55 protein-coding genes, 2 pseudogenes and 3 riboswitches (1 of these 60 running past the window's edge) are annotated in these 55,604 nt (G+C 65.4%); of the genes and pseudogenes, 29 read left to right on the top strand and 28 right to left on the bottom strand.

Translation table 11 applies throughout. The features are described from left to right. Positions 1-716, top strand: a pseudogene (locus FHY02_RS22750) (alpha/beta hydrolase); the annotation flags it as partial. 243 nt (positions 717-959) lie between these two features. Here FHY02_RS22750 and FHY02_RS20445 read toward each other — a convergent pair. The 4 genes from FHY02_RS20445 to FHY02_RS20460 form a co-directional block, all read right to left on the bottom strand. After that, the gene (locus FHY02_RS20445) at positions 960-1,235 is read right to left on the bottom strand and encodes a hypothetical protein (RefSeq protein ID WP_183925764.1); all 276 of its coding nucleotides are present in this window, start codon (positions 1,233-1,235) and stop codon (positions 960-962) included. Between the two features lie 3 nt (positions 1,236-1,238). Continuing rightward, positions 1,239-1,403, bottom strand: coding sequence for a hypothetical protein (locus FHY02_RS20450; protein ID WP_183925766.1), 165 nt, complete (start codon positions 1,401-1,403; stop codon positions 1,239-1,241). A 141-nt stretch (positions 1,404-1,544) separates the two neighbouring features. Further along, positions 1,545-1,952, bottom strand: coding sequence for a response regulator (locus tag FHY02_RS20455; protein ID WP_183925768.1), 408 nt, complete (start codon positions 1,950-1,952; stop codon positions 1,545-1,547). 102 nt (positions 1,953-2,054) lie between these two features. Continuing rightward, the gene (locus FHY02_RS20460; protein WP_183925770.1) at positions 2,055-2,372 is read right to left on the bottom strand and encodes a hypothetical protein; all 318 of its coding nucleotides are present in this window, start codon (positions 2,370-2,372) and stop codon (positions 2,055-2,057) included. Between the two features lie 134 nt (positions 2,373-2,506). Here FHY02_RS20460 and FHY02_RS20465 point away from each other — a divergent pair, with 134 nt between their 5' ends. Continuing rightward, positions 2,507-3,001, top strand: a complete 495-nt coding sequence (locus FHY02_RS20465; RefSeq protein ID WP_183925772.1) for a hypothetical protein — start codon at positions 2,507-2,509, stop codon at positions 2,999-3,001. 9 nt (positions 3,002-3,010) lie between these two features. On the opposite strand, the gene FHY02_RS20470 is transcribed toward FHY02_RS20465, so the two are convergent. Together FHY02_RS20470 and FHY02_RS20475 are read right to left on the bottom strand one after the other, a co-directional pair. Then, positions 3,011-3,199 carry a hypothetical protein gene (locus FHY02_RS20470; protein WP_183925774.1) on the bottom strand — a complete coding sequence of 63 codons (189 nt, stop codon included), beginning with the start codon at positions 3,197-3,199 and terminating at the stop codon, positions 3,011-3,013. A gap of 200 nt (positions 3,200-3,399) precedes the next feature. Beyond that, positions 3,400-3,657, bottom strand: coding sequence for a hypothetical protein (locus FHY02_RS20475; protein ID WP_183925775.1), 258 nt, complete (start codon positions 3,655-3,657; stop codon positions 3,400-3,402). A 197-nt stretch (positions 3,658-3,854) separates the two neighbouring features. Here FHY02_RS20475 and FHY02_RS20480 point away from each other — a divergent pair, with 197 nt between their 5' ends. Continuing rightward, a complete protein-coding gene (locus tag FHY02_RS20480; protein WP_183925778.1) occupies positions 3,855-5,267 on the top strand; it encodes an ISNCY family transposase in 1,413 nt (470 codons plus the stop codon). A 379-nt stretch (positions 5,268-5,646) separates the two neighbouring features. Continuing rightward, positions 5,647-6,450: a protein-L-isoaspartate(D-aspartate) O-methyltransferase gene (locus FHY02_RS20485; RefSeq protein ID WP_221191017.1), complete on the top strand. Its 804-nt coding sequence runs from the start codon at positions 5,647-5,649 to the stop codon at positions 6,448-6,450. Here the strand turns inward: FHY02_RS20485 and FHY02_RS20490 are convergent. Next, positions 6,411-7,763, bottom strand: a complete 1,353-nt coding sequence (locus FHY02_RS20490) for a HAMP domain-containing sensor histidine kinase (RefSeq protein WP_260173036.1) — start codon at positions 7,761-7,763, stop codon at positions 6,411-6,413. The genes FHY02_RS20485 and FHY02_RS20490 overlap by 40 nt on opposite strands. Before the next feature lie 49 nt (positions 7,764-7,812). Next, the gene (locus tag FHY02_RS20495) at positions 7,813-8,487 is read right to left on the bottom strand and encodes a response regulator transcription factor (RefSeq protein ID WP_183925921.1); all 675 of its coding nucleotides are present in this window, start codon (positions 8,485-8,487) and stop codon (positions 7,813-7,815) included. A gap of 124 nt (positions 8,488-8,611) precedes the next feature. Between FHY02_RS20495 and FHY02_RS20500 the strand changes: the two genes are divergently transcribed. From FHY02_RS20500 to FHY02_RS20565, 14 genes are all read left to right on the top strand, one after another. Continuing rightward, positions 8,612-8,926 carry a PepSY domain-containing protein gene (locus FHY02_RS20500; protein WP_183925782.1) on the top strand — a complete coding sequence of 105 codons (315 nt, stop codon included), beginning with the start codon at positions 8,612-8,614 and terminating at the stop codon, positions 8,924-8,926. A 59-nt stretch (positions 8,927-8,985) separates the two neighbouring features. After that, positions 8,986-10,332 (top strand): TolC family protein, encoded by a 1,347-nt coding sequence (locus FHY02_RS20505; RefSeq protein WP_183925784.1) that lies wholly within the window; start codon positions 8,986-8,988, stop codon positions 10,330-10,332. Beyond that, complete coding sequence (locus tag FHY02_RS20510; protein WP_311731897.1) at positions 10,329-11,372, top strand: efflux RND transporter periplasmic adaptor subunit; 1,044 nt, start codon at positions 10,329-10,331, stop codon at positions 11,370-11,372. Before FHY02_RS20505 ends, FHY02_RS20510 begins: the two co-directional genes overlap by 4 nt. Then, positions 11,372-14,446, top strand: coding sequence for an efflux RND transporter permease subunit (locus FHY02_RS20515; RefSeq protein ID WP_183925786.1), 3,075 nt, complete (start codon positions 11,372-11,374; stop codon positions 14,444-14,446). The genes FHY02_RS20510 and FHY02_RS20515 overlap by 1 nt, the downstream gene beginning before the upstream one ends. Further along, complete coding sequence (locus FHY02_RS20520; protein WP_183925788.1) at positions 14,443-15,453, top strand: YncE family protein; 1,011 nt, start codon at positions 14,443-14,445, stop codon at positions 15,451-15,453. The genes FHY02_RS20515 and FHY02_RS20520 overlap by 4 nt, the downstream gene beginning before the upstream one ends. 119 nt (positions 15,454-15,572) lie before the next feature. Next, positions 15,573-16,163, top strand: a complete 591-nt coding sequence (locus tag FHY02_RS20525; RefSeq protein ID WP_183925790.1) for a phosphatase PAP2 family protein — start codon at positions 15,573-15,575, stop codon at positions 16,161-16,163. A gap of 185 nt (positions 16,164-16,348) precedes the next feature. Continuing rightward, a complete protein-coding gene (locus FHY02_RS20530; protein WP_183925792.1) occupies positions 16,349-16,822 on the top strand; it encodes a hypothetical protein in 474 nt (157 codons plus the stop codon). A gap of 85 nt (positions 16,823-16,907) precedes the next feature. Continuing rightward, the gene (locus FHY02_RS20535; protein ID WP_183925794.1) at positions 16,908-17,561 is read left to right on the top strand and encodes a DedA family protein; all 654 of its coding nucleotides are present in this window, start codon (positions 16,908-16,910) and stop codon (positions 17,559-17,561) included. A gap of 114 nt (positions 17,562-17,675) precedes the next feature. Continuing rightward, positions 17,676-18,653 carry an efflux RND transporter periplasmic adaptor subunit gene (locus FHY02_RS20540; protein WP_183925796.1) on the top strand — a complete coding sequence of 326 codons (978 nt, stop codon included), beginning with the start codon at positions 17,676-17,678 and terminating at the stop codon, positions 18,651-18,653. Further along, the gene (locus FHY02_RS20545) at positions 18,653-21,760 is read left to right on the top strand and encodes an efflux RND transporter permease subunit (protein ID WP_183925798.1); all 3,108 of its coding nucleotides are present in this window, start codon (positions 18,653-18,655) and stop codon (positions 21,758-21,760) included. Before FHY02_RS20540 ends, FHY02_RS20545 begins: the two co-directional genes overlap by 1 nt. Further along, positions 21,757-23,133, top strand: a complete 1,377-nt coding sequence (locus FHY02_RS20550; protein WP_183925800.1) for an efflux transporter outer membrane subunit — start codon at positions 21,757-21,759, stop codon at positions 23,131-23,133. The genes FHY02_RS20545 and FHY02_RS20550 overlap by 4 nt, the downstream gene beginning before the upstream one ends. A gap of 7 nt (positions 23,134-23,140) precedes the next feature. Then, positions 23,141-23,818, top strand: a complete 678-nt coding sequence (locus FHY02_RS20555; protein ID WP_183925803.1) for a response regulator transcription factor — start codon at positions 23,141-23,143, stop codon at positions 23,816-23,818. Beyond that, positions 23,819-25,144, top strand: a complete 1,326-nt coding sequence (locus FHY02_RS20560; RefSeq protein WP_183925805.1) for an ATP-binding protein — start codon at positions 23,819-23,821, stop codon at positions 25,142-25,144. It abuts the gene before it with no gap. Positions 25,145-25,546: 402 nt separating this feature from the next. Further along, positions 25,547-25,786, top strand: a riboswitch (cobalamin riboswitch). A 166-nt stretch (positions 25,787-25,952) separates the two neighbouring features. Further along, a complete protein-coding gene (locus FHY02_RS20565) occupies positions 25,953-27,995 on the top strand; it encodes a TonB-dependent receptor (RefSeq protein ID WP_183925807.1) in 2,043 nt (680 codons plus the stop codon). Positions 27,996-28,048: 53 nt separating this feature from the next. Here FHY02_RS20565 and FHY02_RS20570 read toward each other — a convergent pair whose 3' ends face one another. Next, on the bottom strand, positions 28,049-29,077 hold the full coding sequence (locus FHY02_RS20570; protein WP_183925809.1) for a methionine synthase: 1,029 nt from the start codon (positions 29,075-29,077) through the stop codon (positions 28,049-28,051). Positions 29,078-29,105: 28 nt separating this feature from the next. Then, positions 29,106-30,089: a putative oxygenase MesX gene (locus FHY02_RS20575; RefSeq protein WP_183925811.1), complete on the bottom strand. Its 984-nt coding sequence runs from the start codon at positions 30,087-30,089 to the stop codon at positions 29,106-29,108. 123 nt (positions 30,090-30,212) lie between these two features. Beyond that, a riboswitch (cobalamin riboswitch) is annotated at positions 30,213-30,436 on the bottom strand. Between the two features lie 154 nt (positions 30,437-30,590). Next, a riboswitch (cobalamin riboswitch) is annotated at positions 30,591-30,791 on the top strand. 105 nt (positions 30,792-30,896) lie between these two features. Here FHY02_RS20575 and FHY02_RS20580 point away from each other — a divergent pair. From FHY02_RS20580 to FHY02_RS20590, 3 genes are all read left to right on the top strand, one after another. Continuing rightward, a complete protein-coding gene (locus FHY02_RS20580) occupies positions 30,897-31,670 on the top strand; it encodes an acyl-CoA thioesterase (RefSeq protein WP_221198764.1) in 774 nt (257 codons plus the stop codon). Between the two features lie 528 nt (positions 31,671-32,198). Next, a complete protein-coding gene (locus tag FHY02_RS20585) occupies positions 32,199-33,611 on the top strand; it encodes an ISNCY family transposase (protein WP_183925813.1) in 1,413 nt (470 codons plus the stop codon). Between the two features lie 241 nt (positions 33,612-33,852). Further along, the gene (locus tag FHY02_RS20590; RefSeq protein ID WP_183925815.1) at positions 33,853-33,993 is read left to right on the top strand and encodes a hypothetical protein; all 141 of its coding nucleotides are present in this window, start codon (positions 33,853-33,855) and stop codon (positions 33,991-33,993) included. A 68-nt stretch (positions 33,994-34,061) separates the two neighbouring features. Here the strand turns inward: FHY02_RS20590 and FHY02_RS20595 are convergent, their stop codons facing one another. From FHY02_RS20595 to FHY02_RS20610, 4 genes are read right to left on the bottom strand one after another with little or no spacing between them, the layout of a single operon-like run. Beyond that, a complete protein-coding gene (locus FHY02_RS20595; RefSeq protein WP_183925817.1) occupies positions 34,062-37,259 on the bottom strand; it encodes an efflux RND transporter permease subunit in 3,198 nt (1,065 codons plus the stop codon). A gap of 3 nt (positions 37,260-37,262) precedes the next feature. After that, positions 37,263-38,411 carry an efflux RND transporter periplasmic adaptor subunit gene (locus tag FHY02_RS20600; RefSeq protein WP_183925819.1) on the bottom strand — a complete coding sequence of 383 codons (1,149 nt, stop codon included), beginning with the start codon at positions 38,409-38,411 and terminating at the stop codon, positions 37,263-37,265. Beyond that, positions 38,408-39,667 carry a TolC family protein gene (locus FHY02_RS20605; protein ID WP_183925821.1) on the bottom strand — a complete coding sequence of 420 codons (1,260 nt, stop codon included), beginning with the start codon at positions 39,665-39,667 and terminating at the stop codon, positions 38,408-38,410. The genes FHY02_RS20600 and FHY02_RS20605 overlap by 4 nt, the downstream gene beginning before the upstream one ends. Positions 39,668-39,721: 54 nt before the next feature. Then, complete coding sequence (locus tag FHY02_RS20610) at positions 39,722-40,051, bottom strand: hypothetical protein (RefSeq protein ID WP_183925823.1); 330 nt, start codon at positions 40,049-40,051, stop codon at positions 39,722-39,724. Between the two features lie 335 nt (positions 40,052-40,386). Here FHY02_RS20610 and FHY02_RS20615 point away from each other — a divergent pair, with 335 nt between their 5' ends. The 3 genes from FHY02_RS20615 (at position 40,387) to FHY02_RS20620 (ending at position 42,565) form a co-directional block, all read left to right on the top strand. Next, positions 40,387-41,364, top strand: a complete 978-nt coding sequence (locus FHY02_RS20615) for an MFS transporter (RefSeq protein ID WP_260173037.1) — start codon at positions 40,387-40,389, stop codon at positions 41,362-41,364. Further along, positions 41,307-41,825 carry an MFS transporter gene (locus FHY02_RS23480; RefSeq protein ID WP_409322796.1) on the top strand — a complete coding sequence of 173 codons (519 nt, stop codon included), beginning with the start codon at positions 41,307-41,309 and terminating at the stop codon, positions 41,823-41,825. The genes FHY02_RS20615 and FHY02_RS23480 overlap by 58 nt, the downstream gene beginning before the upstream one ends. 191 nt (positions 41,826-42,016) lie before the next feature. Further along, complete coding sequence (locus tag FHY02_RS20620) at positions 42,017-42,565, top strand: DUF7010 family protein (RefSeq protein WP_183925825.1); 549 nt, start codon at positions 42,017-42,019, stop codon at positions 42,563-42,565. Positions 42,566-42,667: 102 nt separating this feature from the next. Here the strand turns inward: FHY02_RS20620 and FHY02_RS20625 are convergent, their stop codons facing one another. The 7 genes from FHY02_RS20625 to FHY02_RS20655 all read right to left on the bottom strand — a co-directional run bounded on the left by FHY02_RS20625 (position 42,668) and on the right by FHY02_RS20655 (position 47,967). Then, a complete protein-coding gene (locus FHY02_RS20625; protein ID WP_183925827.1) occupies positions 42,668-43,207 on the bottom strand; it encodes a hypothetical protein in 540 nt (179 codons plus the stop codon). A 367-nt stretch (positions 43,208-43,574) separates the two neighbouring features. Beyond that, positions 43,575-44,012: a hypothetical protein gene (locus FHY02_RS20630; protein ID WP_183925829.1), complete on the bottom strand. Its 438-nt coding sequence runs from the start codon at positions 44,010-44,012 to the stop codon at positions 43,575-43,577. Between the two features lie 2 nt (positions 44,013-44,014). Then, positions 44,015-44,272, bottom strand: a complete 258-nt coding sequence (locus tag FHY02_RS20635) for a type II toxin-antitoxin system Phd/YefM family antitoxin (protein ID WP_132911182.1) — start codon at positions 44,270-44,272, stop codon at positions 44,015-44,017. A 32-nt stretch (positions 44,273-44,304) separates the two neighbouring features. Continuing rightward, a complete protein-coding gene (locus FHY02_RS20640) occupies positions 44,305-44,784 on the bottom strand; it encodes a hypothetical protein (RefSeq protein ID WP_183925831.1) in 480 nt (159 codons plus the stop codon). A 59-nt stretch (positions 44,785-44,843) separates the two neighbouring features. Further along, a complete protein-coding gene (locus FHY02_RS20645) occupies positions 44,844-45,434 on the bottom strand; it encodes a hypothetical protein (RefSeq protein ID WP_183925833.1) in 591 nt (196 codons plus the stop codon). Next, positions 45,431-45,814 carry a hypothetical protein gene (locus FHY02_RS20650; protein ID WP_183925835.1) on the bottom strand — a complete coding sequence of 128 codons (384 nt, stop codon included), beginning with the start codon at positions 45,812-45,814 and terminating at the stop codon, positions 45,431-45,433. Before FHY02_RS20650 ends, FHY02_RS20645 begins: the two co-directional genes overlap by 4 nt. Further along, positions 45,814-47,967, bottom strand: a complete 2,154-nt coding sequence (locus FHY02_RS20655) for a DNA cytosine methyltransferase (protein WP_183925837.1) — start codon at positions 47,965-47,967, stop codon at positions 45,814-45,816. The genes FHY02_RS20650 and FHY02_RS20655 overlap by 1 nt, the downstream gene beginning before the upstream one ends. A 394-nt stretch (positions 47,968-48,361) precedes the next feature. Here FHY02_RS20655 and FHY02_RS20660 point away from each other — a divergent pair, with 394 nt between their 5' ends. Together FHY02_RS20660 and FHY02_RS20665 are read left to right on the top strand one after the other, a co-directional pair. Further along, positions 48,362-49,090, top strand: a complete 729-nt coding sequence (locus FHY02_RS20660) for a CPBP family intramembrane glutamic endopeptidase (protein ID WP_183925840.1) — start codon at positions 48,362-48,364, stop codon at positions 49,088-49,090. Between the two features lie 50 nt (positions 49,091-49,140). Then, positions 49,141-49,419, top strand: a complete 279-nt coding sequence (locus FHY02_RS20665) for a hypothetical protein (RefSeq protein WP_183925842.1) — start codon at positions 49,141-49,143, stop codon at positions 49,417-49,419. Positions 49,420-49,439: 20 nt separating this feature from the next. On the opposite strand, the pseudogene FHY02_RS23485 reads toward FHY02_RS20665, so the two are convergent. Then, positions 49,440-49,796, bottom strand: a pseudogene (locus tag FHY02_RS23485) (DUF3768 domain-containing protein). Between the two features lie 28 nt (positions 49,797-49,824). Here FHY02_RS23485 and FHY02_RS20675 point away from each other — a divergent pair. Next, the gene (locus FHY02_RS20675) at positions 49,825-50,034 is read left to right on the top strand and encodes a hypothetical protein (protein ID WP_183925844.1); all 210 of its coding nucleotides are present in this window, start codon (positions 49,825-49,827) and stop codon (positions 50,032-50,034) included. A gap of 3 nt (positions 50,035-50,037) precedes the next feature. Here FHY02_RS20675 and FHY02_RS20680 read toward each other — a convergent pair whose 3' ends face one another. The 6 genes from FHY02_RS20680 to FHY02_RS20705 all read right to left on the bottom strand — a co-directional run bounded on the left by FHY02_RS20680 (position 50,038) and on the right by FHY02_RS20705 (position 54,304). After that, on the bottom strand, positions 50,038-50,970 hold the full coding sequence (locus tag FHY02_RS20680) for a hypothetical protein (protein ID WP_260173038.1): 933 nt from the start codon (positions 50,968-50,970) through the stop codon (positions 50,038-50,040). A 1-nt stretch (position 50,971) separates the two neighbouring features. Continuing rightward, positions 50,972-51,472 carry a hypothetical protein gene (locus tag FHY02_RS20685; RefSeq protein WP_183925846.1) on the bottom strand — a complete coding sequence of 167 codons (501 nt, stop codon included), beginning with the start codon at positions 51,470-51,472 and terminating at the stop codon, positions 50,972-50,974. A gap of 61 nt (positions 51,473-51,533) precedes the next feature. After that, positions 51,534-51,752, bottom strand: a complete 219-nt coding sequence (locus FHY02_RS20690) for a hypothetical protein (protein WP_183925848.1) — start codon at positions 51,750-51,752, stop codon at positions 51,534-51,536. A gap of 539 nt (positions 51,753-52,291) precedes the next feature. Next, positions 52,292-52,783, bottom strand: coding sequence for a hypothetical protein (locus FHY02_RS20695; RefSeq protein WP_183925850.1), 492 nt, complete (start codon positions 52,781-52,783; stop codon positions 52,292-52,294). A gap of 108 nt (positions 52,784-52,891) precedes the next feature. Beyond that, positions 52,892-53,383: a demethoxyubiquinone hydroxylase family protein gene (locus FHY02_RS20700; RefSeq protein ID WP_260173039.1), complete on the bottom strand. Its 492-nt coding sequence runs from the start codon at positions 53,381-53,383 to the stop codon at positions 52,892-52,894. A gap of 264 nt (positions 53,384-53,647) precedes the next feature. Continuing rightward, entirely contained in the window at positions 53,648-54,304 is a 657-nt protein-coding gene (locus FHY02_RS20705; protein ID WP_183925852.1) for a siderophore-interacting protein, read from the bottom strand. 288 nt (positions 54,305-54,592) lie between these two features. Between FHY02_RS20705 and FHY02_RS20710 the strand changes: the two genes are divergently transcribed. After that, the gene (locus FHY02_RS20710) at positions 54,593-55,216 is read left to right on the top strand and encodes a 5-formyltetrahydrofolate cyclo-ligase (RefSeq protein WP_260173040.1); all 624 of its coding nucleotides are present in this window, start codon (positions 54,593-54,595) and stop codon (positions 55,214-55,216) included. A gap of 28 nt (positions 55,217-55,244) precedes the next feature. Further along, a protein-coding gene (locus tag FHY02_RS20715) for an aldo/keto reductase (protein ID WP_183925856.1) crosses the window boundary here: on the top strand, positions 55,245-55,604 show its start. It continues 675 nt past the right edge of the window; 360 of the gene's 1,035 nt are visible here — the first part of the coding sequence; it begins with the start codon at positions 55,245-55,247; its stop codon lies off the right edge, out of view.

A 55,604-nucleotide genomic window follows, 5' to 3' on the forward strand; every position in this document is an offset into this window, starting at 1 on the left:
TGCTCTTCCGAAAACTGCTTCCGTTTCATTCCGTCCGTCCCTTCGAGGGGCCGGCCTCTAGTTCCAAGTGGATGAAGAAACGGGGGTCACGTCAGGCCTATGAGACAATGCTGTTTGCAGATCGCCATAAAGCGCGCGTAGAAGGCATCGTTTTTGTAGACCCGAGCATCCCCGGCCAAGCATCTCGGTTGAAACGCGTGGCGCCAGAAGCCTCGACGACAAACGACAGGTTCTTGGCTGCGTTTGTGGCACAACGGCGCGCCTGTGCTGATGCGCTCGAGCAACAGCCTGGTAGAGCACCAGATTGCACGCAATACGGGTCCGAAGTGCCGCCTGCAGTTTCAAGCAAGCTTGCTCGATTGGATCGTAGCGCCGCTCGCATGCGCACCACCGCCTCGCTACTCGAAAACGTCACGAGAGACACGAGGCTCGCGATCAATGCGAAGAGGGACTATGGTGCTATTCCGTTGATCGTCTTGAGCGCTAGCCGTAGCTTCGTCGCACCAGAGGGCGCGTCCGATGAAGCGCGCGCGGACATAGCTCGAGAGCAAGAGGAAGTGTCGAAGGGGCATATGGAACTCGCCGCCCTTTCGAGCTCAGGCGAGCGCCGCCAAGTTGATGACGCGGGACATTATCTCCAGTTGGAGCATCCTGACATCGTAGTTTCCGCCGTGATAGACGTCGTCACCAAAGCGCGTGCACGGCATAATCGCTGAAGCTCGGTGGGAGAGGTGCTTACGATTCGACCAGCTGACCTCACAACTCGACCGCCGCTTGAAGCGTCGGAGCGCGCTCGTGGGCGCGATTAAGCTTTTGCAGCGTTGCCCGGTGCGATCGGCAGACAAAAATAGGGGCCGGCGAGCCGACCCCTGAAAGTCTAGGAGAGGATGCCTGAAAGGCCCGAGCATGCTGCATCTGCGAAGGACCGTTCGCAAGCGCAAAACCGGAAACGCTGCGATTTAGCTAACCTTGCGCCCGGTGTCGGAGGCGATCCACGCGTCGATGTCGCGTCCAGCCTGCTCGCGCAGGTTGCGCATATCGTTGCGGGTGAGGCGGCCATCAATCCATGCTGCCTTATAGGCAGCGGCACCGTGAGGTCCTGCGCGAGCCAGCACCTGGGCGGCGCGCTCCTCGGATAACGAGACGGGTGTCACGTTGACGAAGCACAACATGGCGACAGCGACGCAAGCGCAGGCGAGGCCCGTCCCGATGCCGAAGAACGCTCTTCGCCGCATGGGTCAGCTGCTTCGCAGCACGCCGAGGCGCGCACGCAGATAGCCGAGCCCAATGACGTAGATTGGAACGAAGACAATGGCGGACGCTCCCCACACCCACGGGTCGACGTCTGCGTAGATGAGCAAGGCGACGACCGCGAACCAGTAGGCCGTGTCGACGAGGTTCATGATGGCTTTGCGGTGCTCCCGACGGGTGGTGTTGGGAGAAGCGAGACGTGCTCTGTCAGGTCCAGCCATGATCGTGCATCCCAGTGGGTTCATTCCGATCATACCTGTTACAGGATTGAAGCCAAGCCGGATCGCCTCCGATCAGACGCCGGTCTTCAACGGCTCCGGCTTCTTCCCGTCGGGAAGGGTCTGGCGCAGATGGCCGTGGACGGTCGTTGCGCTGAACGGCTTCGAGAGGAACGTCGCCTTCTCAGGCATGTCTCCGTCCTCAGGCCGAAGTCGGCCGCTGGCGATGACGATCTCGATCCAGGGATAGGTCTCGGCGACGTGACGCGCGAGCGCGAAGCCATCGGTATCACCGGGCATATCGACGTCGGAAAAAAGGAGGGTGATGGTGTGAGCGAACTTTGGGAGCATGAGGATCGCAGCGTCACCATGATCGGCTTCATGGGTGCGAAACCCGGCATCTTCGAGGATCCCACAGACATCCATGAGGATGAGAGGATCGTCATCTACGACGATCGCGTACGGGTTTGTTGAGGCTTTCATCCGTCACCAACCGCCTGAAATCACATAAGGGCCCGGCATCCCCCAAAATTGCAGCATATGGCGTTGCCTCGCCGAGAGGCCGGAACGTGCCACGTCCAGCCGTCAGGCGCGATCGTGACCGACGAACCAGGCGTAGGAGCGTCGCCGGTTGCGCACTGCCAGCAGTGCGAAAGCGGCCGACCAACCGCACAGAACCGCGAGGAGAGCATTGGTCGGCGCCTGGGCTACCAGAAGGACAATCATCGAGATGGAGGCTGCGCTTCCCAGGATGAGCAGCTGGCTGCCGTTCGCTGCCTGCGGGAGGCCCGTTCGGTCGGTGCGCCAGTCATGATGCTGCGAAGCATGCCGGAAAGTGGCGACCGCATTCCATAAACCAATCGCCAGAGCGATCAGCGTGACGCCGGTCAAGACGATTGTCATGCGTACATCCCTTGCTTTTGACGAAACATTGGTCGGATGCTTCCACGGTGGTCAAGCCGGCGCGCGCCTTAGCCGCAAAAGCATCATCGTGTGCACGGATGATAAGAAAAGGACTTGCGCACCCCGTTCACGTTATGTTCAATGCGCGCCTCAGGAGGACGGCCATGAAGTTGAAGGATGCGATGCGCGGCTACGATTACGATCTGCCGCTTAAGGACGCGCTGAACGATCGCGAGCTGTCGGTGGATCGTCGGGTCATGGCCGGCGCGACGGTCGGGATCGGCCTAGACGTGGCGTACCTATCGGTGTGCCAGCTCGAGGAGGCGTTCGCCGCGCTTGCGATGGATCTCAGCAACGGTGTCGAGCAGGGCCGCGGCTATGAGGACCTGGCCGACATCCTGAAGGACCAGAGCCCGTATCAGATGCGGATCTGGCACCTGCTGGACTCTACACCGCTCGAGCTCGCGCTCGAGGATCTCGCGTGGCTCAAGAGCCTGACATATCGCCGCGCGCGCATGGCTCGCGTCATCAGCAAAGAGAAGCTGGCGATCCGGTACGTGACCGACGAGGCGCTGTGCGAGGGCGTGACTGCAGCGCAGTTGATGACGCGGGTCTCCGCGGCCGACTGATCGCGGCTGTCAGGCGACCCGGGCGAGCATCGTCTCGGGCGCCTGCGGCCGAAGACGCGAGACGCGGAAAGGCTGGATCGGGTTGGCGGTGCGTACGACGAATTGATTGACGCCCGTGGCCTCGCGCAGCTGCACCGCAACCGCATAGGCATTGTCGAACGAGGCCAGCGTGCGCGCGGCGGGTGCGATGATGCTCATGGCGTAATCCTTGGTGGTGCAACGATGGGGCGCCGGCATGCGCTGGCGTTCATGGATTGTTGAGCCGGATCGGTATAGCAAAGCGAGCGGACCGGATTCGACGCGCCTGCGTTCTTCCAGTCCATCCGCCGTTTTCGACGGAGGATCCTTTGGATGACGGGGTCGGGGCCGCTGCTATCGGCTTCGGCCCTGTTTTCGTTTCAGCGTTTGCCGCCGAAGAGGTCGGTTCTAGGCGGAAGCTTGCGCGCCAAGGTCGCCGATACGCCCAGCAGGGCCAGCGCGATGACCTGAGCCACACCGGCCTGCATCTCATCATCGAGCAGCAGCGACGCCAGCGCAAAGGCAAACGCGCCTAGCGCGGGCACGACACCAATGACAAGGTGATGGAACGTTCGCGCGCGGATGAACGTCAGTAGGAAAGCGGCAACAAGATTGATTGATGCCACAAGCATCGTCATGCTATAGAGCGTTGTCCCGAACCTCATAAGACACGTCCTCTATTTAACATAAGGTATATTATCGATCTGGCTGCGTGTAGGCGCCATGTAGACGCAACGTACAAATGGCACACTCCCGCTATTTAGAAAAGGCACAGCCGTTCTGCAGCGGGCCTCCGGTGCCATAACCATCCTCGGACATCGAGGATGTGTGAGCGATGACGGTGCTGACGATGAGTGCTGCCGAAGTGAGCCGGTTCGATACGCTGAAGCGGCTCGACCGAGGTGAGATCCGGCCGGTCGATGCCATGGCGCTGCTGGGGCTGCAGCGCAGCCAGCTGTACCGCCTGCTCAAGCGCCTCCGACAGGAAGGTGCCGCCGGCCTCGTGTCCCGCAAGCGTGGGCGGCCGAGCAACAGGCGGTTCAGCGAGGCCTTTCGCGACCAAGTCGTTGGCATCGTGCGCGAGCGCTACGCCGACTTCGGCCCGACGCTGGCGTGCGAGTACCTCGCCGAGCAGCATGGGATCACGCTCTCGCGCGAGACGCTGCGGCAGATGCTGATGGCAGCGGGCGTGTGGAAGGCCAAGGTCGCGAAGCGAGCCCGACTACACCAGTCGCGCTACCGGCGCGAGTGTCGCGGCGAGCTGGTGCAGGTCGACGAGTCGGACCACGACTGGTTCGAGGGCCGCGGCTCGCGCTGCACGCTGCTGGTCTACATCGACGATGCCACCAGCGAGCTCATGCACCTCGAGATGGCGGAGAGCGAAAGCGCCTTCTCCTACATGCGCGCGACCCGCAGCTACCTTGAGCGCCATGGCAAGCCGGTGGCCTTCTACTCGGACAAGCACAGCGTCTTCCGGAACAACAACGCGACCGCTGACAGCGACGGTATGACGCATCTCGGCCGGGCGTTGGACAAGCTCGGGGTCGAGATCATCTGCGCCAACTCGCCGCAGGCTAAGGGGCGTGTCGAGCGCGCCAACGGCACGCTGCAGGACCGTTTGGTCAAGGCGATGCGGCTCGCCGGCATTTCGTCCATCGACGAAGCCAACGCCTTCCTCCCCTCCTATGTCGCCCGGCACAATGCGCGCTTTGCCTGTGCCCCGGCCGACTCGCGCGACGTACATCGCCCGCTTGCCGCGCACGAGAACGTCGAGGCGGAGATGGTGTGGCGTGAGGAGCGCACAGTGACCGCCTCCCTGGCGCTGCACTTTAACAAGGCGATGTTCATCCTCGAGCCGACGCCCCTCACCCGCTCGCTCGCGCGCAAGCGCGTCCATGTCTGCGAGTACCCAGACGGCCGCATTGAGATCCGCCACGGCGAGCGCGTGCTGCCCTACCGTGTGTTCGACAAGATGCGCCGGGTGAACCAGGCCGCCATTGTCGACAACAAGCACCTGGGTGCCGCCCTTGCCATGGCTCAGGCTATCCAGGCAGCGACGCCGCACCATACCAAGCGCAACAACAGCGAGCCGGCGCGCAGCTCCGGCTCCATCGGCGTCTTTGCCCGCCCCTCCCCTGCTGCCGGCAAGGTTGACCGGCGCAGGCTGGGCACGCCAAAGCTGAAGCGCGCCCCTCGCCTCTCCAACGAGGAGCTGGTGGCACGCGGCCTTGGCGAGTACGCCCGCTAGCGTTCGAAAGCGCCCAAACTCGGCCGCTCAGGCGTGCTATCGCCCTTCTCGGAAGCGGCCATCCGTTCAGCCCGACCATTCCCGTTTCCCCATCCTCAAAGGCCAGTTTCGGGAAGAAGCAAGCGGGAACAGATTTTGGGAAAGCCGATGCTCCGACCGCCTCTCGGCGCGATTAGCAGGAAAACCGTCCCGCTATGGCTTCCCAATCGAGAATGCGTCGAGCGGTCACCTCGATGCGCTTACCGATCGGTGAGCTCTCAAACATTGGTAAATCTCATAGCCGCTGCGATCGTGGCGTAATCTCGTCGGAATTAAGCACGTTCGCGAGCTGGCACCGCCGATCTGTGTTGGCGGTGGGCCGGCGGTCGCTGATGGAGCCATGATCGGCGTGCTGATGAAGACTTTTCTGGGTCTGGTTTGCCTGACGGGTGCTTCAGCGGCCATCGCGTTCTCCGCACCGGACCGAACAGGCGAGCGTGCGCGAATGATCAGCTCGATCAAGGCAGCGGTTGCTGACGTTCCGGCACTGCGAGATGATCCCTTTTTTCGAGCAGCGGTTGCAGTCGAGGCAAAGCTTCCACGCGAGGATTTCGTACCCCGCGCTGACAAGCCGCAAGCCTACATCGGGGCACCGTTGGAAATCGGGTGGCAGCAGACGATTTCCGATCCTTACGTCATGGCGATCATGACGGCCGCAGTGCAAGTGCGGCGCAAGTCTCGCGTTCTGGAGGTCGGGACTGGCTCCGGCTACCAGGCCGCGATCCTGGCCGAGCTGGGTGCAGAGGTCTCGACGATCGAAATCGTCCCGCAGCTGGCGCGCCAGGCAGCCACGGCCTTGCGCCGGCGCGGCTATCGAAATGTCCATGCCCGGGTCGGAGACGGCTTTGCGGGCTGGCCCGAACGAGCGCCCTTCGACGCGGTGATCGTTACCGCCGGTTCTGCGAGCGTTCCAGCGCCGCTACTCGAGCAATTGCGGATAGGCGGCCGTCTGGTGATGCCGATTGGCCCCTCCACGGCGACCGAGCGGCTAGAGGTCTTTACAAAGCAGGGTGACGGTAGTGTCGTCGCGTGTTCGCTGGGTTGGGCAATGTTCGTGCCCCTAACGGGACGTGGGTATGCGCCCGATCGTCCAGGTATCGGTGATCATGGTAAGTCATGGTGCTTCGGGGCATCGGTCACCTGATCTATTGCAGACGACCGATGGAAAGTGAGCCGGACGCATAGACCCATTGCACCGTCAGGGATGGTGCAGTCCGCCTGATGCAGGGCGGCAATCGCAGCCACGAGTGCCAAGCCAAGCCCCGCGCCTTCTGTGTTGCGACTGGCATCCCGCCGGTAGAAGCGTCGAAACACCTTCTCACGTTCATCGAAGGGAATGCCGGGACCGTTGTCGCATATTTCCGCCACTGCTTCGGCACCAACGATATGCAGGCGAGAGACGATATGCGTTCCGGGCGGAGTGTGGACGATCGCGTTCTCGATCAAATTGGTGAAAAGCTGCGCGAGAAGGTCGGGGTCGCCGATGACGGTGACTCCTGCGGCATGGTGAGCAATGAACGTCTGCCCGGAGTCCTCGACCACGGGCAAATAAGCCGCATGGATACGATCGAGCAGTTCGGACAGGTCGACGGGAGCGAAGCGACGTCGCCCGACACCTCCCTCGATCGACCCGATCCGCAGCAGGGCCTCGAACGTCGCGAGCAGTCCGTTGGTCTGCTCGACGGCCGCGTCGATACTGTCGGGATCGCCGGCACCTGACGCCTGCAATCGTTCGAGCCGCTGATGGAGGCGGGTAAGTGGCGTGCGCAGATCGTGCGCGATATCCGTCGACACCTGCCGCAGAGCCTCCATCGCCGCGTCCTTCCGCTCGAGCATGCGATTGAGGTTGCGGGTTAGGTCGTCGAACTCCGGACCAAACCCGATCATCGGGAGCCGTTCCGCGCTGTCCCCATCGATGATCCGGTCGATGGAGCGATTGACCGTTGCGAGCCGACGCAGGAAGACGCGCCCCACCAGATACCCGCCGATCAATGCGAAGGCAGCGATGGCGATCCCACTCCAGATCGTGAAGCGTCCAAGCCGGTGGCGTAACTGCTGAACATCGAAGCTGTCGGTGGCCACGACGAGCAGCAACCCGTCAGGCAGTTGCGTTACCCTCGTTGCGAGACGTTCGACATGTCGCGTGCCGTCGAAATCCTCGGGCACCGTAACGCTTGCCTGACCGATCCTGGCGGCTTGCAGCGGCAGGTCGCCGGATAGCCGGTGTCCCGTTTTGTCGGTCAGGAGATATCGATAGGGCGGATCCGCGTCGCTACCCCTGTGCCGGGCGATGGCATCCGTCAGTCCCGAGAGACCCAGATCGGCATATTCCGCGGCCAGAACCGACGATTCCGCCCGAAGCATCCCATCACTGGCTTCTCGGGCGTAATAACCGATCTGCCTCTCCACGGTGAGCAACAGGGCGCCTGCGCCGAGCGCCACGACGACCGCCAGCATTAAGGCGAAGCGAAAGGCCGCGCTCCCGAACGCGGCCGGGATGCGCGACCTAACCCGCATCGATCCGGTATCCAGCGCCCCGAACCGTCTGGATCAGTTCACGTCCGAAGCCGCGATCGACCTTGGCGCGCAACCGGCTCATGTGGCTCTCGATGATGTTGGTCTTGGGATCAAAGTGAAACGACCAGACATTTTCGAGGAGCATTGTGCGGGTCACCACCTCGCCTGCGTGCAGCATCAGATATTCAAGCAGTTTCAGTTCCTGCGCCTGCAAATCCACTCGCTGACCGGCGCGCGTCACGTTGCGGCGGATGCGGTCGAGAACCAGGTCGCCGACCGCAATCGTGGCGGCGACGTCCGAGATCGGGGGGCGCCGCGCAAGCGCATTGATCCGGGCGAGCAGTTCGGTCGCCGCGAACGGTTTTGCCAGGTAGTCGTCGGCGCCGGCCTCGAGCCCTTCGACCCGGTCCTCGACGCCGTTCATGGCCGTGAGGAACAGCGCAGGTGTCCGTATCCCTGCCGCCCGGATGGCCTTGAGCGCCGGCAGGCCAGCGATGCCCGGCACCATCCGGTCAAGGATCAGAACGGCGTATTCGCTGGAAGATGCCAGGAAGATCGCGTCCTGCCCGGTCGTACAGGCGTCGACGACATGGCCTGCGCTGCTCAGTACGCGCTCCAGGTCCTCACGCGTCCCGGTATCGTCTTCAAGCAACAGGAGCTTCATTAGCTGATGATCCGGTTTCGCGCCGGAGACGGCAAGTTGGGCATAATCAATCTTGTCCTCACCTGCGGCGAAGGTTGCCGCTCCTAGAAGGGCACGCTGTAATCTGCCCCAAGGAATGTGTGTCATGAAAGACGTGCGATTGATGCTGGGTCTGCTGTCCGTCGCGGCGATGAGCGGGTCAGCCGCCGCGGCACCAACGAACCTGAAGGGACACCAGTACGCCGCTCAGGCGAAGGTCTCTCTCGCCATGGCACGGCAGACCGCACTCAAGGCGCGTCCCGGCACGATCACCGATCAGGAGCTGGAACGGGAGAAGGGCGGCAGCGGCCTGCGCTATTCCTTTGATATCACCAGCCACGGCAAGCCTTACGAGGTCGGAATCGACGCGCGAAGCGGCGTGATCCTCGAGAATGTTGCCGAAGGCAAAAACCCGGACTGACCAACATCGAGATGCCGACGCATTGGCCAGCGTCACCGGCCAGGAGGCGCGACAGAAGCATGCTGATCAGGGGGGCCAGGAAGGGCGTCCAGCCCATTTTGCTCGCAGCGTTGCTGGCGGGATGCGCGCATTATACCGCGCTTCCGCTCCCGCGAGACATACCGCTCGCGCCGTCTGTCGGCGCGCGGCAGGGTGCAGCGGAAGTTCATGGAGCGTTATCAGTCAGTGACGTCGTGACGTTGGCGCTGGCAAACAACCCGGATCTTCGCGCGGCGCGCCTGAAGCGGGGCATTGCCGAGGGGCAGGCCACGCAAGCCTCGATCCTCGCCAATCCGTCCCTGTCGGGCGCTTTCCTGCCTCTGCTTTCGGGGGCAGGCACTGTCTCGGCCTGGAATTTGGGACTGGCACAGGACATCAAGAGCCTCGTCACCTATCGCGCGCGACGCCGCGCTGCCACCGCCAGCACCCGGCAGGTCGCGGCCGATCTCGTCTGGCAGGAATGGCAGGTTGCCGGACAGGCGCGCCAGCTTGCCACCGACATCATCATCGGCACGCGCAGCCGCCCGACCTATGTCGCGGCCTACGACCTCCTGTCCGATCGCAACGGCAAGCTCGAGCGCGCCCTCGCTGCCAGAACCGTGACGCTCGTCACCGTCGCCCCGGACCGTGTCGCTCTTCAGGCGGCGCGCACGTCGCTCAACACGCTCGACCAGACGTTGCTCTCGCAGCGGCACCAGCTGAACGCCCTGCTGGGCTTGACGCCCGATGCTGTCGTGCAGCTTGCGACCGCGCCCGACCTCCCGCCGTTCGACCCCGCCGCGATCCGTACAGGGCTTGCGACGCTGCCTGATCGCCGGCCCGACCTTCTCGCACTGCGCCTCGGCTATGCAGCCGCTGACGAGCAATTGCGCGTCGCGATCCTGTCGCAGTTTCCTGACCTGATTCTTGGCGGTTCCGCGTCGAGCGACAGTTCGAAGGTCATCAACGGCGGGCCGAACGTGCAGGTCGGCTTGCCCATCTTCGATCGCAACCAGGGTAATGTCGCGATCGCCCGGGCGACGCGGGCGCAGCTTCAAGCCGATTATTCTGCGCGGCTAGCGGCCGCTACCGGTACGGTCGGCGCGCTGCTGCGCGAATATAAGCAGCTCGCGGCGCAACTGGCGATCGCGCGTCGCGATCTGCCTGCCGCCCGCATTGCCGCGTCCCGGGCACAGGCGGCGTTCGGTGCCTCCAATATCGACGAGCGGGGCTATGTCGACCTCGTCTCCAACCGCTTCGCCAAGGAAGAGGAGATCATGACCCTGGAACTCGCGCTGTTCGATCGTCAGATCGCCATACAGACGCTGGTCGGCGCGGGCCTGCCAACGATCGACTTTTCCGCCGAACAAGCGGGGAGCGGTCGGTGATACCGCCTCATCCAAGAGTATCTGCTGCTCTGCTCCTGCTTTTGGTCACGGCTTGCAGCAGCGGATCCCCCGCGCCGGATGCCAGCGATACCCCGACGCCCAGCGTTCTCGTCAACACCGTCGCACCCCGCCAGGGTGCGCTACCGGCGATCGTCACGGCTTATGGCTCCGTGGCGCCTTCCGAGATCGGCACCCGGACATTCAATGAAGCGCAGCCAGGCCAGGTGACGCGACTGTTCGTCGCTCCAGGTAGCGCCGTGAAGGCCGGACAGGCTCTTGCTATGTTCGTCACGGCGCCGACTTCGCGCAGCACCTACGAACAAGCGGTGAGCGCTCTCGCCGCAGCGCAGAAGGCGCGCGCCAGCACGGCGCAGCTGCTCGCGCAGCAGCTCGCGACAACCGATCAGCTGGTGCAGGCGGACAAGGCGGTGTCCGACGCACGGACCTCGCTCGCTGCGCTGCGCGCCGAGGGAGCTGGCACCCCTGTCCATACCATCGTGGCACCGTTTGCGGGCGTCGTCACCGCCGTCGCGGTTGCCCAGGGTGATCGCACCGCAGCGGGCGCGACCATCCTGACGGTCGCGCGATCGGGCGGGATTGTCGTCACAGTCGGGATCGATCCGTCGCAGCGCGGCGCGGTCGTTGTCGGGCAAGCGGCGTCGCTGAAGCGCTTGTCGGGCGGCGGTACGATCGAGGGCCGCGTCGTGCGGGTCGACGGCGCGTTGAATGCCGTGACCAAGATGGTCGACGTCGACCTGTCCTTCCCCGCGGGCGCACTCCTCCCGGGCGAGCCGATGCAGGTCGATATCCGCACTGGCGCGGTCAACGGATGGGTCGTGCCGCACGCGGCCGTCGTGACCGCCGGTGGCCGCCCGAGGATATTTCAGGTGCAGAGCGGCAAAGCCAAGGCGGTGCCGGTCACCATCAGACTGTCGTCGGACGCGGGCGACGTCGTGGATGGCACACTGTCTCCACAATTACCGCTGATCGTCTCCGGTGCTTATCAGGTCACCGACGGCGATGCCGTCCGGAGCCGTTGATGCTAGAGCGGCTCCTGCGCACCCAGTCGCGCGCCTTCGTCCTTGTCGGCTTGGCGTTGGCGCTCGCGGGAATCGTCGCAGCGTTGTCGTTGCCGATCGGGCTCTTCCCTCAGGTGTCGTTCCCGCGGGTCGTCGTCGATCTCGATTCCGGTAGCCGCCCCGCAGATCAGACCGCGCTGACCGTCACCCGTCCAGTCGAGGAGGCGATCCGCGCCATCCCTGGCGTAAACAACGTCCGTTCCGAAACGGCGCGCGGGACGGCGCAGATTTCGATCGACTTCGGTTGGGGGCGCGACATGATCACGAGCACGCTGCTCGTCGATACCGCGGTCGGCCGGATCCTGCCGTCGCTGCCTGCCGGCACGCAGTACAATGTCCGCCGGATGGACCCGACCGTCTTTCCGATCATCTCCTACGCCTTGGTATCCGACACGGCGGATCCAGCCCAGCTCCAGGACTTCGCACGACTTAAGATTACCCCGCTGCTGTCCTCGATCACCGGCCTTGCGAAGGTCGGTGTTCAGGGTGGTGACACCGCAGAGGTCGAGGTGCTCGCGGACCCGCAACGGCTCGCAAGCTACGGCCTGGCGATGGCGGATCTTGCGACCGCCATCCGCAACGGCAACGTGTTGAGTGCGGTCGGGCAGGTCCAGGATCGTGGTCGACTCTCGCTCGTCATCGCCGATCGCAGTGTCGCCAGCCCTGCGCAGGTAGGTGACATCGTCGTCAAGGCGGCTGCGGCGGGGGTCGTTCGGGTGCGGGATGTCGCCACCGTGCAGACCGGTGCCGTGCCCGTCTGGCAACGGATCGTCGAGGACGGAAAGCCTGCGGTGCTGTTCAACATCTACGAACAGCCGGACGGCAACGCGGTTCAGATCGCAAGGCAAGTGCAGGCGAAGCTGGCGGGTGTGAGGCTGCCGGCCGGGGTAAAGCTCGTCAACTGGTACGACCAGAGCGAGCTGGTGACCCAATCGGTCGCGAGCGTTCGTGACGCGGTGCTGATCGGCCTCGTGCTCGCCGCGCTGGTGCTCCTCCTGTTTCTGCGCAGCTGGCGCGTTACGCTCGTCGCCATCATCGTCGTGCCGGCAACGCTGGCGACCACGGTGCTGGTGCTGAGCATCCTCGGCATGAGCTTCAACATCATGATCCTCGGCGGCATCGCCGCAGCGGTCGGGTTGCTGATCGACGACGTCATCGTGATGGTCGAGCATATCGCCCGCCGCGCCGGCGAGGTGAGCCCGGATGGGGATGTCGCCGGCAACGCTGCGGTCATCCCGGCCGCGCGCGAGTTTATGGCACCGCTGACCGGATCGAGCCTGGCGACGCTGATCGTGTTCGTGCCGCTGTCCTTCCTGACCGGTGTGACCGGTGCCTTCTCCAAGGCGCTGTCAGTGACGATGGCGGCCGCGCTCGCCATCTCCTGGGCGATGACTGCCTTCGTCGTGCCAGTCCTCGTGCGATGGCTGGTAGACTTTCGCACATGGAAGGATCCCGGCGTCGCCGGTGAGGGGCGGCTCGCCGTGGTTCACGACAAGGGCCTTGATCGCCTGTCAGCCCGGCCGTGGCTGCTCATCGTCATCCTCGTGCCGCTCTTGGCGGTCGGGTATATTGGCTATTCCAAGGTGCCGACAGGCTTCATGCCAAAGGTCGACGAAGGCGGCTTCGTCATGGACTATTACACCTCGCCCGGTACGTCGCTGGACGAGAGCGGGCGTCAGGTCGGCCAGATCGACCGTCTGCTTGCCGCCAATCCGGAGGTCCTGACCTTCTCGCGGCGGCTGGGCACCGGTCTCGGCGGTGATCTCGGCCAGAGCTATCACGGCGACTATTTCGTCCGGCTTAAGCCGAACCACAGCCGCCCGACCGAAGAAGTGGCAGCCGATGTCGCCGACGAGATCGGGGTCAAGGTGCCAGGCGTTCAGGTCGAGGTCGCGCAACTCATCGAGGATCTGATCGGCGATCTCACCGCCGTCCCGCAGCCGATCGAGGTCAAGCTCTACTCGTCCGACCCAACCGTGCTCGACCCCCAGGCGAAGAAGGTCGCTGCCCTGATCGAAAAGATCGACGGCGTCGTCGAGGTGAAGGACGGCGTTCAACTGGCAGGCGATGCGCTCGATGTTCGGGTCGACCCGGTTCGCGCCGGCGTGGAAGGGGTCGTACCCGCAGACGTCGAGACACAGCTGTCGACTGCCCTGAGCGGCACTGTCGCCACATCCCTTGCCCGACCCGACAAGGCCATCGACGTGCGCGTCCGGCTTCCGCAGGCGATGACGATCAGCCAGGCCGGGCTTGCGCAACTACCCATCCGTGCCACTGATGGCCATGTATTCCCGCTGTCGCGCGTCGCGTCCATCGAGGCGGTCGTCGGACAACCGCAGATCGCCCGCGAGAACCTGGAACCGATGGTGGCCGTGACCGGTCGTATCCAGGGACGCGGGATCGGTGCGGCCGTCGCCGACGTGACCAAGGCCCTCGACCAGCCAGGCGTACTGGCACCCGGCATCCGCTACGAGCTGGGTGGTCTCTATCAGCAGCAACAGATCGCCTTCGCTGGACTCATCAAGGTGTTCGGCGCAGCGCTCGTCGCCGAGCTGGTGTTGCTCCTTGTGCTTTACCGGCGGTTCTGGCTGCCCGTCATCATCATCGGCTGCTCGCTCCTGTCGACCACGGCCGTGTTCACCGCTCTGTGGCTCGCCGGCGTCGACCTCAACATCACCGCGCTGATGGGCATGACGATGATCATCGGCATCGGCACCGAGATGGCGATCTTCTACGTCTCCGAGTTTGAGGAACTCTGCCGCACCATGCCGCCCGTCGTCGCGACGCGCGAGGCAAGCCGCAACCGCCTGCGTCCGATCACGATGACGACGCTGGCGGCGATCCTGACGCTCCTGCCGCTCGCCCTCGCGATCGGCCAAGGCTCAGGCATCCAGCAGCCGCTCGCGATAGCGATCATCGCCGGCCTGTTGCTGCAATATCCGCTCGTCCTCCTGGCAATGCCGATCCTCGTTCGGCTGACCCTACCGCATTCCGACCATGATCCTGCCATTTCAGCACAGGGAACTGCACAATGAAGAGGGTACTGACAACTGCGACCTTGGCGCTGACCTCCTTCGCTGCGGCGGGGGCTGCCCCGCCGGTGCCGGCGTATCGCGTCGCGGCTACCATTTCGGGTCCGGACGGCGGGGGATGGGACTATGCCCGCGTCGATCCAGTCGATCACCGCCTCTACATCGCCCGGTCGACGTCGGTCACCGTCATCGATACCAGACGTGAGCGGGCAGTCGGATCGATCGGCACGATCGCGCACGGTCATGCGGTCGTACCGCTTCCCGGCGGGCGCCTCATGGCAACGAGCGGGGACGATGCCTCGGTCCGCTTTCTTTCAACCTCCGATGGTCGCGAACTCGGTCGTGTAGCGGTCGGCGATAAACCCGATGCTGCGATCGTCTCGGCTGACGGCAAGACTGGCTTCGTGATGAATGCCAAGGCCGGCTCGGTATCGATCATCGACACGGCAGCGATGCGGACGTTGCGCACTGTGCAGCTCAAGCCGGGCCTTGAATATGCCGCGTTGACGCCGGACGGTATGCTGTTCGTCAATGACGAAGACGCAAACGAGATCGAGGTTGTAGACATCCGGCGTGGCACGGCCGCCGCGCCGATCGCCCTGCCAGGATGCGCCGAGCCGTCTGGCCTCGCCTATGACGCGAAGACGGATCGCCTCATTGCTGCGTGTGCCAACGGCAAGGCGGCCATCGTCACTGGCTCGAGCCGCAAACTTTCGCAGCTAGTCGACATCGGCGGAGGCCCAGATGCCGTTATTCTGGATTCACAGCGTCGCTTGGCGTTCATTCCCTGCGGCAAGGACGGAGTGCTGGACGTTCTTTCACTCGAAGGCACCGTCGTGAAGCGCGTGGGCCGTATCAAGACTGCGGTGGGTGCGCGGACGGGGGCGCTCGATGCAGACGGCGGTGCCATCTACTTGCCGACAGCATCGTTTGGCCTGCCGGCCAAACCTGGCGCCCGCCCGGTCGCAACGCCTGGCACGTTCAAGGTCTTGGTCGTGAAGCCGGCGTGACGGGACCACATGGAATAAGTCGAGCAACTGTCCCCATACGGATTCTAAACGGGGGGGCACTGCTCGCGCTGGCCGCAGGGCTTCTACTCGTCGTCGCGTCGCTCTTCATGACAGGCCGGGTGACGGGTCTCGATGCGGCCATTCTCATGTGGGTGCGCGAGCGCACCGGCGATCATGGTTGGCTGATTGCCATTTCGCGTGTCGTGACGGTGATGGGGAACAATGTCACCCTGTGGATCGCGACTACGGTCGCGATCGCAGTGTACGCGGTGAGGCGACGCTGGCAGTGGTGCGCCTACCTCGCATGCACGACCGCAGGCGGGGCTGTCATCATCAGTGCCATCAAGGCGGCGGTGGGTCGACCCAGGCCGATGGTAGTCTCGCATCTCGTGCGTGTTCAGACTGCAAGCTTTCCAAGCGGACACGCCATGGACTCCGCCTTCGTCTATGGCTCGATAGCTATTGCCATTGTGGCAGGCGCTGGTGGCGGACGTCGATGGGATCTGGCGGTAATTGCTGCCATGCTTCTGGTGTTTGCTATCGGTGCGTCGCGGATCGTCCTTGGCGTCCACTGGCCAACGGATGTTGCAGCTGGCTGGGCAGTTGGCTTGTGCTGGACGGCCGCCGTTACAAAGGTCTTCGCCCGACGGATTCGCGGAGGGTCACAAACCTTCGGCAAGCAGACGCTGCGCTTGAGCGAACCCAAGTGAGCTGGCTGGCACGTTTCTTTGGAAGTTGGCGCGAACATGGTGGGCGCGATCAGTCGGAGCGAGCCGGCAGACACGTCCGGCAAGATGAAAGCTGCCCCAGCCAACGGGGCATGGATCCTGCGCACTCCCGAAGCCAAACTGTACCGACTGGATCAAACCTCGCTGCGCAAGGATGCCGTCATTTGGTGCGACATGGCGACGGCCCGGATGGCGCACGTCGGCAACCATGCCCGCCGACGCACTACCTCGCCATCGGCAAGCCGGGCGATCGCCGGGGCTATGTCACCGCTATCCGGGCCTTTGCGCTCAGCGGGAAGCTGGGTGATCGCCTGACGATGATCGGCTATGGTCGACACCGGCGCCGGCTCGAGCATTGGGCAAGGGCGCTGGGCATCGACGCAATCGTTGCATTCTCGTCAGTCGATCTGCCCCCCAACCTCGATGTGAGCTTGTTCGATGCCTTGATCCTCGTTTCGTACGAGCCTGAGCGTCTCTCCTCACTAGTGCGAACCGCTGTCGAACTTGATCTCGCGGTTGTGTTCCCCGACGATCACGCTGACGTGCTCGCCATCACGTCGCGGACGCAAACGTCGTATACGGCAACGCCATACGACAGTTTGTCCTACGGTCTTGCACTTTCGCAGATATCTGCGGCGTGATGCTCTCACATCCGATCCGCCTGGATAGCGCCGTCACCCGGCTGTCAGCGCTCGATGATCGCGATCCCCGCACAGGAATTTCAATATGACTGCGATCAGCAACCTGGTTGCAACGTTGGCCGGCTGCATCGTCGCCGCGATCGCTGCGACCGGATATATTGGCATCATCGGTTTGATGGCTCTCGAAAGCGCCTGCATCCCGCTGGCGTCTGAAATCATCATGCCGTTCAGCGGTTATCTGGTCTCGACCGGTCGCCTGGACCTTTGGCTGGTAGCGATTGCGGGAGCGGTCGGCTGTAATATCGGATCAGCTCTTGCGTATGAGGCGGGGCGCCGCGGTGGCCGTCCCATGGTCGAGCGTTACGGACGTTGGCTCCTGCTCACACCCGAGGATCTTGACCGATCGGAACGGTTTTTCGAGCGCTTCGGCGGTGCGGCTGTTCTGATAGGTCGGATGTTGCCGGGCATCCGCTCGTTTATCGCGCTGCCTGCGGGGATCGCCCGGATGCCGTTGCTGCGCTTTCACCTCTGCACCTTCATAGGGTCACTGCCTTGGTGCCTCGGGCTGGCCTATGCCGGCCAGGTGCTCGGGAGCCGCTGGAACACAGACCCAAGATTGTCGGCCTGGTTTCACAAGATCGACTTGTTCCTGCTGGGCGCGATCGTGCTGGCGGCAATATGGTTCGTCCGACGTCGCCTGACGGGGGTGCGAACTTCACGCGCCACAGAAACCGAATAAAAGTCGGGGTGACCTCGGGACTCCTCGTCTGCAACCAGAGCGGGGTGCCGCTACATTGGGGCTTTGTATAGTCGGCTCCAGCAGCGCCCACTCTTTCGTGACTAAGCCGTCACGATGCGCCACACTTTCCTTCTGATCCCGATCCTGCTTGCCGGTTGCGGCGAGAAGGCTGCGAAGCCGCCCGTACCGCCCGCTCATGCCGAGACGATGGCGCACGAAAGCGAGCTGCTGAAGCTGACGCTGACGCCCGAAGCGCAACATCGCTTGGGCATCGGCCTGGTGCGCGTCGGCGGAGGATCGGCCACGGCGACGCGCGAGGTGGCCGGCGAAATCGTGGTCCCGCCGATCAGCGCCAATGGTGTGCCGGTCAACTCGACGACCAATCTCCAACAGATCGGCAGCCAGCAGGCCGGGGCTGATGCCGAACTGGCGCGCGCATCGGCGCAGGCTCGCCTCGCCCGGATCGCGCTCGGTCGGGCCGAGAGCCTGGTGCGCGAGGAAGCCGGCAGTGTCCGGGCGCGCGACGAAGCCGCAGCAGCCCTCGCAGCAGCGCAGGCGGCGCTAGGCGCGGCACGTCAGCAGCGCCGTTTGCTTGGGCCTGCCGTCGCCTCGCTCGGCTCGCAAGCGGTGCTGTGGGTCCGTGCGTCCGTGTTCGGCAGTGACATGGGGAATGTGCGTCGGGAGACCGCCGCGATGGTCCGCACGCTCGGCGAGGCCGGCGCGCCACACAGCGCCCGTCCGGTGCAGGCGCCGCCATCCGCCAACACCGTCGCGGGCACCGTCGACCTGTATTACGCCGTCGACAATCGTGACCGTACCTTCCGCGTAGGCCAACGTGTCGCCGTTGACCTGCCGCTCGCGGGGCAGACCGAAGGACTGTCGGTGCCGTCCACTGCGATCCTGCGCGACATCCATGGCGGCGAGTGGGTCTATCAGAAGACCGCGCCCGACACCTTCGTCCGCCAGCGTGTCGAGGTGGCATCGGAAAGCGGCGGACGGGCGCTGCTCGCGCGCGGCCTGTCCGCCGGGGCGCACGTCGTGACCGATGGCGCGGCGGAACTGTTCGGCACCGAGTTCGGGGCGGCGCACTGATGCTCGGCCGGCTCGTCCGTTTCGCACTGGCGCAGCGCGTCCTCGTCCTCGCGCTCGCCGCGCTGCTGGTGGTGCTCGGGGTCCGCGCCGGGCGCGACGTGCCGCTCGACGTGTTTCCCGAGTTCGCCCCGCCATTGGTGGAAATCCAGACCGAGGCACCTGGCCTATCGACCGAGGAAGTCGAGAGCCTGGTCACGGTGCCGATCGAGACCGCGGTCAATGGCGTCCCCGGCCTGATGACGCTGCGATCCAAATCGGTGTTGGGCCTGTCGTCGGTCCAGATCCTGTTCGAGCGCGGGTCCGACGTGATCCGCGCACGGCAGATGGTCGGGGAGAGGATCGCGCAAGTGCAGCCGCGTCTGCCGCTCGCGGCGCGCCAACCGGTGCTGATGCCGCCGCTGTCCTCGACCAGTCGCGCGATGAAGGTCGGACTGTCGTCGACGAAGCTCGACCAGATGCAGTTATCCGAGCTAGTGCGCTGGACGATCCGGCCGCGATTGATGGCGGTCCCCGGCGTCGCCAATGTCGCGGTCTGGGGGCAGCGCGACCGGCAGTTGCAGGTGCTGGTCGATCCCGATCGTCTGCGCGCGGCCGGCGTGACGCTGGCGGAGGTGCGCGCGGCAGCGGGCGAAGCGGTTCTGGTCGGGGGCGGCGGGTTCGTCGACACACCCAACCAGCGGCTTGCGGTTCAGCAGGCGGGCACCGTCCAGACTGCGGCCGACCTCGCCCGAGCGATCGTCAAGCAGGCGGGCGAAGCGCCGGTTCGGATCGGCGATGTCGCGCGCGTGGTCGATGGCTTCAACGCGCCGATCGGCAACGCCATCATCGACGACGGCCCCGGCATCATGCTGATCGTCGAGAAACAGCCCACCGCCAACACGCTGGAGCTGACCCGCGCGGTCGAGGCCGCGTTCGCCGAGCTGAAGCCCGGCCTCAAGGACGTGAAGGTCGATACGACCATCTTCCGGCCGGCGACCTTCATCGAACGCTCGATCGACAATCTCACCCGTGCGCTGATGATCGGCTGCGCGCTGGTGGCGGCGGTGCTGTTCCTGTTCACCCGCGACTGGCGACAGGCGACGATCAGCCTGGTTGCGATCCCGCTTTCGCTGCTCGGCGCGGGACTGATGCTGCTGTGGTCGGGTGCGACGATCAACGTGATGATAATCGCCGGCCTCGTGATCGCGCTGGGCGAAGTGGTTGACGATGCGATCATCGACGTGGAGAATATCGCGCGTCGCCTGCGGCTGAACCGCGAGGCCGCCGATCCGAAGCCCGCGTTTGCGGTGGTGCTGGCCGCGTCGCTGGAAGTGCGCTCGGCAGTAGTGTTCGCCTCGCTGATCGTGATGCTGGTGTTCGTGCCCATCTTCTTCCTCGGCGGGGTCGCGGGCACCTTCTTCCAGCCGCTCGCCATCGCCTATGTGCTGGCGATCGGCATGTCACTGCTGGTCGCGCTGACCGTCACGCCGGCGATGTGCCTGCTGCTCCTGCCGAGCGCACCGCTGACCGGGGAGCGCGACACCCGCATCGTCGCCGCACTGAAGCGCCGCTATGTCGGCTTCCTGCCGCGCGTCGTCGGACGGCCGGCGCTGGCGGTCGGGATTGTCGCGAGCGGTCTGCTGCTGGCGGGTGTCGGCTATGCGACCTTCAAGGACCAGTTCCTTCCCGACTTCCGCGAAACCGACTTCCTGATGCACTTCGTCGAGAAGCCGGGCACCTCGATCGAGGCGATGGACCGGATCACGATCCGCGCCTCTAAGGAGCTGCGCAGCATCCCCGGCGTACGCAACTTCGGCGCGCATATCGGTCGCGCCGAGCAGGCCGACGAGGTGGTCGGTCCAAACTTCACCGAATTGTGGATCAGCCTCGATGAGAATGCCGATTACGATGCGTCGGTGAAGCGGATTAAGGAGGTGGTTGAGGGCTATCCCGGCCTCTACCGCGACGTGCTGACCTACCTACGCGAGCGGATCAAGGAGGTGCTGACCGGTGCCGGCGCGACGATCGTCGTCCGCATCTACGGCCCCGACCAGACCGAGCTGCGCGCGGCCGGCGCACGGGTTCGCGATGCGATAAGCGGTATTCCGGGCGTCTCCGACCTGAAGCTGGAATCCCAGGTGCTGGTCCCGCAAATCCGCATCCGTCCGCGGCCTGCCGAACTGGCGCGGCTCGGCCTGACCGCGGGCGAGGTCCGCCGTCAGGCGCAGATACTGGTCGCGCAGGCCAAGGTCGGCGAAATCTATCGCGATCAGCGCGCGTTCGACGTCGCGGTGTGGGGCGAGCCGCGGGTGCGGAACAGCGTCCATGCGCTCCGCGACCTGATGATCCAGGCACCCGTCACCGGCGCGCCGGTGCGGCTCGGCGATATCGCCGATATCGAGATCGCTCCCGCGCCCAACGAGGTGAAGCGCGAGAACGGCCAGCGTCGGCTAGACGTGACGATGAACGTCGCAGGCGCGGACCTCGGCACGGTCGCACAGGCGGTCGACGCCGCGGTCGCGAAGGTGCCGTTCGCGACCGGCTATCACCCGCAGGTGCTGGGCGAATATGCCGCGCTGAAGGAATCGCGCAGCCGGTTGTGGAGCATCGGTGCGCTCTGCCTCGTCGGCATCCTGCTGCTGGTATGGATGGAGTTCCGCTCGCGCCGCATCACGGCGCTGGTCGCCGTCAGCCTGCCGTTCGCGCTGGTCGGGGGTGTGATGGCGGTCGCGCTGACCGGGGGCACGCTGTCGCTGGGGTCGCTGGTCGGGTTCGTCACCGTCATCGGCATCGCCGCGCGTAACGGCATCATGCTCCTGTCGCATTACCAGCATCTCGAACGGCATGAGGGGATGACCTTCGGCCGCGAACTGGTGCTGCGCGGGGCCGAGGAACGTCTGGTGCCGATCCTCATGACCGCCGCCTGCGCCGGCCTCGCGCTGGTCCCGCTGATCGTCGCCGGCAACGCGCCGGGGCACGAGATCGAGCATCCGATGGCGATCGTGATCCTCGGCGGCCTCATCTCGTCGACCGCGCTCAACCTGCTGCTGCTGCCTGCGCTCTATGCCCGCTATGGCGAGGAACGCGCCGTGCCGCCTGCTGCCGCACACAAGGAGGCGCTGGCATGATCCGCCGCCTGGCCCCCGCCGCAGCCCTACTCGCATCCGCCTGCATGAGCGTGCCCAAGCCGCCGCCCACCGTGGCGCCGGACAGCGCCACCGGGGCCTTCGCGTCGCTTCCGGTGGCCTCGATCGCGCCGGTGCCCGACGACTGGTGGCGGCTCTATGACGATCCCGTGCTCGACGGACTGGTGCGCTCGGCATTGGCTGCTAACGCCGATCTGCGCGTCGCCTATGCCAATCTCGACGGCGCACGCGCGGCCTTGCGACAGGCACGGGCGGCGCGGCTGCCGCAGACGACGATCGAGAGCGCGCTTGGAGTCGACAACCCCGCCGGACAGCCGAGCGCGTCGGGTAATGTCCCGACGACAGACTACGATATCGCCGCGACCGCGAGCTGGGATCTCGACCTGTTCGGCCGGCTTCGCTCGGCCGCGACTGCGGCGGGGGCGGACGCGGAGGCCCAGGCGGCCGTCGTCGACGGCTTGCGCGTCGCGGTCGTCGCCGACACCGTGCTGGCCTATGTCGACCTGTGCGGATCGAGCCGCGCCATCGCCACCGCGCGCGAGGTCGCTGCGGCGCAGGATCGGTCGGTCGGGCTGGTCCGTGAACAGCTTCGCGCGGGCGAGGTGTCGCCGCTGGAGGTGTCGCAGGTCGCGACGATCGCCGCCGCCACCCGCGCCGCCATCGCGCCATTCGAGGCACAGCGCGCTAATGCGCTGTATCGACTTGCGACGCTGCAGGGTCGCCCCCCCGCCGAGGCGCGCGCCTGGCGCTTCGCCTGCACCGCTGCGCCTCGCCTGCGCGGGGCGGCACCGGTCGGCGACGGGACCGCGTTGCTGTTGCGCCGCCCCGACGTGCGCGAGGCGGAGCGCCGCCTTGCCGCCGCGGCCGCACGGATCGGCGTGGCACGCGCGGACCTCTATCCGCGGGTCAATCTGGGCGCGGCTGTCGGGTTGCTGTCCGGCGGGATCAGCGCGGCGGTGACGCCGCTCGTCAGCTGGGCCTTTCCCAACCAGGCACCGGCACGCGCAAGGCTGGAACAGGCCCGCGCTACCGAGCGCGCGGCGCTGGCCGGATGGGACGTGGCGGCGCTGCGCGCGCTGCGCGAGGTCGAGACGGCGCTGGCGACCTACGACGCCGAGACCCGGCGCAACCGCGATCTGGCGACCGCCTCGCGCGAGGCGCAGGCCTATGCGCGGCGCGCGGTTGCCCGGGTCCGCCTCGGCGACGCACCCGGTCTGCTCCAGGTCGACGCGCAGCGAGCAACCGCATCGGCGACGTTGCAACAGGTCCAGTCCGATCTGGCGGTGTCTCAAACCGAGGTCGCTCTCTTCCGCGCTTTGGGCGGCGGTTGGCGAACTGACGCTGCTACGCGATAGTCGCGCGATGCGGATATTGATCGTCGAGGATGATAGCGACACCCGCGCCTTCGTCGCGCAGGGGCTGGGGCAGGCCGGACATCAGATCGCGGTCAGCGAGGATGGTCGCGACGGACTGTTCCAGGCGACCGGTGGGGGCTTCGATGCGATCGTGGTCGACCGGATGCTGCCCGGCCTCGACGGCCTGGCGCTGGTGAAGGCGTTGCGCGCGGCTGGCGACGCGACTCCGGTCCTGATGCTGACCGCGGTGGGCGGTATCGCCGATCGCGTCGAGGGGCTGGAGGGCGGTGCCGACGACTATCTGGTCAAGCCCTTCGCCTTCTCCGAACTCGCCGCTCGCCTCAATGCGCTGGCGCGTCGGCCGGCACCGCGCGGCGACTACACGCATCTGCTCCGGGTCGGCGATATCGTCCTCGACCTGCATCGTCGCGCCGTCGAGCGCGACGGCCGGCGCGTCACCCTGCAACCGCGCGAGTTCGCGCTGCTCGCCGAGCTGATGCGCAACCCGCGCCGGGTGATGACGCGCACCATGCTGCTGGAGCGGGTGTGGGATTTCGATTTCGACCCGAAGACCAACATCGTCGAGACGCATCTGAGTCGACTGCGCTCCAAGCTCAACGCCGGCTTCGACGCTGATGCAATCGAAACGGTGCGCGGTGCCGGCTACATGATCCGGGGCGAATAGATGCTCGCCCGCCTGTGGCGCTCGACTTTCGGCATCGTCGTGCTGGTCGCGCTGGCGTTCAGCGTCGCGACGCTGGCGATCGGTGCTGTCGCCTATGAGGTGACGCACGAGGCGTTGGAGGAGCAACTCGACCACCGCGTCGCGGTCGAGACGCATGCGCTGATTGCCGAGGCGCGCGAAGGCGGCTTGGCGGGGGTGGCGGACGCAGTCCGCCTGCGCAAGGATGCCCGCAACGAGGCGAGCCTCGATTATCTGCTCGTCGACCGCGCCGGGCGGACGATCGCCGCGACGATCACGCCGCTGACGCCGGTCGAGCCGGGCTATCAGGAGCATTTGGGTTTCCGGCGCGGCGCTGATGCCGGCGTCGGTCAGGCGCTCGCCACGCCGCTGCCCGGCGGGATGCTGGTCGTCGTCGCCGACCGGCGCGATCTCGCGGCGATCGACCGGACGCTGGCGTCGCTGTTCGCGACCGCGCTGGCGACGATGCTGGCGCTGGGGATCGGCGCGGCCGTGCTGGTCGGATGGCTCACTCGGCGTCGCCTGTCACGCATCGATACCACTGCGCAGGCGATCATCGCCGGCGACCTGACGCAGCGGGTGCCACGCGACGGGTCGGACAGCGAGTTTGACCGCCTCGCCGCCACCCTCAACCGGATGCTCGATCGCATCGCCGCGCTGATGGATAATCTGCGGCAGGTATCGACCGACGTCGCCCACGACCTGCGCACGCCTTTGACCCGCCTGTGCAACCAGCTCGACCGCGCCGCGGCCGGGGACGCGGGCGCGATCGAGGCGGCACGGCGGCAAGCCGACGATCTGCTGGAGATATTCGCCGCGCTGCTGCGCATTGCCGAAGTCGAAGGGCTGGCTGAACGTCGGGCGTTAGGGTCGATCGACCTGTCGGCGCTGCTGGAGGACATGGCCGAAACTTATCGCCCCGACTTTGAGGCCAGCGGCCACCTGTTATCGGCGGATATACCGGCCTGCTTGCGTGTCGAGGGCGACCGCCGTCTGCTGGCTCAGGCGCTGTCGAACCTGTTGGAGAACGTGTTGCGCCACACGCCGCCCGGCACCACAGCGACACTGGCTGCAACGGCTACGCAGGATGCGATCGAGGTGGCGCTGGAGGATGACGGCCCAGGCGTTCACCCCGCTGATGCCAAACGCCTGTTTCAGCGTTTCGCGCGCGCCGAGGCGTCACGTACCACTGACGGGCATGGGCTGGGCCTTGCCCTCGTTCGCGCCATCGCCGTTGGTCATGGCGGCAATGCAATTCTGTCCCGATCCGAGCGGGCATTCGGTGTCACCATACGGCTTCCGAGATAGATGGATACGCGCTGGCGTTTGGCGTCAGGGTTCTTGAAATCTGAGTGGACGACGGCTTCTGAGAAGCCGCAGGCTTTCCCATTCGACCATCTCAATCGGGACGGTGAGCGGCGTAAGCCAACGTTAGCTATGAGCGCTGCCTCACCCGAAAGCGGCCGGTCCGCAAACCTGCCAATCTCAGACGTTCGAGGTGCGTCCGGCCGGCGCCACTGGTAAATGGCTGAGAGCGGGAGGGTAGCGGACGGTCCGCTTCTGGTGAATCGGCCCACGAGAGTGCAGATGCAGCGGACGGGTAGCCGCGCCGGCGTTCCTGAGTGCCGCTGCGACGGCGCTCGTCACGCAGAGTTGCGGATCAACCGGGCAAGCGGTACGCGCCTCTTGTCCGACCGGAGGCACCTCCAGTCGGACACCGATCGCGCTGGTGCCCCGAGAGGGGCTTAAAAGGGAACACGGTAAGGGAGGACACCCTCCCCCAGACCGAGGCTGTCCCTGCAACTGTAAGCGGCGAGCGAGACGTACATCGCATTTCCCGTTGGGAGATGCAGCCACTGGATCAACGCCGCAGCGGCCACGATCCGGGAAGGCCGTATGTCGAGCGACGACCCGTGAGCCAGGAGACCTGCCAGCGTCCGGTCGCTCTTGCTTTGGCCCAGGGGATGGCCGGGGCACGGTTCTTCCGTCTGAGCGACGAACGAGCGACGGGGGTCGCATTGGTTCGTGTCGCGGATGCTTGCGTCCGTCTGTCGACGCACGCCGACCGTTTACAGCGGACACCCCCGTCGAGGTCGCTTGGCGTGAGGGGACGAACATGAAGGATACGAGACTACGTGCCGGCTGGCTTGGATGCGCTGTGCTGATTGCAGCGTCCAGTGGGACACCAGCAAGCGCACAAACCGAGGGTACAGGCGCCGCCTCGACGAAGGAGCCAGCTGACGATATCGTTGTATTTGGCCGGGGCGAAGCGAAGATCGGTGTCGCCCACGCGGCGAGCGAGGGCACCGTTGCGGGCGCGGACTTGCTGGTTCGGCCTCTGCTCCGCGTAGCGGAGCTGCTGGAGGCGGTCCCGGGCATGGTCGCCGCTCAGCATTCCGGGAGCGGCAAGGCCAATCAATATTTCCTACGCGGCTTCAACCTCGATCACGGGTCCGATTTCACGACCTACATCGATGGCGTGCAGATGAACCTGCGCACGCACGGTCACGGACAGGGCTATCTCGACCTCAATGGCCTCATTCCCGAGATCGTCGCGCGTGAGGATTTCCGCAAAGGACCATACCGCGCCGATGGTGGCGACTTCGCCTTGGCAGGCGCCGCCTACATGACCACGATTGACGGCTATGCACGGCCCTGGATGTCGATCGAAGGTGGCTCCTATGGCTATGGCCGGATAGCGGCAGGTGGTAGCATCAAGGATATTGGCTCCGGCGAGCTGACGCTGGTGGCACAGGCCAAGATCTATGATGGGCCTTGGCAGGAGCCCGAGCATCTGCGCCACGCATCAGGCTTTGCGAAGTACATCGCGCCTGCCGGCGCCGGTCAGATCGAGGCGTCCTTCAACTCCTACCGTGCGACCTGGCGCCCAACCGAGCAGATCACCGAGAGGATCATCGGGACTGCCTCTTGCAAGGACGTCTTCTGTTCTCCCGATCCGACCGCTCGCGGCGAGACGACGCGGCTCGTCGGCAACATCGCGGTGCGGCAGCCCGATTGGCACGCCAACGTCTATGGCCAGTTCTACGACTGGTCGATGTATTCCAATCCGACCTATACCGATGCCGACGGCACCAGCGCACAGATTCGCCAGTTCGACAAACGCTGGATCATCGGCGCGCGGGGCGAGAAGCGCTGGACGCTTGCGCCGGCCGTCGCCGTGTCGGTCGGGACGGAGGAACGCTACGACCATGTCGGGAGCGTCGGAGTTTATCGTACCAGCGCCCGCGCCTTCCTGTCGTCGCTTGGCCGCTACCATGTCGAGGAGGCGTCTGCCGCGCTATATGGCGATGTGACGGTGACACCGATCACAGGCCTCCGGCTCATCGGTGGGGTTCGCGGGGACTATTACCATTTCGTCGTTCGCGCGCGGGATGAGGCGGCGGTTCTTGCAGGCCAAGGCAGCGGCGATGATGCCATCTTCTCGCCCAAGGCATCGATCGCATACTCTCCGACCGATCAGCTCGAGTTCTACGGTAACTGGGGCCGTGGCTTCCACTCCAATGACGTGCGCGGGGCGGTCAACGTCGAGACGCCGGTGCCAGTGTTGGTGCGCGGAGACGGTCGCGAGATTGGCGCTCGCTGGCAGCTGCCCGGCTTCTCGCTCACCGCGACCTATTGGTGGCTCGATGTCGACAGCGAGTTGCGCTTCGTCGGCGACTCAAACGCAGTCGAACCGACAGGCGCCAGCAAGCGACGGGGCTATGAGCTGGTAGCGTTCTGGCGTCCCACGTCGTGGGTCGCGATCGACGGCAACTATACCGAGAGCAGGTCGCGCTACGATAGTGGCGACCGCATCCCGAACGCTTTTGAAAATGCTGCATCTGCCGGTATCGCGTTGGTCCTAAACCCATGGGAGGCGAGCGTCCGCGTCCGTCATCTCGGCCCCTATCCGCTAATCGAGGACAACAGTGTCCGCGATCGAGGCAGCACGGTCGTCAACCTCCGGGCGGCACGGAAGATCGGACGCTACGAGTTGTACGGCGAGGTGCTGAACATCCTCGACAGCCGCGATAAGGACATCGCGTACTACTACGAGGCCTACATACCTGCCTTCGACTCGGCGGGACCGACAGATGGACGGCTAAGCCGTGTCGTCGAGCCACGAACGCTGCGCTTGGGTGCCAGGGTCAACTTCTGAACTCTAGCCGGTCGCCAGCTTGGGGTAGGCCCTAAGCTGGCGATCGCGGCACTTCAGGCAACGATTTCCCGGCGAACGATCTCTGCCCCCGCGCCCAGCGCCTTCAGTTTTCCGGTAGCGACCTCACGGCTCAAAGGGGCCATGCCGCAGTTGGTAGCCGGGTAGAGTTTGTCGGAATCTACGAACCGCAGCGCATTGCGCAGCGTGTCAGCGACCTGCTCCGGCGTCTCGATCGTGTCCGTCGCGACGTCGATCGCGCCAACCATCACCTTCTTACCACGGATCAGCTCGATCAAATCCATCGGCACGCGCGAGTTGTGGCATTCGAGCGAGATGATATCGATCTTCGACTTTTGAAGATTGGGGAAGGTTTCCTCATATTGGCGCCATTCGGAGCCGAGCGTCTTCTTCCAGTCGGTATTGGCCTTGATGCCATAGCCATAGCAAATGTGGACGGCGGTCTCGGCCTTCAGGCCCTCGGCCGCGCGCTCCAGCGTGGCGATGCCCCAGTCGTTGGCCTCGTCGAAAAAGACGTTGAACGCAGGCTCGTCGAACTGGATGATGTCGACCCCGGCCGCCTCCAGCTCGCGTGCTTCCTCGTTGAGAATGCGGGCGAACTCCCACGCCAGCTTCTCGCGGCTGCGGTAATGCGCGTCGTACAGGGTGTCGATCATGGTCATCGGCCCGGGCAGCGTCCACTTGATCGGCTGATCGGTCTGGGCGCGCAGAAACCGGGCGTCGTCGACGAACACCGACGTCGGCCGCGAGACTGCGCCGACGACCGTCGGCACGCTGGCGTCATAGCGGTTGCGGATGCGCACCATCTCGCGCTTCTCGAAATCGACGCCGTCAAGATGCTCGATGAACGTCGTGACGAAGTGCTGGCGCGTCTGCTCGCCATCGCCGAGAATGTCGATCCCCGCCCGCCGCTGGTCGTCGACCGCCAGGCGCAGCGCGTCCTGCTTGCCCGCGACCAGCTCCTCGCCCTCCAGCTTCCACGGCGACCACAGGGTTTCGGGCTGAGCGAGCCACGAGGGCTTGGGCAGGCTGCCCGCAGTCGTCGTCGGCAACAATGTCGTCATGATGCAATACCTGTCGTGTGGGTGGTGTTCAGAGGCCGCAGGTCGCGGACCAGCGTTGAAGCGCCGGCCAGTGCGGTTTGATGAAATGCTCTTCGGCGAATTTGCCCTGCAGGGCGGCGAGGCGGCTGCGCTCCTCGCGATCGTAGACGATGCGGGTCAGCGAATAGTCCTGATACCTCAGGCTCGGCTGATAATGCTCCGCCGCGACCGAGTTCGCGTTGTAGATCTCCGGACGGTAGATCTTCTGGAACGTCTCCATCGTCGCGATAGTGCTTGCGAGCTCAAGGTTGGTATAGTCACTGACTAAGTCGCCGGTGTGATAAAAGGCGAACGGCGCGACACTGTGCGGCGGCATGAAATAGCGCACCTTCATGCCCATCTTCGCAAAATACTGATCGGTGGGTGAGAGTTTGTCGTCGCGATATTCGACGCCGAGGATCGGATGCACGTTGGCGGTCCGGTGATACACCTCCTTGCTCGATACGCTGAGGCAGATGACCGGGAGCTTGCGGAAATGGTCGCGGTAGGCGCTCGATCCGAGGAAAAGCTTGAACAGGTTGCCGTGCAGATCGCCGAAGCCTTCCGGCGCGCCGCCACCTCCGGCATTCAGGTGATCGGGCAGGACGACGCTGAAGTCGTAATCGCGAACATAGGACGAGAAGTTATTGCCGATCATCCCGTCGCTACGCTCGCCGCTGATCCGGTCGGTCACCGTGGTGTGCAGGATCTCGATCAGTGGAAACGCTTCGTCGTCTGCGCTGTCCCCCAGCGTGAGCGCGGCCGAGACGATCTTCAGCTCCAGCGTGTAACGATCACCCATGGGATTGTCCCAGTGCATCAGCGCGTTGAAGCGATGGTCGATCATCACCAGCGTGTTGCGTAGATTCTCCTGGCGGCGGTCCCCGCGCGCGAGGTTGGCGAAGTTGGTGGTGATGCGCGTGTTGTCGGCCGGACGGTAATCCTCGTCGAACGGGATAGTGCTGATTGAGAATGTGAACCCGCTATTCGTCATGACTCACCCAGGCTTGCGGGCGGGAGGTCAGGCGAAAGCGCGCAAGGCGTGAACAGGCCCGGATGGCGGCAAGCCACGGACCGTCGCATCAAGCGCGATCCACCGGAGGAACCCCCGTCCGAGGAACGTTATCGCGTCGAAGGCAGGTCTCCTGGCTCACGGGTCAACGCGGCGGCTCCGGCCTTCCCAGGCTCCTTGCGGGAACCCAGTGACACGAAATGGAGCCGCCACTCGCCGCTCACAGTTGCGGGGGCAGCGCCGGACTCTGCCCTGACGGACACCACCAGCTTCCCGTCTTAGCCCCATCGCCATGCCTGGAATGGGGAACCTCGACAGTGCCTTTCCACACGATCGAGCGCCGTTTGTCAATGCTGATATAAAGACATCTTTATATCTTGATGCGCGACCTGCTGCCCGCGTGGCAGCGGCAGGTGCGGCAACGGCAGCGATACCGTTCTCAGTTGGCGAGCGCCCGGCCTTGACGCGACGGACCGTTCTCTGCGACCGGGGTGAGGTCAAGGTTCCTTCGCCGCATGGCCGAAGGCTAAGACGGGAAATCGGTTCAATGCCGATGCTGCCCCCGCAACTGTAAGCGGCGAGTTGAGGTCCCCTCGTGTGCCACTGGTGTTTCGACGCTGGGAAGGCCGGGATTGCAATGACGACCCGCGAGCCAGGAGACCTGCCTTCGACGCCATAACGACCACCGGCGGGGTGCCCGGTCTGGCCGCTGCGTCGCTGCGGGAGGAGTTCAGTCGCTCCTGTTGGCCGCTGGCGTCTGGAGGCCCTCGCGACAGATTGAGGACCATGATGTCACAGGAACAAAGCAGCGCCCCCATCCAGCTGATCGACATGGTTTTTCCCGGCGATGCCAATCACCACGGCACGCTGTTTGGCGGGGTGGCCTTGGCGCACATGGACAAGGTCGCCTTTTTGGCGGCCTCGCGCCATGGACGCGCAGCCTTTGTCACTGCCTCTTCGGAAAAGATCGATTTCGCGGCACCTGCGCGGATCGGCGACATGGTGGAGGTCACGGGCCGGGTCATGCGGGTGGGGCGAAGGTCGCTGGACGTCGAGGTCGAACTGATCGCAGAGGCGCCGGTATCAGGTGAACGACGGCTGTGTACGCGCGGCCGTTTCACGCTCGTTGCCGTCGAAGCCGACAATCTCTTGCCCCCGATGGTGGAGACGGTCCTGCGGGACGCAGCGCCGCCCTTGCGAATGGTCGACATGATCTTCCCGAACCAGACTAACCATTACGGTACGCTCTATGGTGGCGATGCACTTCGTATGATGGGCAAGGCGGCTTTCATCGCCTCTACCCGACATGCCCGGTCAGTCATGGTCATGGCGGCCTCGGACCGGATCGACTTCCGCTCGCCTATCAAAGAGGGTGAAATGGTGGAGCTGACCGCCGAGGTGCGTATGACCGGGCGCAGTTCGGTGCGCATCGCCGTGGATCTTTCTGCCGAAGATCTGATAACCGGCGGGAGGCGGCATGCCGCCACTGCACTGTTCACAATGGTCTCAGTCGACGAAAGTGGTCGTTCCAAGCCGATTGCCGACGCAAAGTGGTATGGTTGATGCAGTTCTGCTCGCGTTCCTTCGGTGCCCACGAGGATGGTCTCAACGCAGCGGTCGAGCAAAACGGCCGCCTGCGGAACCTGCTTACCCGGCCCCTCGATTGCGCTTTCCTCTAGGTCCCAAGCTTTGCCGAGGATCGGAAGGCACAGCGCGTAACGAACAACCGATCTCGAGAAGCCGAGCTGTTCGACCGATCGTCTTGAATCCTGCCTTTGCCGCCATCCGCACGCGTGACCGAGCCCGCTGCTGTCGCAGCGGGTCCATGGGCGCAAGAGCCGAGAGGTCAGCGCATCAGCGGGGGCAGCGCTGCGCTGCTTGGGAGGCTACACGCTGCCCCCGCTGCCACGAGGCGGTGTCATTTCTATCTAGCGGAGAATGTGTCTTTTCTAACTGGCGGCAACACTGCGTGTAAGCGGGTGTAGACGCAACGTACAAATGGCACACTCCCGCTATTTAGAAAAGGCACAGCCGTTCTGCAGCGGGCCTCCGGTGCCATAACCATCCTCGAACATCGAGGATGTGTGAGCGATGACGGTGCTGACGATGAGTGCTGCCGAAGTGAGCCGGTTCGATACGCTGATGCGGCTCGACCGCGGTGAGATCCGGCCGGTCGATGCCATGGCGCTGCTGGGGCTGCAGCGCAGCCAGCTGTACCGCCTGCTCAAGCGCCTTCGACGAGATGGCGCGGCCGGCCTCGTGTCCCGCAAGCGCGGGCGGCCGAGCAACAGGCGGTTCAGCGAGGCTTTTCGCGACCAGGTCGTCGGCATCGTGCGCGAGCGCTACGCCGACTTCGGTCCGACGCTGGCGTGCGAGTACCTGGCTGAGCAGCATGGGATCACGCTTTCGCGCGAGACGCTGCGGCAGATGCTGATGGCAGCCGGCGTGTGGAAGGCCAAGGTCGCGAAACGCGCCCGCCTCCACCAGTCGCGCTACCGGCGCGAGTGTCGCGGCGAGCTGGTGCAGGTCGACGGGTCGGAGCATGACTGGTTCGAAGGCCGCGGTCCGCGCTGCACGCTGCTGGTCTACATCGACGACGCCACCAGCGAGCTGATGCACTTGGAGATGGCTGAAAGCGAGAGCGCCTTCTCCTACATGCGCGCGACCCGCAGCTACCTCGAGCGCCACGGCAAGCCGGTGGCCTTCTATTCGGACAAGCACAGCGTCTTTCGGAACAACAATGCGACCGCCGACAGCGACGGCATGACGCATCTCGGCCGGGCGCTGGACAAGCTCGGGGTCGAGATCATCTGCGCCAACTCGCCGCAGGCCAAGGGCCGCGTCGAGCGCGCCAATGGCACGTTGCAGGACCGGCTGGTCAAGGCGATGAGGCTGGCCGGCATCTCGTCCATCGACGAAGCTAACACCTTCCTCCCCTCCTATGTCGCCCGGCACAATGCCCACTTCGCCTGCGCGCCAGCGGATCCGCGCGACGTGCACCGCCCGCTCGCCGCGCATGAGAACGTCGAGGCCGAGATGGTGTGGCGTGAGGAGCGGACCGTCACCGCTTCACTGGCGCTGCACTATAACAAGGCGATGTTCAATCTCGAGCCGACGCCCCTCACCCGCTCGCTGGCACGCAAGCGCGTTCACGTGTGCGAGTACCCAGACGGCCGCATCGAGATCCGCCACGGCGAGCGCGTGCTACCCTACCGTGTGTTCGACAAGATGCGCCGGGTGAACCAGGCCGCTATTGTCGATAACAAGCACCTGGGCGCCGCCCTTGCCATGGCTCAGGCTATCCAGGCAGCCGCGCCGCATCATCCCAAGCGCAACAACAATGAGCCGGCGCGCAGCTCCCGGTCCGTCGGGGTGTTCGCACCCCCTGCCTCCTCCCCGGGCAAGAGCGACCGGCGCCGGCTGTGCACGCCGAAGCTGAAGCGCGGCCCTCGCCTCTCCAACGAGGAACTGGTGGCACGCGGCCTTGGGGAGTATGTCCGGTAGCGCCCACTTGCGGTGACCCAAGCATGGATGTCAGCTTAGGATAATGAGGGAACCAGCATCACCGCGCCTTTGGGGTGCGCTCAGTGGCGTGGTAGGATTGCTCGTGTTTGCAGCCTTCGTTGCAGCAGGATCGCCGCAGCGAGGAGTTGTGGGAGCGTTTTCGGCTTTCGCCTTGATAATGGCCGTGCATATTCGGTGGGATAGGCGGACCTCCCCTAATTTCTGGATGATGGTAGGGCTTATGGCAACGGCTCATGCGATCGTGCTTATTCTCGTCGAAGGGCCTTACCAGCGGGTGCCGGGTATGGCGTTCCTCCCCTTCGCCTTCTTGGACATCTTTGTGATGGTTTGGCTTCTGGGACGGTTGAAGCGCGTCGGCTGATGTCCGCTTTCCTGCCAATTCCCGCCATCCAGCGTGCTGGACAGTCATCCCAAGCTCCAGACGTTCGTTCAGCTAGCGAGCTCGTGTTCGGGTCGACTTCTCCACCCGCCGAAGCGGGCGTAGAGGGTCGGCAGGACGAAAAGGGTCAGTAGCGTCGCCGAGATGAGCCCACCGATGACGACCGTTGCCAACGGCTTTTGCACCTCGGCGCCTGCACCGTGGCCGAGCGCCATCGGCACGAAGCCGAGGCTGGCGACAAGCGCCGTCATCGCCACGGGCCGAAGGCGTGCAAGCGCGCCGTTGTGGGCGGCCTGCCCCCTGTCCATGCCGCGGGCCATAAGGTCGTGGATCGACGACACCATCACGAGCCCGTTGAGGACCGCGATGCCTGACAGCGCGATGAAGCCGACCGCGGCCGACACCGAGAACGGCATGCCGCGCAGCGTCAGCGCCAGCACGCCCCCGACGAGCGCCAGCGGCACGCCGGTAAAGACGATCACGGCGTCCCGCACCGAGCCGAGCGCCCCGTAGAGCAGCAGCATTATGACCGCGAAGCAGACGGGCACGACGAGCAGCAGCCGGTCGCGGGCGGAGGTCAGGTTCTCGAACCGGCCGCCCCATTCGACGTAGGTGCCGGGCGGCATCCTCACCTGCGCCTCGATCGCTGCCTGCGCGTCGGCCACCACGCCGGCGACGTCGCGGTCGCGCACGTTCGCCTGCACGACGACCCGCCGCTTGCCGTTCTCGCGGCTGATCTGGTTCGGCCCGTCGACGACCGCGATGTCGGCCACGGTCGACAGCGGCACGAAGCCGCCGGCGGAAGTCGGCACCGGCACCTGCGCCACCTCGGTGAGATCCGACCGCGACGCGTCCGACAGTCGGATGACCACCGGAAAGCGGCGGTCCCCCTCGAAGATCACGCCCGCCTCGCGGCCGCCGATCGCGGCTGCGACGGTGTCCTGGACGTCGCCGGCGGTGACGCCGATCCGCGACATCGCCATGCGGTTCGGGCGGATGTCGAGCATCGGCAGCCCCTCGATCTGCTCGACCCGCACGTCGACGGCGCCCCTCGTCCTGCGCAGGATGTCGGCGATGCGGCCGGCCGCGTCGTTCATGCCGCCGAAGTCGTCGCCGAAGATCTTCACCGCGATGTCGCCGCGGACGCCGGCGATCAGCTCGTTGAAGCGCATCTGGATCGGCTGGGTTATCTCGTAGGCGTTGCCCGGCAGCGTCGAGAGCCTCTTCTCCATCCGCTCCACCAGCTCCTCCTTGGGCAGGCCCGGGTCGGGCCATTCGCTACGCGGCTTCAGGATGACGAAGGTGTCGGTGGCGTTCGGCGGCATCGGATCGGAGGCGATCTCCGACGTGCCGGTGCGGGAGAAGGCGAAGCGCACCTCCGGTTGGCGGCCGAGCATCTTCTCGACCTGGAACTGCATCGCCTGACTCTGATCGACCGAGGTGCCGGGGATGCGCACCGCCTGGACGAGGATGTTGCCTTCGTCGAGCTGGGGCAGGAATTCCTGCCCGAGTGTGGTGAACGCGACGCCTGCGAGGGCGAGCGCGCCCGCCGCCACGCCCAGCGTGACGCTCGGCCGCCCCATCGCCTTGCCGAGACCTGGCTCGTAGCGGCGACGCAGCCAGCCGACGATGCGGCCCTCCTTCTCGTCGACCGGCCGGCTGAGCAGACAGGCGGTGGCAGCCGGCACGAAGGTCATCGACAGGATGAAGGCGAAGACGAGCGCGATGATGACGGTCAGCGCCATCGGCTCGAACATCTTGCCCTCGACGCCGGTGAAGGTGAGCAGCGGCGCGTAGACGAGGATGATGATCGCTTGGCCGTAGACGGAGGGGCGGACCATCTCGCGCGCCGACGCCGCGACGAGGTCGAGGCGCTCCCGGAGCGGCAGCGGCTCGCTACGGCCGTGCTGGGCGTCGCCGAGCCGGCGCAGCGCGTTCTCGACGATGATGACGGCGCCGTCGACGATCAGGCCGAAGTCGAGCGCGCCGAGGCTCATCAGGTTCGCCGACACCCCGGCCCGCAGCATGCCGACGCTGGTCAGCAGCATGGTGATCGGGATTACCAGTGCAGCGATCAGCGCAGCGCGGAAGTTGCCGAGTAGGGCGAACAGCACGACGATGACGAGCAGCGCGCCTTCGGCGAGGTTGCGGGCGACCGTGGCGATGGTCGAGTTTACCAGCTCCGTGCGGTTGAGCACCGGCTTGACGACGACGTCGACGGGCAGCGCGCGGCCGATCTCCTTCAGCCGTTCGCCGACCCCGGAAGACACGGTGCGGCTGTTCTCGCCGATCCGCATGACGGCGGTCCCGACCACGACCTCGTGGCCGTTCTCGGACGCCGACCCCATGCGCAGCGCCTGCCCGGTGCGGACGGTGGCGATCTGGCTGAGCAGGATCGGCACGCTCTCGCGCGTGGCAACGACCGTGCGCGCGAGTTCGTCGGCGTTGCGCACGCGCCCGTCCGCCCGGACGGCAAGCCCTTCGCCGTTGCGGTTGACGACGCCGGCACCTGCACTCGTGTTGTTGCGCTCCAGCGCAGTGGCGAGGTCCTGCAGCGTGATCCTCATCGCCGCCATGCGCTGGATGTCGGGGACGACCAGATACTGCTTGGTGTAGCCGCCGAGGCTATCGACGCCGGCGAGGCCCGCGCTGCTCTTCAGCTGCGGCGTGACGATCCAGTCCTGCACGGTGCGCAGGTAGGTCGCCTTGTCGGCGGCCGTGACGAGGTGGTCGCCCTCGGGCGTGATGTAGCTCCCGTCCTTCTGGAGGCCGGGCTCGCCGTTCCGATGATTGACCTGGTCGAGCTCGCGGTATTCGACGGTCCACATGAAGATGTCGCCGAGCCCGGTGGCGATCGGTCCCATCTCAGGGTTCACGCCGTCGGGCAGGCTCTCCTCGGCCGGGCGCAGCCGCTCGGTGACCTGCTGACGCGCGAAGTAGATGTCCGTCCGCTCGTCGAAGACGGCGGTGACCTGGGCGAACCCGTTGCGGCTGAGCGAGCGGGTGTATTCGAGGCCGGGGATGCCGGCGAGCGCGGTCTCGACAGTGAAGGCGACCTGCTTCTCGATCTGGTCCGGCGAGAGGGCGGGCGCGACGACGTTGATCTGCACCTGGTTGTTGGTGATGTCGGGAACGGCGTCGATGGGCAGCCGCTGGATGGCGAACGTCCCGGCGAGCGCCGCGGCGAGCGTCAGCAGCAGGACGAGCCAGCGCTTCTCGACGGCGAAGGTGACGATGCGGGCGAGCATGGCCTAGTCCTCGTCGTTGGCCGCGCCCTTGCCGAGTTCGGCCTTGAGCGTGAAGCTGTTGGTGGAGGCGATCCGCTCCTCTCCGGTCAGGCCGGCGGTGACGGTGACCGAACCGCCGTTGGTGCGGCCGAGCGTCACCGGCGTCGCCTTGAAGCCCGATGGCGTCCGGACGAAGACATGCGGCCTGTCGCCGATCATCTGCACGGCGGCCGACGGCACCGCGACGCTGCGATCGCCGGTGGCCGGCAGCAGCACGGAGACGCCGACGTTCTCGCCGACGCGCCACGTGCCGCCCGAATTGTCGATGGTGGCGATGACCGGGACGAGGCGGGTGGTCTCGTCGAGGATCGGCGAGACGAAGGTCACGCGGCCCTCCTGACGTCGTCCCGCGGAGGTGACCTCGACCGGTGCGCCAGGCGCGACGCGGCCCGCATCCGCCGGCACCAGCGACATCGTCACCGACACTCTGGCGAGGTTCGCGATCCGGAAGATCTCGGCGTCGGCGGCGATCTGCTGGCCCAGGGTGGCCGAGCGGGCGATCACCTGGCCGGAGATCGGCGAGCGGACCGCAATGCGGTTGAGCGCACCGGCCCCGCCGCCGGTGGCCGAGAGCTGCTGACGGGCGAGACGCAGCGCGATGCTCGCCTCGGTCGCGGCCGTGCGGGCGGCGACGAGATCCTGCTCTGGCGACACCCGCTCGGCGAACAGGCGCTGTTCGCGACGCAGGTTCGACTGCGCGAGCGCCGAGCGCGCGCGCGCCGCTTCCACCTCGGCGTTGAGGCTTGCGGCTTCCCGGCTCTCGATGACGGCAAGCGTTTCGCCGCGGCGGACCGACTGGCCGAGATTGCGGGTGAGCGAGACGAGCCGGCCGCCGATGGCCGCCGACACCACCTGCACGCCCTGCGGATCCCCTTCGATCGTGGCGGGCAGCTCGATCGCGCCGGCGACGCCGCCGACGGTCGGGCGCGTCACCTCGATGCCGGCGTCGGCGATCTGCTGCGGGGTGAGCGTGGCGGTCATGGGATCGGCTGCGGGACGCTCCTTCACTTCGCCGGCCTCGGCGGTCTTCTCGACAGGTTCGGCGGATCGGTCGCAGCCGGATGCGGCGAGGACCAGCGCGGCCGGCATGGCGGCCTTCATGATGCGGTTCATCGTTGATCGTCCTTGGGAAGCGACGCCGCGGCGGTCAGGCGTTCCAGGCGGGCCTGCGCGTCGTGCTGGGCGGCCAGCGCGTCGATCGCGGCCGTGCGTGTCTCGAGCAGCGTCCGTTCTGCGTCGAGCAGGTCGAGCTGCCCGAACTTACCTTCCCGGTAGCCGATGCGGGCGATCCGGGCGGCCTCCATGGCGGCGGCGAGCGCGGGTCCGGCGGCGTTGCGCGCGGTAGTGGCGGCGTTCTCGGCCTCGACCTGCGCCATGGCCACGTCCTGCTCCACGTCGAGCAGAGCGATCCGTCGCTGTGCGTCGGACTGCTCGCGCTGCGCCTCGGCGACGGCGATGCTGGCTCGACCGTTGTTGAAGACGTTCAGCGGTATCGAGATGCTGAACACCGCGGCGACGTCGTTGGTCTGCTCCAGCCGGCGGGCGCTGGCGCTGACGGTCAGGTCAGGCACGCGCTGGCTGCGGGCCAGGCGCACCTGCGCGGTGGCCGTGTCGAGGTCGGCGCGCGCCGTGGCGACCGCGAGGCTTCCCGACGCTGAACGACGCGACGCGCCGGGCGGGGGCAAGGCGTCGAACCAGTCGTGATCGAGCTGCCCCACCGGCATGCCGACCAGACGGGCGAGGTTGCCGGAAGCGGCCTCCGCCGAGCGCCGTGCTCGTTCGAGCGCACCTTCCGCGGCGATCCGCGCGAAGTCGGCGCGCTGCTCCTCCAGCGGAGACGCGCGCCCGGCCTGCACGCGCACGCGGGCGGCCCGGAGCACTTCGCCCGCGACGCCCACCTGACCTTCCGCGATCGCCACCCTGCGCTGGGCGGCGGCTGCGGCGTTGTAGGTCTGCGTGACCCTCAGCCGCAGGTCGGCGCGCGCGATCTCGGCCTGGAGGGCGGCACGCCCGATCTGCGCCTCGGCGACCGCGATGCGGGCGCCGCGCTTGCCGCCGAGTTCCAGCGGCAGGGCGAGGCCGACCGTCGTCTCCGACGAGCGCAGCCCCTGGTAGATGCCGGTGCCGGCGACGTTCTCGGCCTCGCCGATGATGGACGGGTTGGGCCGGAGGCCGGCCACGCGATGCTGCGCTTCGGCTCCACGGATCCCCGCCGCGGCCGCATCCTGGAAGGGCGACGAGGCGCCCGCACGGTCGAGTGCCTCCGCAAGCGTGAGCGCCGGCGCCGCTGACGCCGGCGGGCTGGTCTGGGCCTGCAGCGACGATGCGCAGACGCCTGCGGCCAGGACGGCCGCGATGATGCGGTACATGTGACGCTCCTGACGGTGGTGTTCCGGGCGCGCTCGCGCGCCCTTGGACACTCGTCAGGCTTGTGGGGGTCGGAGATCCGCTTCGGTGTCCCGCCCGCTCAGTACGCGGGCGGGTACCGGCAGCGGCATCGCCGCCGCGACGGTGATCGGGCACGCTGCGGCACGGACGGCGGGCGTGCTCGCGTGATGCTCATGGCAGCTCGCATGATGGTGGGGATAGCCCTTGTCGGCGTCGGCGGGCACTTCGTCACCATCGCCCGGCGCGTGGGCAGCCATCTCGGCCCTGCTCGTCTCGACGCCGCCGGCTTCTGCGGCATGCGCCATGCCGGCCCAAGTCGTCAGGACCAGCATCAGGCACGCCAGGAAGGGCACGAGCTTGCGCATACAGCTCCTTAGCACTGAGCAGGCGCAACGTAACCCTACTTGCTCAATCTCCAGGATACCGGTCAGAGACCCAGAGCCGGACGCTCGTGTTGGTGATCCAGGAGCCTGAGAGCAGCCAGGCGGTAAGCCATGAGGCTTAACCCAGCCCTGAGCAGGGGCTTTGCTTGTAGCAGGCAAGCCGCGTGGCGTATGCCGCTGCGACTGGTGGGGATAGAAGCATGGCGAACGGCAGTAGCAGCCGCGGAAGCTCGGTTGTCGGGGAGCGCTGGCCGCTCTTCTGGGCAGGTTGCGCGGCGATCAGTGCTGGAGTCGCCCTTCACTTACCTATGCTGGCCATGGCGCATACGATGGGCAATCACCTGTCGGGAATGCCCATGGACGGTTGGATGTACCTTGGCATGGCGCTGATCGGCATCGGCGTGCCAGCTGCGATCTTTGGTGCGCTTCCGAAGAATTGGCCTGACCACCAAGCAGGCGCTGGCGGTGCCTTCGAAGCACCCGACGACACCCCTATGACGCGCTCGCACGCCACCGTGCTGCTGGTGCTTACCCTCGGTCTGATCATCGACACGATGAAGCCAGCAACGCTCGGCTTCGTGCTCCCTGGCATGCGTGGCGAGTATGGCCTTGCGAAATCGACCGTGGCGCTGCTGCCGTTCGTTGCTTTAACCGGAACCACAGTTGGCTCGTTCCTCTGGGGATGGCTTGCGGACATCTACGGTCGGCGAGTCTCGATCCTGCTGTCGACGATCCTGTTCGTCTCGACCTCCATCTGTGGAGCCATGCCTTCGTACAGCTGGAACCTGATCATGTGCTTCCTGATGGGGTGCTCGGCAGGAGGCATGCTGCCCGTCGTTTACACGCTGCTCGCTGAGATCATGCCGCCGCGGCACCGGAGCTGGGTTCTCGTGCTTGTTGGCGGCACGGGGCTGGTCGGAGGCTACCTCGCGGCCAGCGGTGCCGCGCATCTGTTCGAGCCTCTCTTCGGCTGGCGCAGCTTGTGGCTGCAGGGCTTCCCGACAGGCCTGCTACTGCTCGCAATGGCACGATGGATCCCCGAGTCACCGCGCTTTCTGATGGAACGAGGCATGAACGCAGAGCTGGCCGAGATGGCCCGCAAGTTCGGCATCGTCAGGCGTCCGGTTCAATCTCCCCCAGCAGATACCGGTTGTGCAGCGGCTCACCACCGTGAATTGACCATCGCCTTGGTTATCACCGCGCTGTCCTGGAGCTTCGTCAACTTCGGGCTCCTGCTGTGCTACCGTCCGATCTCCAGGATCGCGGTTTCAGTGCCGAGATCGCGAGCGGTATAATCGCTAGCTCTGCGCTCGTTGCTCTGCCCACGATCATGATCGCAGCTTTCCTCTACAGCCGGTGGAGCAGCAAGCGCACTCTGATCGGCACTGTGCTCCTCACTCTAGCCGGGCTTGCTGGAGCTCTACTGCCGGCCCCTACGCTGGTTTGGCCACCGCTGCTCATAGCTGTGATCGCGTTGCTGGTGGTTGGGACAAACGGATTGATCGCCGTGCTCTTGCCTTATGCAGCAGAAAACTATGCCTTGCGCGTCCGTGGACGCGCCACCGGACTTATTGCGGGCAGCAGTAAGTTCGGCGGGGTTGCCGTTCAGCTTGGGGCCTTTGCTGGGCTAATCCCTACTATGGGAGGCGCCGCAGTCGCGCTGATCATACCGATGACGCTCTCAGCGGTACTGATCGGACGCGCAGGCAGAGAGACGCGGGGCCGCAGCTTACGCGAACTAGAAGTGGCGGCTTAGCTGCCGGCCCGACAAAGGCCTCGCGGAGCGTCGCATATCGACGCTTTCCTCTTTGAAAGCGGACCGTCTGCAATCCTGCCAACCTCGGCCATTCACCCGCAGCACCGGCCGAACGCACCTCAAGCGTCTGAGATTGGCAGGAAAGCAGACGTTGACTAAGCCATGCACAAGGCTCTTCACTAGGGAGCAGAATGGGTATCGATGAAGCTCAGCAGGACTTCCGCCGCGCCTACGTCGGTGGGGGGCCAGGTGTTCTGGTTTCGGGGCTGGTGTGGCTGGCAGCAGCGATCACAGCGCAGAGCCAAGGGGTGGGCCGCGGTTTTGCGGTGCTCTTCATCGGCAGGATGATCATTCATCCGGTCAGCACGTCCCTGTGCCGCACCATGTTCGGTCGCTCGAGGGAAGTCACCGGGAACCCGCTGGCAGGCGCGGCGCTGGAAAGCACGATTGCCATGATCGGCGGTCTGGTGACCCCCTGGCTATTAATTCCACTGCGCCCCGACTTCGTCTTTCCGGTTGCGGCAATCGCCGCCGGCACACGCTACGCCCTATTCAAGACAATCTACGGCGACCGTCTGTTCTGGCTGTTGGCATGCCTGATGAGCGGAGTTGGCCTGCTGGTGATCTTCGGGGGAGCCCCAATGAGTCTGTCTACTGCATTCGCGATAGGGGGGATCGAAGTCATATTCGCGGGTCTGTTGCTGACGCGCAACCTTCGGTCGCCACCGCTCACCGATTAAGCTGCGAGCCCGTGACGGCGCTAATAGGTAGCTGTTGAACCTCGGCCACGTGCTCGAACGTCCGCACCTGGGCGATCTCTGTGGAACGAAGCGCCGCGCTGGTCAGCGCTTTCCAGTCACCTCGACCAATCCGCCCTTGGCAGGAACAAAGTACCGCCAGGTATAGCCCGATTTATATTCGAGGCCGGTCCGATCCAAAAGGACGGTGGCTCGGTCGGTAACAGGGCAATTGTTGCAGCTCGTGAGATATTTTCCCGGCGCAACGATGGCTAGGCGGATCAACGTAGACTCGCTCGTGTCGGCAACCTTCGCGCTCGTCCAGCTTCCGTCCGCCTGTTGCTCCGTAACGAGGAGGGCATGCTTGTTCCCGCCGCCCGCAGACTGGCCGATTGAGTACAGTTCCAGACGGCCGTCGTCGTCAAAGTCCCAGAGCTGCGCTGGAGGCGAGATCGGTCGGTTCGGCACCCAACCGTCCGGTAACGGCGCGCCCGCGAACGCCTGTGCGATCCTCGTCAGGCGCTTAGGATCTGCAGACGGCTTGCGGCTGTTCTGGAGCCAATATCTCGCATCCGCGGGTGTCAGAGGCGTCTGCGCGACGGCCGCCCCCATGCTAAAGGCTAGGATCAGCAACCCGCCGGTCAATGGCTTTCGAAGCGCAGAGATCATTGGCAACGAATGAGTGCCACTACGGCTACCTGTCAATGCTCCCTCGCCGTGCAACGGCGTAGCCCTGTGGAGTTGACCGCGGAGACCTGCGTCTGTCCCTCGCGGACAGCCACGCAAATTCCGACAACGGCCGACATGGGCGTAAGCGGCCATCCACTGGCGTGACCGAGCCCGCTGCTGGCGCATCGGGTCCGAGGGTGCAGAAGCCGAGAGGTCATCGTAACAGCGGGGGCAGCGCTGCGCTGCTTGGGTAGCTCCACGCTGCCCCCGCTGCCACGAAGCGGTGTCATTTCTATTTAGCGGAGAATGTGTCTTTTCTAAATGGCGCCAACACTGCGATCGGTTACTCTGTGCGAGGCACAACCTTAACTAGCCGCTGATCGACAAGCTCCAGCCAGCGATCCCGAACCTTGTTGTAGAGCGCCTCCGGCAGCTGTCCATAGACGATCGTCTCCGGCTTGGAGCCGGGCACGACCCGCGTGTCCTGGTTCGGCCAAGGCGTGCGGTTCAGCTCCGACAGGATGATCCATGAGCGCTCGTCGTCGAGCTTGAGACGACGCTTCACGGCCTGCGGGATCTCGATCGCGAGCGCGCGTTCGGTCGGCGGGCTGTGCGTGATGGGAAGGACGAAGACCTCGGTACGGCCGTCGCGCATCTGTTGCGACAGCAGCAGCGCGCACGGCCGCTCCTTGCGGCCGTCCTCGGCGCCGCGGTCGGCCTCGCGCTTCCAGAGGTATTCGTAGCGGATGACCTGGCCAGGACGCGGCGTCGGTACGTCCACCCTCAATCCAGCTCGTGGTTGAAGGCCTTGGACTCCTCAGGCGCCTTCGAGGCAGCGACAGCGTCGCGCATCTCCTGCGTGACCTCGTCGAGAGACATTGCTACGCGGTCGCGGCTCTTCAGGCGGGTATATTCCTGCATCGACATGAGGACCAAAGCCTCGTCGCCGCGGTTCGTGATGGTGAGCGGCTCGACCAGCGCCCGGCGGCTGAAGCGGCCAAACGCCTTCGAGACCTCACCGGCTGTCGCTGACTGCACCATGGGCCGATCTCCTCATCCGTATAATACGGATCTCACCCTCTCCTTTCAACCGCCCGTCGCTCCCGCTCCCTGCGCAGCCGGTCGACGACCGCAACGTCGGCGTGCGACTGGATCAGCCGCTTGAGAGCATCGTCGGGCAGGCATCGCGGGTCCATGCGCGCGCCCTTCGGCTTGGGCGCCTGGCGTCCGAGCGCCAGCAGCTGGCGTCGGTTGCGGACCTCAACCAGCAGGGTGCCGCGCTCTGCGCGCGTGAAGGCACGATCGAGGCCATAGAGCCACCCTGCCCGCGCTTCCATGAGCATCGCCTCGCAGCGGGCTAGGTCGTCATCGTGGCGGCATTCGCGGATGCGCTCCACGGTCAGCGCACGCGCTGTCTCGCGCGTGCGCTGATAATGCTCGCTGCTCGGCGTCTCGAGGGCAAACAGTCGGTGCATGAGCCGGACCCAGGCGCCCATGCTCTCCCACGCGAAAGGCTTTGCGGCCTTGCGCGCCGCGGGCCGATAGCTCTTCATTGGCGGAAGTGTGCGTGGTGGCTGCCTCTCCCCATAGAAGAGATCGGGTTCGCGCCAGCTCACTCGACCGGCTCCACATCGCGCAGCTCGGCAAGCGCGATCTTGGCGGTGCGCTCCGCACCAACCGCATCGAAGAAGACGTAGCAGTGATCGTCGAACGGAGCGCTGCACAGACGCCACACGACGCCTTCGCGCCCGAGGTAACGCTGGATGCCAAAAGCAGGATCGACCGAGCCCGGGGCGTCCACCAGCCGTACTCGCCGACGCACGCCGAGCCAGTTACCGGCCTTGCGCACGATCGCGTCCCGTTCGGCGCGTGTCAGTGTCGACGGCCGGTCCGACCTTGGCGGACCGAAGGTAGCGAAGGGGTCGCCCTTGATGCGCTCAAGCTTCTGCTCGATCGTCTCGACAGGCGCTCGCGCCCACTCGAACGCAGCGGCGTTGCGACGATAGTGCGTCATCGTCGTGGAGGAGAAGAGATCCTGCTGGTAGCCGACGACGCGGCGTCGACGTTGCGCCTCGGCGTAGTCGGCGCGCCAGCGATCATCATCCGTCATCGGCCCAGGCGGCTCGTTGGCCAGTCGCGCAAGTACGAGCAGCTCCTCGAACTCGTCACGCGACACCGTTGCGATGCGCGGATCATACCTCATCGCGGCACCCCGTCGCCGGTCAGGTTTACCGCGATGGCATTCAGCAAGGCTTCTCGATCAGCCCGTACTCGGGCCTGTTGCGCTTCTTCGGCGTCGTTCTTGATCGCCTGCCGCGCTGCAGCCTTGGCTTTGCGTAAGCGGTTCCACGTCAGCCGATCGCCGGGCGTGTAGCTGTCGAACATCGCCTCATGCGAGCTGCGCAGATAGTCGAGCGTCCGGGCTCGCAGCGGCTCTGGCAGAGTCGCCAATTCAGTGCGCAGCTGCGAGGGTGCGATATCGCGTTCGCCGTAGAAGGCGCAGGACATCAATCCCGCCAGCGTTGCGAACATGATGAAGAGAACGGCACTCGCGATCCGTTGCCCATGATCGAGCCTTGCCATCATGCTTCTCCCCAATCGAGATCCTGCTGGTGGGTGATCGCCGCGACCGGCGCGTGATCGACTGCCACCGCCATGCGCAGCGGCGACACCCAGATGGCCTTCTCGGACAGCATGAAGGTTTCGCCGAGCCTGACCAGGAGCAGCGCCTCGCCGATCTCCTCAGCCATACCCTGCGCCGCGGCCGAAGGGACGGCATTGCCGATCCACTCACGCTTCTGCGCGTCGGAGCTTCCCTCGAGCTCGAACGGCTGCGCCATGGACCAGGCGTCTCGTTCGCCATCGAAGCGGAAGACCTGCTCGGGATCGAACAGCGACTGGAGTGCTGCGAGCTCGAGCGTCGTGAAGGGCCGATGCCACGTACCGTCCGCGGCGATGATGCGCGCGACGACGCGATCGTTTGGTGCTGGCAGCGCGGCCAGCGGCTCGGGCTCCGGCAGTCGAGGATCGGCGACCGACCACTTGCCGCGATCGTACTTGGCGTAACCGGGCACGGCGACGCTCGTGTCCTCCCAGCCGAGGACGCCGTAATGCGCCTGGCTGTTGTAGCCGTGCTGGTCTCGCCCGCCAGCACTGAGCCCGACGGGGCGAGGATCCGCGACCGACAGCGCACCGCCTGCAGGATGGACCGCACCCGTGACCACCTTGGCCGTGTCGCTGAAGTCAGTGACGGCGAGGATGTTGCGGTGGGTGCCGGCCGCGTAGCCCGCCCTCGGGTCGGTGACCGGCTCACCGGCCTTGTCGATCGGCACGATGCGGAAGACGTTGCCGAGCTGTCCCGCCGCGGCCGCTTGGCGCGGATCCGGGATCGCGTAGGGCCCGGTGCCGACCGACACATCGGCTTTGATGCACGGGGACGGCGCCGACCATGGCCGGACGCCGAGCTGGACACTCTTCGGGTGGGCCTCGAAGCGAGGATCGGCGACCGCGTGCGCGCCGGCGCTCGGCTTGGGGCTCCCGCTTACCGTGGCAGCGCTCTCGCTCCAGCGCTTCACGCCGAGCACGTTGCGATGCGTGGCAGCACCATAGTCCGGCCTTGGATCGGCGACACTGTGCGCGCCGTTGGTAGGGCCGTTTCGCCCGGTGACGGTGCCGGCATGCTGGTGCCAGTCGCGGACGCCGAGGACGTCGGCGTTCCAATCGGCCGAGACGCGAACGTCGGCGACTGAGAAGCGGCCCTGCGCCGGCGCGCGCGCGGAGGTGAGGGTCGGCGCCGTGTCCGACCAGTCGAGCACGCCAAGCGCGTTCTCGCGCAACGCCTGCTCAGGCACGATGCCGAAGTCGCGCAGTCGGCCGTCGACCACCGCCAGATCGTTCAGCGCCCGCCAGTCGCGCCCCGCGGGCACGAAGGCGAGCCGCACCCACGTCTTCCACTGCAGCGCCGGCACACGGTGCATCACGCCCGCGGCCGGGTCGCCCGGCATCGGCAGCTTGCCGATGACCTCGCCGACGCCGCGCAGCCGCTTCTTGGCGGGCTGGTAGATGAAGTTCGGCACCTTGGACGGATGGCGAAACAGCCGCAGGAAACGCTTGCGGCGCTGCGCGAGTCCGCCGATCGCGCCGCAGTCGTGGATGCTGTCCTCGACGTCGCTGACGACATAGCCATAGGCGCGGTACAGCGCGTCGATCTGGGCAAGGAAGCGTGCGCCCCGCGCGGTCGCGATGCGCGGCACGTTCTCGAAAGCGACGATCGCGACCGGGTCATCGCGGTACGCCTCGAGGCTCAGCATCATGCCGCGCGTCGTCAGGTCATTGAGCGCCTGGTACTTGGCCGTCTCGGCCGTGCGCGCCGACAGCAGGCCGGAGAAGCCTTTGCAGGGATAGCTCGCGAACAGGACGTCGAGGCGACCGAAGACGCGGCGGATGTCGAGCGGCGTGGCCTCGCGCCAGCTCGGGTCCGGCGCGCGTTGATGGAAGGCGCGGTATTGGGCCTCGGAGAAGAGGTCCATCACCGTGCCCTTCACGCCCGTGAACCGCTGGAAGTTGCGGATCGCCCCCTCATCGACGTCGATCCCGCCTGCGCACTCGAAGCGACCGCGCAGTGGGCCGACGCGCGGATTGGCCGCGTTCATGCCGGCAGCGCCGGCGCCGAGGCCGCACGCCATGTGGCCATGGCGGATCACCACCTCAGCGGTCGCGTGACTGAATGCGTTCATGGTGAGGCTCCCGGATCCCAATGATCCGACCTCCTCTCCCCCCTTCTCTTTCTCTCAGTCCTCAGGGATGATGGCCTCGGCTTCAGATGTTTGGGGCCTGGCTAGGAGGCTTGGATGCCTACCCAGGATTTGCGGGGACCGCCCCGTCCTACCGCTGCTCAGAGGGCTCTTCGCGAAGAGATCCTTCGCCGATGTGGATCGCCTCACCGGCGGGATCGGCTTGGCGACAGTGACAACACTGAACCTGTCGTTGATCCACGAACGCCAGGACCTGGCCCTCTTGAAGGTGGAGCCGCGCTTGCTTTGCCTGAAGATTAGAGCTGAACGTTAACGGCTCAGCGCCTGACATCGAGCTCGTCTCATCAGCCAGAACGCCGATTCCAAGGGACAGAAGATGCTAGAGGCAATGATCGGAAGCGGTGAGCAATCTGTGTCGGGGCTTCAGTCTAATACACCTTCGCTGTGGCTCGTCGCCGGGCTCCTGATCGCGCATCAGGCGGCACTCACCGTGATCCACTACATCGTCGGACCTGCCATGGGGTTCGACCCGGCGTCGGCCGCGCTCACCGCAGCGGCGATCGTACTGGCGGCGCTGCTGATCTTCGGCCTTGTAGCGCTCGACACGCGGCGTGCAGGACGCGCGCGCGCCGTGCTGCTCACGGCGCCTTCATGGGAGCGGCGCACAGCGGTCACGATGGTTATCGGCCTTGCCGTCGCGCAAATCCCACTTGGAATCCTCGCTCTGCAGGAAGCAACCGTGTGGCAGTCGGGTGCCGGCAGCAACCTTGAGGTCGGCCGGGCGCTCGTCGCATCGCTGTCTGGACCTGCCGGGCTGGCGCTGCTCGTCGCAACGGTGATCGTCGCGCCGATGGTCGAGGAGCTGCTCTACCGCGGTTACCTGCTCGGCGCGCTGGTCGACCGCGGTTGGCGCGTCACCGCAGTGCTGGTGTCGGCCTTCCTCTTTGTGACGCTGCACTTCGAGCCTGCGAACCTGGTCGCTTCGCTGTGCCTTGGCCTTGGGACCGGCATCTGCGCGCTGCGCACGCGCTCTATTGTGCCCGGGCTCTTTGTCCACGTCGCGAGCAACGCCTTCGGCATGTGGTACGCGACCTTAGCCAGCTGAGCCCAACACGTCGCCGCGAACGTTCTCTGCGCAAACCAAGGGGCTACGACATGACGACCTATCCGCTAAGCGAGCCAGCAACGACCTATGCGACCGACGACGATGGCAAGGTGACATCGACCGTCCTCTCGAACGGGACGTTGAGCGAGTGCGCGGCATTCGTCGAGGCGATGCCACACGATGAACGGTTTTCGACTGCAATCAAGATGGACACGCTGGATATAAGCTTCGGGCCTGCCGAAGTGGACGAACTGCTTCGCTATCTACGCGACGAGGACGAGGGATTGTCCAACAAGGACATCGCTGACATCGCAGAAAAGATAGAGTGATCGGCGGCTCACCCGATTGGCTACAAATCTTCGCGCATCATGATCGTGAGCACGCGCCGTGTGATGCTCGGGTTGGCCCGATCTTCTGAGCCATACTCAAGCGCGAGATCGTAGTAGTCGATCGCAAAGTAGACCGTGCGGCCGCGCAGCTCGAACTCACCGCGGTTCCGCTCGCGATCCTTCTCCGGAAATGCATGCGCTCGCACGGCGGCCATGATTTCGATTTAGGCGACAATCGCGGGTACCCCGCCCTCGGCGAAGGTCGCGAGACACGAGCGCGTGACTACGATGCGCGCGCGGCGGTCGAGGCCGCACCGGCAGCGATCATTGAGCGCGCCGATGATCTCGGTGCGTGTGAGTTGAACGGCGGTGTCCATCTCAGGTCCCTTCGGGTAAATGGGTGGGATGCAGATCTTCGCGATCATCATCGCGCTGCTCGGCGCGGCCGCATTCGAGGGCATGGCCCTGCTCTACCGACGTAAGGTGATCCCAGCCGGTCCGCTCATCGCTTTGGCGACCAGCATCTTCCTCACGATGGCTGGCCTGACGGTAGTCGGCCTCGCGCCGGGAGAGCTGGTCATCGTCAACCAGGCGTCACCGTCGGCCGATCAATGACGTTTACGCAGCGATTGGTTCGCCCATCCTCCGGGTCGACAGTCCAGCATTGAATCGCTCGAGCCAGCTCTGCATCGTCGGCCGCTCGCCAAGCGGCACCATGGCAGCGACGTCCTGGAAGCGGATCAGGTCAACTGGCGCGTCGCGCCAGATCCGATCGATTTCGCGCGCGGGCAGGAGGCCTTCGGCGCGGATAAAATCGGTCATGCGGCCCGGGCGCGCCTTGGTCGATCGCCGCCACAATCCCTCGACCGTGTGCAGCCGCGGTGCGGCGCGCGCCTCGACCAACACGATCAGGCGCAGGCACCAGCGAGGAAGCTCGCGGATTTCCTGAGGCCTATTGGCGATGCAAAGCCAGCACGCCGACTTTGGCGGGACAGGCAGCCCGGCCGCGACGATGCGGGCTTCGCAGGCCTCTCGATCCCAGCCCCATTCGCGTAGCGGGTAGCGGCACTCGTAGAGCGGGTCATCGATCGACAGCGCGTGGTTGGCCCGCAGCGTGTCACGCGGGCCTGCATCGTAGCCGATCAGCCGAATGACACGTTGGCCAAGCGCCCAAGCGTCTTTCGCCGGCTGCCAGCCAGCCAGGAACGCATCTTGCGGCGCCTTCTTATATTTCAGGCTGCAGCTCGAGCCGCCGAGGCTTTTGCTCGGCAGCGTGGCGTTGGTCAGGCACATCTCCAGCAGCCCATAGTAGGGCGGCCAGTGTTTGAAGCGCTTGGGCGTGTACGAGACCAGCTCGTGCCGGATGCCGTGCGCGTCCATCCATGGTCGGATCACATCGAGATAGGCGTAGGTCGCCGGCTTCTCGACCCCGGTGTCAGCGCTCAGCACCAGGTCGGGCTTCTGCCCGCGTGCGACCAGCTCAACGAGAAGCGCGGTACTATCCACGCCGATGCCGTAGGCAAGCACGACGGGAGAGGGTGGCATGTCCATGTCAGATCCCCCGACCGTTGAAGGTGACGACGACGCCGGCGAGGCAAGCGGCCTCGGCCAGCGCAGCGCGGACCACGGCTTCGGCGACCGCCGGCATGCGGAAGGTGATGGCGGTGCCGCGAGCAATCGGGTCGGGCGAGATCGCGATGGGGCGCCTGCCCGTCCACGCCGCGGCGGTGATGTGTGCGCTCCAACCCTGATGCGCGGCACGTGACCAGGAGCGGACGATCACGTCGCGGCCGGCGAGACTGAAGATGCCGAAGCGCGGCAGCGGGTGACCGAAGATCGCACCGGGCTCGTCGAGCCCATGGCCGTCGTCGCTGAGCTGTAGCAGCCGCTCGCCGGCTGCGCCGATGACCGCGACATCGACGCGGGCAGCGTCCGCGGCACGGGCCGCCTGCAGAAGTTCGAGCAGGACGTCGGTGATGCTGTCGGCGAAGAGCTCCTGCACCGTAGCAACCGCGCTTGGCGCGGCGGTGGTTGCGAATGAGGCGGGGAGCATGGCGGTCTCCTTCTCGCGGGTTCAATCCCGCGACCTCCTGCTCCCCTCTCCTCTTCCTCGCTCAGGGCTGCGCGGCCTCGATCAGCTTGATCCGAGCGGCTTTCAGCCGTCGCACGCTCTCGGTGAGGAACAACCCCTCGGACGATAACTCCGAAACTGTCTCCATCCGCTCCGCGAGTGTGACCAGCCGACGATCGATCGCGTCCGCGGTCACCGTGATCTCGTCGACGGTGAAGTGGATGGCGGAAGGCGGAGGCGGCAATCGCAGCGGCTGGCGCACCTCGGGTCGGCTCTCGGTGGATGCATGGACGCCCAGAGGTGCGCTTCCGCATCGAAGAGCTCGTCGAAGGCCTGGCTGGAGTTGTCGACGTTGACGATCCACCGTTCGCCACTTCGCTCCATGAAGCCGGTCGCGTAGATCCGGCCCGGGCTGTCGCTATCGTCGACCCGGCCCAGCTCCTCGCCGGCCGCGGTGAGCCCGTCGACATCGCGGGCAGTCAGGCGCCAGGCGTTGAAGAGCTCGGCTTCATAGGATGCGGTGAGATAGTGTGCCGTGGCGATAGCGCACGTCGTCCACGACGCTTTGCTTCTCAGATGAAGTGCGTCTTCGACTTCTTAGAGCTACCACTCATTTCCATAATGACATCCTTTTGGAAAAGCGGGCAGCTGACCGATGTCGGCTATCGCGCAAGGGCTACGCGGGCGATGCCGACACACAAACTGGGCAATTTGATCCTTAAGCCACGCCATACAGCAACACGTTGGCCTTGCCGTACAGTAGGCCCGACAGTCCCGCTTGAGCCCGATCATGATCCTCCGTCACGGTATTCGAATAGATTCGGTGATTTGAACGCTCTGGGGCCTCCCGATCGGCATCAACGAGCCGGCGAGGATGACGAGCGGCTCCCGCGACGGATTGGACGGATGGAGCACCAACGTCTCGTTCTCGAGCGCGGTGTCGCGAGGCCGCAGCGTCACGGGGGTCGGCCCCGCTTTGATCTCCGTCGCAGGTCCCATGCTGCCGTCGGGCAGTGCCCTCCGCACCATCGCGCTGCCACCCAGGACCTGGAGCGAGAGACGCCCGGACAGGACGTAGATCACCTGCATACCCGAATGAACCTCGCCGGAGATGGTCGCGCCGGGAGCGAACACGACACGGCGAAGCGAAAGCTCGAGGCCGGGTGCCGCAACCGGTTGCCCGGATCCGAGCACCGTCCGGGTAACACCCTTCACGCCGGCGTCCTGTGCCGAAGCGGGCCATCCGAGCGCCAGGAGCGCAAGGAAACCTGCGGACGTCATCATCTTCATCATGCGCTAATCCTTGCTGCTTGTTGGTGACGGTAGCAGGGGCTGACGCCCGACAGCCGAAATCGGCTTGGCTTGGATGCAAGACAGACGTGCTGGCCGTAGATCACGATCTCAGATCCGTTTGCTAATCGCGATGGCAATACGGCAGCCGAGACGGATCGCTCCGTAGAGGAATGCATGACCGGGAGCATGATGGGATCCGGCCTCCACGGCTTGGTCGCGGTGCTCCAGCTCCTCGTCCCTGATCCGTTGGACGATCGCCGACAGATCGGGTTCGTTAGCGCCAAGCGAAGCAAGCTGGTCGTCGTAGTGCTGCACGACCGTGTCCTCGACCGCCTCGGTACAGGCCATCGCGGCTTCAGGACTCATCAGGGCGGTAGTGACGCCTAAGGCGAAACCGGCGGCGTGCCACAGCGGGAGGAGGATGGTCGGGCGAACGTTCCGGTCTGTGAGGAGTTCAGAGAACCGTGCATGGTGCTCGCGCTCCTGCGCTCGCATGTGCAGCAGGTCAGTGCCGTAGCGGCCATCACGGCCCAACACCGCGATCTGCCCGTCGTAGATCCTAACTGCGCCGAACTCGCCGGCATGATCGACGCGGATCAAGGCACCTAAACGTCGCGAGGGAAGCCCAAGCGCAACCTGTGCCGGGGTTCCATCCGCTTCGACCTTCGGGGCTCGGCGTGATCGGGTGATTGCGTCGTTTGTCTTGGTCAAGGCTTCGGTCGCTCGTTCTGGAGGCGCAGCGGAAGAAGGCAGCCGAGGTCCTCAACGCCGTACCAGAGCGGACCTGCGGGATCGTTGGAGCTTGCTATCAGCCCGAAACGCACGATGAAGCCCGCTGAGCGTGCCTCATGCCGTTCCGCCCCTTTAATAGTCGCCGTCGCTGTCGACATGGTCAGACACCCCGCGCTTCCAATAGCCGGACACGTGCAGCGATCGCCGTTCGAAGCCGAGCTCGGCGAACTCTGCGCGCAGGCGTCGCGCCGTCGCGCTTTCGCAACCTACCCATATCTGATCCCAGTCGGGGCTCAGCGGCAAATTACGTCCGACGGCGAGCAGCCCCTCTCCGCGTCGGTCGGGGGTCTGCACAACGCTAGAGTTAATCAGGCTGGCTGCCTGGCAAAGTTTACCAATGGCAGGTCGGTCGGCGCCCTCGACGATGGCGATGCAGGAGGTCTGCCGTGGCAGACTTTCGAGGATAACGCAGATGGCGGGCAACGCGCATTCGTCGCCGAAGAGGCAGAGGCGGCGTTTCGGATCATGCCGGAAGTCGCTGCGGGGGCCGTAGAGCCGCACACGGCATCCAAGGCTCACCTTTCTGATCCAGGAGGCAGCCGGACCGGGATCAGGCGCTTCTCCATGCAAGACGAAATCAATGTCGATTTCGCCGGCCTCTGGACGGTGGGCGCGGATCGTGTAGGCACGACCCGCAGCGCCCTCGCCGAAGAAGAGCTTCATCCACTGGCCTGGGCGAACATCGCGCAGGCTGCAGAAGTCTTCACTGCCGAAGGTGACCCGCCGCATGCGGTGGGTAATCTCTTGGACGCAGGTAACCTCCGCATCGAACGCAGGGCTTTGCGGTTGAGGTGGCATGTTCTTTTCCCAATAACCACACCATAATTGATAATCGTTCGCAAAACGGCAACGATGTATTCTGACAAAGAATAATGCTTTCCCGCCACGTAAACCGTAGTGCGGCCTGCTGCCGTGGCGAGAAGCGGTTATCAAACGGCGCGATGACGCTAGCTGTGAAGGAAGGCACGACCCACGTCGGGAGAATGGGCCGCTTGAGACTCTTCTCGGATCGGATGCATGGCTGAACAGCCTGAGGCACCTTGTCCCGGCTCACCGAAGCCTCTTCTAAGGGCGGCGTTGAGGCGGTCGCGACGCGACTTCCTGGTGGACGTGGGGGCTGCGGAGCGGACGGCCGCCAACGCTCGCATCCTCACCGCGCTGCGTCCCCTCACCGACGGTGATGAACCCGTGGCGGGTTATGCCTCGCAAGCTAATGAGCCGGACGTGCTGCCGCTGCTCGCCGACCTGCACACGGCAGGTCGCACGATATTGCTTCCGCAGGTGCGAGGCGGACGTATGGACTTCGTCTCCTGGTCACCGGGCGACACTCTGGTGCCCGGTTATGCCGGCATCCAGGTGCCTGAGACCCGTGGAGGTATCTGCGAACCCGGCGTCTTGCTCGTTCCGCTTCTCGGGTTTGACCGGGAGGGCGGCAGGCTGGGCCAAGGAGGCGGCTTCTACGACCGCTTCCTCGAACGCCGGCCGACCGCAAAGCGGATCGGCGTCTCCTGGAGCGTTCAGGAAGTGGACGAAGTGCCGAGGGAACCTTGGGACGTTACACTGACCGCCATCGTCACAGAGCTGGAAACCGTCACGATCATGCCTCGTCCGTCCCCATGGGACGGCGACGTCCGCGCGTGAAGCCGGCATCGAATAGGAGTGCCAACGTATGGAACATCGTCGTCTTGGTTCATCGGGTCTTCGGGTGCCCGCCTTGGCTTTCGGCACCGGGACGTTCGGAGGCGCCGGTGATTTCTTCAAGGCGTGGGGTTCGACCGACGCAGACGGAGCCGCACGCCTCATCGACGTCTGCCTCGACCATGGCATCACGATGTTCGACAGCGCCGATGGCTATTCGTCCGGACTTGCCGAACGAATGCTTGGGGAGGCAATCCGCGGCAAGCGTAATCGGCTTCTCGTCTCCACCAAGGTGACGTTCCCGACCGGTGACGGAGCCAACGATTATGGTTCGTCGCGCATCCACCTGCTCGAAGCGGTCCATGCATCAATGAAGCGTCTCGGCGTCGAT

It is taken from the genome of Sphingomonas sp. BK069 (assembly GCF_014193405.1).
GTDB lineage: Bacteria > Pseudomonadota > Alphaproteobacteria > Sphingomonadales > Sphingomonadaceae > Sphingomonas.

Excerpts from the sequence above, each read along its gene's own strand:
- FHY02_RS20505 (WP_183925784.1), top strand. The coding sequence starts at position 8,986 with ATGCTGATCAGGGGGGCCAGGAAGGGCGTCCAGCCCATTTTGCTCGCA.
- FHY02_RS20665 (WP_183925842.1), top strand. The coding sequence starts at position 49,141 with ATGACGACCTATCCGCTAAGCGAGCCAGCAACGACCTATGCGACCGAC.
- FHY02_RS20675 (WP_183925844.1), top strand. The coding sequence starts at position 49,825 with ATGCAGATCTTCGCGATCATCATCGCGCTGCTCGGCGCGGCCGCATTC.
- FHY02_RS20685 (WP_183925846.1), bottom strand. The coding sequence starts at position 51,472 with ATGCTCCCCGCCTCATTCGCAACCACCGCCGCGCCAAGCGCGGTTGCT.
- FHY02_RS20490 (WP_260173036.1), bottom strand. The coding sequence starts at position 7,763 with ATGCTGGCGGTCGTCGTGGCGCTCGGCGCAGGCGCCCTGTTGCTCACC.
- FHY02_RS20640 (WP_183925831.1), bottom strand. The coding sequence starts at position 44,784 with ATGAAGAGCTATCGGCCCGCGGCGCGCAAGGCCGCAAAGCCTTTCGCG.
- FHY02_RS20645 (WP_183925833.1), bottom strand. The coding sequence starts at position 45,434 with ATGAGGTATGATCCGCGCATCGCAACGGTGTCGCGTGACGAGTTCGAG.
- FHY02_RS20560 (WP_183925805.1), top strand. The coding sequence starts at position 23,819 with ATGCTCGCCCGCCTGTGGCGCTCGACTTTCGGCATCGTCGTGCTGGTC.
- FHY02_RS20635 (WP_132911182.1), bottom strand. The coding sequence starts at position 44,272 with ATGGTGCAGTCAGCGACAGCCGGTGAGGTCTCGAAGGCGTTTGGCCGC.
- FHY02_RS20600 (WP_183925819.1), bottom strand. The coding sequence starts at position 38,411 with ATGAACCGCATCATGAAGGCCGCCATGCCGGCCGCGCTGGTCCTCGCC.
- FHY02_RS20695 (WP_183925850.1), bottom strand. The coding sequence starts at position 52,783 with ATGATGAAGATGATGACGTCCGCAGGTTTCCTTGCGCTCCTGGCGCTC.
- FHY02_RS20655 (WP_183925837.1), bottom strand. The coding sequence starts at position 47,967 with ATGAACGCATTCAGTCACGCGACCGCTGAGGTGGTGATCCGCCATGGC.
- FHY02_RS20590 (WP_183925815.1), top strand. The coding sequence starts at position 33,853 with ATGGCAACGGCTCATGCGATCGTGCTTATTCTCGTCGAAGGGCCTTAC.
- FHY02_RS20565 (WP_183925807.1), top strand. The coding sequence starts at position 25,953 with ATGAAGGATACGAGACTACGTGCCGGCTGGCTTGGATGCGCTGTGCTG.
- FHY02_RS20705 (WP_183925852.1), bottom strand. The coding sequence starts at position 54,304 with ATGCGGCGGGTCACCTTCGGCAGTGAAGACTTCTGCAGCCTGCGCGAT.
- FHY02_RS20550 (WP_183925800.1), top strand. The coding sequence starts at position 21,757 with ATGATCCGCCGCCTGGCCCCCGCCGCAGCCCTACTCGCATCCGCCTGC.
- FHY02_RS20470 (WP_183925774.1), bottom strand. The coding sequence starts at position 3,199 with ATGAGCATCATCGCACCCGCCGCGCGCACGCTGGCCTCGTTCGACAAT.
- FHY02_RS20595 (WP_183925817.1), bottom strand. The coding sequence starts at position 37,259 with ATGCTCGCCCGCATCGTCACCTTCGCCGTCGAGAAGCGCTGGCTCGTC.
- FHY02_RS20680 (WP_260173038.1), bottom strand. The coding sequence starts at position 50,970 with ATGGACATGCCACCCTCTCCCGTCGTGCTTGCCTACGGCATCGGCGTG.
- FHY02_RS20475 (WP_183925775.1), bottom strand. The coding sequence starts at position 3,657 with ATGACGATGCTTGTGGCATCAATCAATCTTGTTGCCGCTTTCCTACTG.
- FHY02_RS20615 (WP_260173037.1), top strand. The coding sequence starts at position 40,387 with ATGGCGCATACGATGGGCAATCACCTGTCGGGAATGCCCATGGACGGT.
- FHY02_RS20540 (WP_183925796.1), top strand. The coding sequence starts at position 17,676 with ATGCGCCACACTTTCCTTCTGATCCCGATCCTGCTTGCCGGTTGCGGC.
- FHY02_RS20445 (WP_183925764.1), bottom strand. The coding sequence starts at position 1,235 with ATGCGGCGAAGAGCGTTCTTCGGCATCGGGACGGGCCTCGCCTGCGCT.
- FHY02_RS20495 (WP_183925921.1), bottom strand. The coding sequence starts at position 8,487 with ATGAAGCTCCTGTTGCTTGAAGACGATACCGGGACGCGTGAGGACCTG.
- FHY02_RS20465 (WP_183925772.1), top strand. The coding sequence starts at position 2,507 with ATGTTCAATGCGCGCCTCAGGAGGACGGCCATGAAGTTGAAGGATGCG.
- FHY02_RS20610 (WP_183925823.1), bottom strand. The coding sequence starts at position 40,051 with ATGCGCAAGCTCGTGCCCTTCCTGGCGTGCCTGATGCTGGTCCTGACG.
- FHY02_RS20605 (WP_183925821.1), bottom strand. The coding sequence starts at position 39,667 with ATGTACCGCATCATCGCGGCCGTCCTGGCCGCAGGCGTCTGCGCATCG.
- FHY02_RS20620 (WP_183925825.1), top strand. The coding sequence starts at position 42,017 with ATGGGTATCGATGAAGCTCAGCAGGACTTCCGCCGCGCCTACGTCGGT.
- FHY02_RS20450 (WP_183925766.1), bottom strand. The coding sequence starts at position 1,403 with ATGAACCTCGTCGACACGGCCTACTGGTTCGCGGTCGTCGCCTTGCTC.
- FHY02_RS20500 (WP_183925782.1), top strand. The coding sequence starts at position 8,612 with ATGAAAGACGTGCGATTGATGCTGGGTCTGCTGTCCGTCGCGGCGATG.
- FHY02_RS20575 (WP_183925811.1), bottom strand. The coding sequence starts at position 30,089 with ATGACGAATAGCGGGTTCACATTCTCAATCAGCACTATCCCGTTCGAC.
- FHY02_RS20480 (WP_183925778.1), top strand. The coding sequence starts at position 3,855 with ATGACGGTGCTGACGATGAGTGCTGCCGAAGTGAGCCGGTTCGATACG.
- FHY02_RS20585 (WP_183925813.1), top strand. The coding sequence starts at position 32,199 with ATGACGGTGCTGACGATGAGTGCTGCCGAAGTGAGCCGGTTCGATACG.
- FHY02_RS20580 (WP_221198764.1), top strand. The coding sequence starts at position 30,897 with ATGTCACAGGAACAAAGCAGCGCCCCCATCCAGCTGATCGACATGGTT.
- FHY02_RS20570 (WP_183925809.1), bottom strand. The coding sequence starts at position 29,077 with ATGACGACATTGTTGCCGACGACGACTGCGGGCAGCCTGCCCAAGCCC.
- FHY02_RS20710 (WP_260173040.1), top strand. The coding sequence starts at position 54,593 with ATGGCTGAACAGCCTGAGGCACCTTGTCCCGGCTCACCGAAGCCTCTT.
- FHY02_RS20650 (WP_183925835.1), bottom strand. The coding sequence starts at position 45,814 with ATGGCAAGGCTCGATCATGGGCAACGGATCGCGAGTGCCGTTCTCTTC.
- FHY02_RS20545 (WP_183925798.1), top strand. The coding sequence starts at position 18,653 with ATGCTCGGCCGGCTCGTCCGTTTCGCACTGGCGCAGCGCGTCCTCGTC.
- FHY02_RS20555 (WP_183925803.1), top strand. The coding sequence starts at position 23,141 with ATGCGGATATTGATCGTCGAGGATGATAGCGACACCCGCGCCTTCGTC.
- FHY02_RS20535 (WP_183925794.1), top strand. The coding sequence starts at position 16,908 with ATGACTGCGATCAGCAACCTGGTTGCAACGTTGGCCGGCTGCATCGTC.
- FHY02_RS20520 (WP_183925788.1), top strand. The coding sequence starts at position 14,443 with ATGAAGAGGGTACTGACAACTGCGACCTTGGCGCTGACCTCCTTCGCT.
- FHY02_RS20660 (WP_183925840.1), top strand. The coding sequence starts at position 48,362 with ATGCTAGAGGCAATGATCGGAAGCGGTGAGCAATCTGTGTCGGGGCTT.
- FHY02_RS20485 (WP_221191017.1), top strand. The coding sequence starts at position 5,647 with ATGATCGGCGTGCTGATGAAGACTTTTCTGGGTCTGGTTTGCCTGACG.
- FHY02_RS20460 (WP_183925770.1), bottom strand. The coding sequence starts at position 2,372 with ATGACAATCGTCTTGACCGGCGTCACGCTGATCGCTCTGGCGATTGGT.
- FHY02_RS20515 (WP_183925786.1), top strand. The coding sequence starts at position 11,372 with ATGCTAGAGCGGCTCCTGCGCACCCAGTCGCGCGCCTTCGTCCTTGTC.
- FHY02_RS20455 (WP_183925768.1), bottom strand. The coding sequence starts at position 1,952 with ATGAAAGCCTCAACAAACCCGTACGCGATCGTCGTAGATGACGATCCT.